We start from the raw sequence: 57,671 nt of genomic DNA on the forward strand, positions 1-57,671 counted from the left end.
GTTTCATCATGCAACTCAAGATAGACGGGTGAGTTCTTTCATGCAACCGACTATGCTCGGGGTATGCGACGCACCAGCTTCGAGGACATGAACTGCTCCCTGGCCCAATGCCTGGAGGTGGTCGGTGAATGGTGGACGCTGCTGATCGTGCGCGACGCGCTGTTCGGGGTAACCCGCTTCGACGAGTTCCGCGAACGCCTCGGCATCGCCCGCAATGTCCTCACCCAGCGCCTGGACGGGCTGGTCGAACACGGCATCATGACCAAGGAGCCCTACCAGGACAACCCGGTCCGCTACGACTACCGGCTCACGACCAAGGGCCGTTCGCTGTGGCAGGTGGTGACAGCGATGCGGCAGTGGGGCGACGAATGGGCCGCACCCAACGGAGCCCCGGTGGTGGCCGTGCACCGCGGCTGCGGGCACGTCGCCACCGTCGAACCGGTGTGCTCGCACTGCGGGCAACCCGTCCTCGGCCGGGATCTGACCCCGGTCGACGGTCCCGGTGCCGGCGAGATCTCGCTGCTCCCGTCCCGCTGACGAACTGCTCGTCCGATTCGGCCGGGCCGCGCATCGGGCGAGGACCGCGCGAGACGCGGCTGTGAAGTGTGCCAAGGTGTGCGCGGTGCGGCCGTGATTCCGCTAGCCTGCCGGGTGTCCGTTCCCCGAACGAAGGTGATCCAAAAGTGACTTCCGTGGTCGATGCCCCTGATCTCGCGTCGAAGGTAGGGCACTACTACCGGGTCGATGACGTCTACGAGGTCGGCCGCGAGAAAATCCGCGAATACGCCCGCGCGGTGCAGGACTTCCACCCCGCGCACTGGGAGGACGACGCGGCGGCCGCTCTCGGCTACCCGGGCCTGGTCGCCCCGCTGACGTTCGTCTCCATCCCGGCGATGGCCGCCAATCGCCCGCTGTTCGAGCAGGTGGTGGTCGGCTACGACATGTTCGTGCAGACCGAGCAGGTCTTCGAGCAGCACAAGCCGATCGTCGCGGGCGACCGGCTCGTCGTCGATGTCGAGCTGTCCTCGGTGCGCCGGATCGCGGGCAAGGATCTGATCACCGTCACCAACACCTTCGCCGACGAAGCCGGCGAGACCGTGCACATCATGCACACCACGGTCGTCGGGATCACCGGCGAGGGCGTCGACCCCGAGATCACGACCGCCGTCGAGAACGTGATGGTGCACGGCGTCAAGGTGTTCGGCAACGGCGACGCGCAGCACACCGGCGAGACACCGCTGCGCCCGGAAGGCGAGATCCGGCTCTCGGCCGGCGGCGTGGCGCGCGTTCCGGGCACGACCCTGTCCTTCGACGAGTTGACCGTCGGTGCCGAACTCCCGATCCGCGACGCGCGCCTGTCGCGCGGCGACCTCGTCAACTACGCGGGCGTCTCCGGAGACGGCAACCCGATCCACTGGGACGAAAGCATCGCCCGCCTGGCCGGCCTGCCCGACGTGATCGCCCACGGCATGCTCACCATGGGACTCGGCGCGGGTTTCGTCTCCACCTGGTCCGGCGACCCGGGCGCGGTCACCCGCTACGGCGTGCGCCTGTCGAACTACACGATCGTCGACAGCCAGGGTGGCGAGATCGAGTACACCGGCCGGGTGAAGTCGCTCGACCCCGAGACCAGGACCGCGGTGATCGCGATCGTCGCCAAGTCCGGCGGTCGCAAGATCTTCGGCCTGGCGACCACCACCCTGCGTTTCCGCTGAGTTCGCGACGGTGGGCCCGGTTCACCCCGCGACCGGGCTCACCCGCACCCAGGTGTTGTTGACCGCCGCCGCGCCGGAGAACGGGTCGGTGCGGCCGGGATCGTGCAGCAGGTTGACATTGGCGCCCGGCTGGGCGGCGGCCACGGTCCAGCCGACACCGGGTTCGTGATGACCCCAGCCGTGTGGGATCGCGACCACGCCGGCGCGGATGTCGTCGCTGATCTCCACCGGCACGACGATCGAACCGACCGTGGACTCGACGGTCACCTGGTCACCGTCGGTGAGGCCGCGTTCGGTGGCGTCGCCGGGGTGCATGAGCACGGTGCAGCGGTCGCGTCCCTTCATCATCGACGGGATGTTGTGCAGCCACGAGTTGTTGCTGCGCAGGTGGCGGCGGCCGATGAGTTGCAGGTCGTAGCCGGGCGCGGTCGCCGTGTCGGCGCCGTCGATGACCTCGCGCACGGCGGCCAGGAACTCCGGTGGCGCGAGCTGCACCAAGCGGTCCTTGGTCCCGATCAGCTCACGCAACCGTGGCACCAGCGGACCCAGGTCGACACCGCCGACGCTGGCCCGAATCTTGTTGGCCGTCAGACCTTTCCGGCCGCGTCGCAGCACACCGTAGGGTCCTGCCGCGATGGCCGCGGCGGTCAAGCGCATCGGGCTGAACAGGTCGAAGAAGCCGGTCAGCGCGCGACCGGTGAGCCGCCGCGCGGGCAGCGGCACCAGTTCGGTGACCAGGCGCGCCAGGATCTGCCAGTCCTCGAGTCCGTCGGCGGGTGGTTCGAAGACGGCGGCGTCGAATCGGGCGTTGTTGCGCACGCTGAACACCGGGAACAGCAGGTTGATCTCTTCGCGCTCCAGCGGTGAGATCGGCGGCAGGATGATGTCGGCGTGCCGGGTGGTCTCGGTGATGTACATGTCGACGGCGACGTAGAAGTCCAGTGATGCCAGTGCGGCGTCGAGCCGCCCGCCCTGCGGTGTGGACAGCACCGGGTTGCCCGCGTAGGTGATCATCGCCCTGATCCGGTCCGATCCTTCGGCGAGGATGTCCTCGGCCAGCACCGTCACCGGCAACTCGCTGCGGAAGGACTTGTGGGTGCCGGACCGGTCGGTCCACGCCCCGTAGCCCATCGGCAGGTATTTGCCGTAGCGGGGGGCGTCGACCGGCGGGGTCGCGAACATCTGGCCGCCCGCGCGGTCGAGGTTGCCGGTGACGGCGTTGATCGTGTTCACCAGCCAGTGTGTGAGCGTGCCCGTGACCTGCAGGCACACCCCGATCCGCGCGTAGAGCACCGCCGAGGGCGCCGCCGCGTGGTCGCGGGCCAGACGCCGGATGGTGTCGGCGTCGATGCCTGCGTCGGCCGCCATCCGCTCCGGTGATGTCGTCGCGACCAGCTCGGCCAGCTGGTCCCAGCCGGCGCATTGCGCGCGCACCGCCCGCTCGTCGCACAGTCCCTCGGTGACCAGCACGTGCAGCATCGCCAGCAGCAGGTAGACGTCGCCGCCGGGCCGCACCGCCACGTGCTCGTCGGCCAATCGCGCGGTTTCGGTGCGCCGCGGGTCGATCACGACGACGGTGCCGCCGCGTTTCCTGACCTCCTTGATGCGCAGCTTCGCCCCCGGCATGGTGGTGATCGACCCGTTGGACACGGCCGGGTTGGCGCCGAGCACCACCAGCCGATCGGTGCGGTCGATATCGGTCACCGGCATGAGCACGTTGGCGCCGAACATCCGCCACGCGACGAATTCCTGCGGGAACTGGTCGATCGAGGAGGCGGAGAAGAAGTTGCGCGTCAGCAGCGCCGCGCGCAGCAGGGCGCCGTAGATCACCGAGGAACTGTGCGCGGCGGGGTTGCCCATGTACATCCCGATCGCGCTGGGGCCGTGCGCCGACCGCACCGCCCGCAACCGGTGCCCGATCTCGCTGAACGCCTCGTCCCAGCCGATCGGTTCGAAAGTGTCACCGACCCGGCGGACCGGAGTGCGCAACCGGTCGGGATCGTGGTGCAGTCCGCCCATCGCGGTGGCTTTCGGGCAGATGTAGCCCTTGGACAGCACGTCGTCGGGATTGCCTTCGATGCGTGCGACCTGGTCGCCCTCGACCGTCACCAGAATCCCGCAGTGTGCCTCGCACAGTGTGCACTGCCGCGCAATCGTCCTGCTGTCCACCGTTTCCCCGCCTTTCGCCGAACCGCTCGCCCCACGCTATCCCGGCCCGCCCGCCCGCAGATCCGCCCACGGTCGGAGATTTCGTCTTCGGCCGTCCATGTTCTGCGACACACCTGTCACAGGATCCGGTGCGGCGGCGTCTTATGTCCGACGAGTCGGTCGAGGAGGAGGTCGGACAATGAAGGTAGTGGTAGTCGGCGCCGGGTACGCGGGCACGATGGCAGCGAACCGGCTCGCCAAGAGGGCGAAGTCCACCGAGATCACGGTGCTCAACCAGCGACCGGAGTTCGTCGAACGGGTGCGGTTGCATCAGCAGGTCGCCGGAACCCGCGGTGTCGCGGCACCGTTGGGGTCGGTGCTGCGGGACGGGATCGACTGGCGGGTCGGGACCGTCGACAAGGTGGGCGACGGGAGCGTGGCGCTCACCGACGGGCAGGTCATCGGCTTCGACTACGCGGTGCTGGCCGTCGGCAGCACGGTGTCCCCGCTGCCGGGCACCGTCCCGGTCGGCATCTGGGAAGGCGCGGAGCAGGCCCGTCTGGAACTGAGCGCACTGCAGGAGGGCGGCATCGTCACCGTTGTCGGCGGCGGCGCGACCGGTATCGAGACGGCGGCCGAGGTGGCCGAGACCAGGCCCGATCTGCGGGTGCGGTTGATCGGCGCCACCGTGGCGGGATCGTTCACCCACACCGCGCACGAGCGCATCCGTGAGCTGTTGCGGCAGCTGGGTGTCGAGATCATCGACGACACCGTGGCCGAGGTCGACGCGTCCGCGACGGGCACCGTCGTCCATCTCGCATCGGGCCGGGTACTCACCTCCGACCTGACTCTCTGGGCGATCATCGGCGGCACCCCCGACCTGGCCGCCCGCAGCGGTCTGCGCGTCGATCCCAGCGGCCGCGCCGTCGTCGACGACTACCTGCGCAGCGTCGACGACGAGCGGGTCTTCGCGATCGGCGACTGCGCCGCCGTCCCCGGGGCCCGCCAGTCCTGCTACACCGCCAGCCCCCAGGGCATGTACGCGGCCAACGCCCTGGCTCGCCTGAGCAGGGGCCGCGACCCGAAACCGTTCACCCTGGGCCCCTACACCGGCCGCGCCGTCACCCTCGGCCGGCACGCGGCGATCTTGCAGTTCACCCGCACCGACGACACGCTGCGCAAGGCCCACCTCGGCGGCCGTACCGCGGCCGTGCTGAAGGAACTGGCCTCCCGCACTGCGAAATTCGGCGCGTCGACCGGACTCTGAACACCGGGTCATAACGAGAAGTTATGGGGTGGTGGGTGATTGCCCACTACCCGCCGGCGCGAACACCCACCAGGCTCGGTGACATCCCGTTGCAGCGGGCAGGCGATGGTGGAGGAGAACAGCGTGACGTTCGTGATCGGTGCCGACTGCGTCGATGTCCTGGATCGGGCCTGCATCGAGGAATGCCCGATCGACTGCATCTTCGTCGGCAATCGGATGGCCTACATCCAGCCCGACGAGTGCATCGATTGCGGTGCGTGCGAACCGGTGTGCCCGGTCGAGGCGATCCACTACGAGGACGACATTCCCGAAGGCCAGGAGCAGTTCGCCATCGAGAACGCCCGCTTCTTCGCCGACCCGCTGCCCGGCAGGGCGACAGCGCTCGGCCAGCCGGGCGGCGCGACGGGCATCGGACAGCTCGGCGTCGACACGCCGTACGTGCGGGCGTTCCAGCCGTGAACGCCCGCTACGGCGTGTCTATCGCTCAGCGAACCTCTCCCGCAGGGCGTCGGCGATGGTGCGCAGGGCCTGATCGTCGGTCATCCGCCAGTGGGTCGCGTCGACGCGGTGATTGTCGACCGATCCCGTGACGGCCGCGGACCAGGACGAGGCGCCCGATGTTCCCGTCGGATCATCTTGGGCCGCAGTGAAATAGGTGATGTCGCCGTCGAACGGGCGGGGCCGGTAGGCGGCGTCGAGGGCGACCGAGGCGATCGCCGCGTCCACGATCCGTTCGAGACGTGCCGCGTCCAGGGACACCTGCGGTGCGGACTGCTCATACAGCTCCCTGGCGAACTGGCGCAGATCGAGCGAGGCGTCGATGTCCCGGTCGGCGGCGCGGTCGCCGGCGAACCCGCCGAGCAGATCGGCCGCGGTGACCGTGGTCGCGACACCGGTCGACGCGACGGTCAGCCTGCTGTCCAGCATGGCCAGCACGGCAACCTGTTCGCCCTCGTCCTGCAGTTGCACCGCCATGGCGTGGGCGATCACCCCGCCGAGGGACCAGCCGAGCAGGTGGTACGGCCCCTCGGCCTGGACTTCACGGATCTGCTTGACGTAGAGCTTGGCCCATTCCTCGATCGAATCCGGCAGTGGCTCTGCCGAACTCAATGCCGGTGACTGCAGACCGTAGAGCGGGCGATCCGGGTCGAGATGGGCCGCGAGCCCGCTGAACGACCACGCGACACCGCCGATGGGGTGGATGCAGAACAGCGGTTCGCGCGTTCCGGCGGTGCGCAACGGCAGCAGGACGTCGAATGCCGCGTCGGTGCCCGCGCCTTCGGCACCGCCCGCGCGCAGCGCCGCGACGATGCCCGCCGGTGTCGGTGTGGTGAAGACCCAGGTGACCGGGATCGTCGCGGCGACCGCCTCGCTCAGCTGCGCGGCCAGGCGGGTGGCGCTGAGTGAGGTGCCGCCGAGTTCGAAGAAGTGGTCGTCCAAGCCGACACGATCCAGGTGCAGGACGTCGGCGAACATGTCGCAGACGGTCCGCTCGATCGCGGTCTCGGGCTCGCGGAAGGTACGGGTGGCGAGGTCGGGCGCGGGCAGGGCGGCGCGGTCGAGCTTGCCGACATGGGTGAGCGGGACCTGGTCGAGGACCATGATCGTGGCAGGCACCATGTGCGAGGGCAAGGCCTGAGCCACCCAGTCGACGAGGTCGTCGACGACGAGCTCCCGGCCCTGTGCGGCGACCACATAGGACACCAGCACCGTGGCGCCCGCCTGGTTCTCCCTGCCCACGGTGACGGCGAAACCGACATCGTGGTGTCCGGCGAGAACCGCGTCGATCTCCCCGAGTTCGATCCGGAACCCACGGATCTTCAGCTGGAAGTCGGTGCGCCCGCGGTACTCGAGTTCCCCGTCGGCATTCCACGCCGCCAGGTCACCCGTGCGATACAGGCGTGCGCCCGCACGGAAGGGGTTGGCCACGAAGCGTTCTGCCGTGAGGTCGGGTCGGCCCAGGTACCCGGAGGCCAGCTGGGTGCCGGCGAGGTACAGCTCACCCGGCACGCCCGCGGGCACCGGTCGCAGCCGCGAATCGAGTACGTAGACCTGACTGTTCCAGACCGGCTTGCCGATCGGGATCTCGCCGGTGTCCGCGGTGCGGACCCGATGGCTGGTGATCGAGACGGCCGCCTCGGTCGGCCCGTACACGTTGAACAGTGCGGTGCCCGGCGTCGCGGCCTCGAACCGGCGGGCCAGCGCCACCGGCAGTGTTTCGCCGATGGCCAGCACGCGGCGCAGCGAGGTCGGCAGCGCCACGGTCAGCAGGGCGTCGAGCATCGAGGGCACGGCGTGCAGGGTGGTCACGTTCTCTCGCCGCATCAGCTCGGCGAGGTAGGCCGGATCCCGATGGCCCTCGGGCGCGGCGATCACCAGGCGTCCACCGCACACCGCCGCCGACCAGAATTCCCACACCGACAGGTCGAAGGTCGCGGCCGTCTTCAGCAGCACGGCATCGGTCGCGGTGAGCCCGAATTCCTTGGTCTTCCAGCGCAACTGGTTCACGATCGCGCTGTGGGACACCGCCACGCCCTTCGGGCGGCCGGTCGATCCCGAGGTGAAGATGACATAGGCCGTGTTCGCCGGGCGTAGCGGCGCGAGGCGGTCGAGGTCGGTGAGCGGGGCGTCGCTGTGGTGCGACAGTTCGATCTGCTCGACGGACAGGACCGGTGTACCGGCTGCCATGAACCCGGTGTCGGCGTTGGTGAGGACGAGCACCGGTGCCGCGGTGTCGAGGGTGTACTGCGAGCGTGCCGCCGGTTGCGCGGGGTCGATCGGCACGTAGGCGCCGCCCGCGGTGCTGACCGCGTACATCGCGACGACCAGATCGACCGATCGCCGCATGGCCAGCGCCACCCGGGACTCCGGTCCCACACCCGCCGTGACGAGGTACCGCGCCAGGCGGTTCACGCGGGCGTCGAGTTCGGCGTAGGTCCAGCGTGCACCGTCTGCCACGAGCGCGACCGCATCCGGCGTGGAAGCCACGGTGGCGGACAGTAGCGACGCGAGGGTCTCGTCCGGATTCGTCTGTCGCGCAGTGCGATTCCAGGTGTCGAGGATCCGGGCGCGTTCGGCAGGGGCGAGCAGACCGATCGTGTGGACGGGGGCGCCGGGGGCGGCCAGGACGGCATCGACGAACCGGGTGAGCCGGTCGAGGAAGCCACGGACGGTGGCGGCGTCGAACAGGTCGGTGGCGAAGGTGCAGTAGCCGCTGATCCCGGCCGGGGAGCCGTCGGTGTCGTAGCGGTCGGCCAGGATCAGGTGCAGATCGAACTGCGAGAGCTCGCGGTCCAGTTCCACCGACGAGACGCTGATGCCGGGCAGGTCCATCCGCACCTCGGCCAGATTCTGGAACGACAGGCCGACCTGGAACAGGGGGTGCCTGGCGGTGGAGCGGGCCGGATTGAGCACCTCCACCAGGCGCTCGAACGGGACGTCGGCATGGGCGAACGCCTGCAGGTCGATCTCGCGCTGGCGGGTCAGCAGCTCGGCGAAGCTCGCGTCGCCGTCGACCTGGGTGCGGAAGACCAGCGTGTTGACGAACATGCCGATCAGATCGTCGAGTTCGGCCTCACCACGTCCGGCGACGGGCGTGCCGATGGCGATATCGGTGGTGCCCGACAGTCCGGCGAGGACGACCGCCAGCGCGGTGTGCACGGCCATGAACAGGGTCGCCCCGTGCACCCGGGCCAGCTCGACGAGGGCGGCGTGGGTGGCGGCGTCGATGGTCAGTGGCACCCGGCCGCCCGCGTAGGACTGGATCGGCGGTCGCGGCCGGTCCAGGGGGAGCTCGAGCTGATCGGGCAGACCCGCGAGTGCCTGCTGCCAGTAGGCGATCTGGCTCGCGGACATCGAGGCGGGATCGGCTTCGTCGCCGAGTAGCGCCTGCTGCCACACCGCGTAGTCGGCGTACTGCAGGGCCAGCGGTTCCCAGGCGGGTGCCGTGCCCTGTACGCGGGCGCTGTAGGCCGTCACCAGATCACGGGTGAGCGGTCCGCCGGAGAAGCCGTCACCGGCGATGTGGTGGACCGTCATGGCCAGGACGAAGTCCTGCGGTGCGAGCTCGAACAGGGTGGCTCGCAACGGCACCTCGCCGGTGACATCGAAGACCGTCGAAACCAAGTGCGCGACTGCTGTGTCCACGTCCTCGGCCGTGCCTGCTTGCAAGCGGGGCACGTCGGGGTGATCCGGTGGCAGGACGACCTGCACCGGTGTGTGATCGACGACCGGATACACCGTGCGCAGGATCTCGTGTCGCGCGACGACATCGGTGAATGCTTGCTGTAGCGCGGCGGTGTCGAGCGCGCCGGTCAGTCGCAGCACGACGGGAATGTTGTAGGCGGCGGTGCGGGTGTCGAACCGGTTCAGGAACCACATGCGCTGCTGGGCGGGCGAGAGCGGGAGCCGCTCCGGTCGCGACTGCGCCCGCAGGGCGGGGCGACGGGCCGTGCGGGTCAGGCGGGCGATTTCCCTGGCGCACTCGGCGACCGTGGGAGCCGCGAACAACACACGCACCGGCACCCTGAGGTCGACGGCGGCGCCGAGCCGCGCGGTCAACCGGGTGGCCAGCAGTGAATTGCCGCCCCGGTCGAAGAAGTTGTCGTCGGCGCCGACACGTTCGGCGCCGAGCACCTCGGCGAAGACCTCGGCGACCGTCCGTTCCAGCTCGGTCGACGGCGCCCGGTAGGGGCGGGCCGCGAAGACCGGTGCGGGGAGGGCTTTGCGGTCGAGTTTGCCTGCCGAGGACAGCGGGATCCGGTCCAGCACGACCACTGCCGCCGGGACCATGTGCGCGGGCAGCATCGACGACGACCACCGCGTCACCGCACCGGGATCGATGTCGCGGCCGGTCACATACGACACCAGCACGGTGTCACCGGCCGGGTTCTGCGCACCGACGGTGACCGCGAAACCGACCTGCGGGTGCCGCGAGAGAACAGCGTCGATTTCACCCGGCTCGATCCGGAAACCCCGGATCTTGACCTGGAAATCGGTCCGCCCGAGGTACTCCAGTTCATAGGAGCCCGTCCCGGCGCCACGCACCCACCGGACCTGATCGCCGGTACGGTACATGCGCTCGCCCGGTGCACCCCACGGATCGGCGACGAACCGGTCCGCGGTCGCGGCACTGCGCCCGCGATACCCGCGCGCGAGGGCGGGACCCGCCAGATACAGCTCACCGGTGGCGCCGACGGGTACCGGATGCAAGCGGCTGTCCAGGACGACGGCCCGCATCCCCGGCACGGGGCGGCCGATCGAAATACGTTGTCCGGCACGCAGCGTCGCGTAGGTCGCGCCGATGGTCGCCTCGGTCGGGCCGTAGCCGTTGAGGAAGTAGCGGCCGGGCTGCCAGGTCGCGAGCAGTTCGGCGGTGGTGGCCTCGCCGCCCGCGGAGACACACACCAGGTCCGGCAGGCCTGCCGGGTCGAGGGTGCCAAGCAGCGCGGGGGTGATGATCGTGTGGGTCACCCGTTCGGTGCGCAGCAGGTCGTCCAGTTCGGCGCCGCCGACGGTGTCGGGCGGGGCGATGACCAGGGTGGCACCGCGGTGGAAGGCGGTGCCGATCTCCTCGATCGACTGGTCGAAGCTGGGCGAGCACACATGCAGCATGCGGTGGTCGTGCCGCAGCCCCATCAGGTTCGCCGAGTGCGCGATCAGCGCGCCGAGTCCGGCGTGGGTGACCGAGACACCCTTGGGCACACCGGTGGAACCGGAGGTGTAGATCACGTACGCCGCGTGGTCGCGGCGCAGTGACGCTCGGCGGTCCCGGTTGCGCACCGGGGTCGACGCTTTGGCGTCGACGCGCGAACGCACGGCCGGGTCGTCGAGGACCAGCCAGCGCACCGATCCGGCGAGGCCGTGCTCGCGGGCGGCCACGGTGATGCCCACCGTCGCACCGGAGTCGTCGAGCATGTGCCGGACCCGGTCGGCGGGATAGTTCGGGTCGACCGGCAGGTACACCCCGCCCGCTTTCGCGACGGCCCAGAACGCCAGGATCGACTCGTAGCTGCGGGGAATCGCCGACGCGACCACGGTTTCCGGGCCGACACCGTCGGCGACCAGGACACGCGCCAAGCGGGAAGACGCCTCGTCGAGCTCGCCGTAGGTGACGGTTCGCCCGTTGTCGCGCACCGCGATGCGGTGCTGTCCGTAACCGGTGCCGCGGACCAGGAGTTCGGGCAGGGTGCCGGTCGCGGGCGGTGTCGCGCCGTCACCGATCCGGGTCAGGAACGCCGATTCTGTCTGGTTCGACAGCGGCAGATCACCGACCGGTGTCTCGGGCCGCCGTGCGGCCGCGTTCAGCAGGCGGACGAGTCGCTGACCGAAGGTGCCGGCCGCGTGATCGTCGAAGAGTGTTCGCGCGAAGGAAATCTCGACGGACATGCCTGCGTCGCCGTCGAGCACTGCCACGACGAGGTCGGCGTCATCGGTCGGCAGGTCGCCGACGACGAAAGACACCTGTCCCAGCGACCCCTGCTCGGCACCGAGCAGGATAACCAGGTCGGCGAGGGAGATTCCGGCATAGGCCAGGCCCTCTGACTCGGCGCGGTGAGCCGGGGCAAGCAGGTCGACGAATCGGGTGGCCGGGTCCACCTGGGTACGCAGCACCAAGTCGGAGCCGCTGGGCGTCGTCCCGCCGATCACGATGTCACCGGTTCCGGTCAGCCGCGCGAGCAGCACGGCCAGCGTCGTACGCACCAGTGCCGACCAGGTCACACCGGAGGACGCGGTGAGCAAGCGCAGGTCACGGTGCACCGAGGACGGGATCGGCAGCTGTACCCGGCCGCGCCCGTCGGGCTGCTTGTCCTCGCGGTGCCGATCCATGGGCAGCGCGAGCCTGCCGGGCAGGTTGGCCAGTGTCCGCCGCCAGTACCTCGATCGGGTGATCGGGTCGGTCGCGGCGGAGCGCAGCCGGTGCGCGATGGCCGTCACGGTGGTGTCCGGTGTGGCGATCAGGTCGTCGATGACCGTGCGGAGCCGGTCGGTGACGGCCTGCGCGGTGGCATCGGCGACGAGATCGCGGCGGTACTTGATCTGCACCTGGGTGCGGGCGCCCAGGAACACCAGGATCGTGATCGGGTAGTGGGTGTGGTCGGCGCCGCGCAGGTCGTCGACGCTCAGGTCGTCGAGTGCGGCGCCCGCCTGCCGGAGACCGTCGACGTCGACGGGGAAGGACTCGAAAGCGAGCATGGTGTCGAACAATTCACCGAGCCCCGCGACCCGCTGGATCGCGCCGAGCCCGAGATGGTGATGATCCAGCAGCGACGCCTGCTCGGCCTGCACCGCGCGGATCAGCTCACCGACCGTGCCGGTGGCATCGATGCGGACCCGCACCGGGACCGCGTCGACGAACAGGCCGATCATGTCGCCGACACCGTCGAGATGCGGTGGCCGGCCGGACACGGTGGCGCCGAACACGACATCGTCGCTGCCGGTGCTCGCGGCGACGACCAGACCCCACGCCGTCTGGAAGACGGTATTCGGCGTCACCTCGGCGGCGGCGGCGAACGCGGTGAGCTCGCCGGTCCGGTCGGTGTCGAGCTCGAACTCGCACAGACCGAAACCGTCACCGGAGGCGGGCGGCCACGTCAGTTCCGGCGCGAGCACGGTCGGGCGCACCCCGGCCAGCACCTCGGACCACGCGCGTTCCGCGGCCGCACGGTCCTGGCGGGTCAGCCATTCGAGGTAGTCGCGGTAGGGCCGCACCGGCGGCAGCACCGCCGCGTCGCCGTTCGTCGCGTACAGGACGAGCAGTTCCTTCATCAGCAACGGCATGGACCAGCCGTCGAGCAGGATGTGATGCCCGGTCAGGACGAGATGGTTACGCCCGGAACCGGTGGCGTACACCGTGAATCGCAGCAGGGGCGCGATCGCCGGATCGAAACCCGCGTGCTGGTCGGCGGCCAGCAGGGCGGGCAGATCGGTGTCGGCGACATCGCCGACGATCCGCAACGGCGCCTCGATCGAGTCGGCCACCAGCTGCACCGGTGTCCCGTCGGGCGCGGTGACGAACGCGGAGCGCAGGTTGGCGTGCCGGGCCAGGACGGTCCTGGCCGCGCGGCGCAGCCGGTCGATGTCCAGCTCGCCGGTCAGGTCGGCGACGAGCTGGATGACGTAGGCGTGCACCGACTCGTCGAGCAGTTCGCCCAGGGCCAGCAGGGAGTGCTGCAGCGGGGACAGCGGTAGCACGTCCACCAGTCCCGGGTGGCTGCGGCGCCAGATGTCGAGGTCGGACTGCGATACCCGCACCAGCGGAACGTCGGAGGGGGTGAGCCCGCCTGCGTCCGGGTGCCGGGTGTGCTCGGCGAGTGCCGCGAGGCGGTGCGTCCACTCGTCGGCCAGTTCCCGTACCGCGGGCTCGTCGAGAATGCCGGTGGCGTAGCGGAAGCTCGCCTGTAGTCGCAGACCGGACTCGGTGTTGACGGCGATGGCGTTGATGTCGAGGACCGCGCTCGCGGGCAGGGTGGGGTCGTAATCGACCTCGATATCGCCGAGCTCGGCCGTGGGCAGCCAGGCGGCGTCGCCCGAGGGCTGGGTGGCCGTGGTCGCGCGGCCCAGGTAGTTGAAGCCGATCTGGCCGATATCGCCGACTAGTCGGCTCCGGGTATCGGGATTGTGGCGCAGGAGGCCGAAACCGATGCCGTTGTCGGGCACCGCCAGCAGCTGTTCCTTGACCGTCCGCACTGTCGCAGCGAGCCCGTCGTCGGTGGCGGCGACGCCGGACAGGTCGACGACGACGGGGTAGACGCTGGTGAACCAGCCGACGGTGCGCGTCAGATCGGCGCCGGGGACCGTGTCTTCCGCGCGCCCGTGCCCTTCGAGCCGGATACGGAGGGTGTCGGCGTCGACGCCGCGCCGAGAACGCCAGTCGCGCACGGCGAGGGCCAGGGCGGCGAGCAGGGCGTGGTCGGCGCCCGCCCGGTACTGGGCGGGCAGTGTCGTGAGCAGCGATTCGGTGACCTCGACCGGTACCTGCACCGTGATCGACCGCATGGTCGACTCGGTGTCGAGCAAGCGGTCCAGCGCGCGTTCGCCGAGCAGTGGGTCCGGGGTGGAGATGACCTGTCGCCAGTAGCCGAGTTCGGCGGTGCGGTCCGCCGCCGCCAGACCGTGCGACCAGCGGCGGAACGAGGTGCCGACGGGCGGCAGCGAGATCTCCTGTCCCGCAGCGTAGTGCGCCCAGGCGACGACCAGGTCGGGGAGCAGGATCCGCCAGGACACGCCGTCGATGACGTAGTGGTGGGCGGCCACCGCGAGCACATCGCGTGCGCCGTGCCTGCGCACCCAGGTGAAGGCGATCATCCGCGCGTCCGCGGGATCGAGCGACGACAGCGCGGAATCCATTGCGGCGCTGCCGATCCGGGTCAGCTCAGTGCCGTTCGCGTCGGCCGCGTCGAGTTCGGAAACCAGCGAGTTCGCGTCGACGGCGTCGGCAGGCAACACCTCGAGCTGCCACCGGTCGCCATCGTGTCGCAGGCGAGAACGCAGCATGTCGTGGTGACGCAGCACCGCGGCAATGGTGGCGACCAGACCTGCTCGATCGATGTCATCGGGCAGCGCCAGGACCATGGTCTGAGCGAACCGGTCACTGGATCCGCCGGTCAGGAACTCGGCCAGCACCGGCGTCACCGCGACCTCGCCGACGCCACCGCCCGCCAGCTCCGCCAGAATCGGCGCGGAAGGACTGTCGAGCGCGGCGATCTCGGCCAGTTTCGCCACGGTGCGGTGCTCGAACACCTCCCGCGTCGTGAAGACGATGCCCGCCGCCCTGGCGAGCGAGACCAGCTGGATCGACAGAATGCTGTCGCCACCGATCGCGAAGAACGAATCGTGGACGCCGACCGACGGCACGCCGAGTACACGGGCGAACAGGTCCGCCAGGCGCGTCTCCAGTTCCCCCAGCGGTTCCCGGGCCGCCGCGGTCACGGCGACGGGTTCCGGTAGTGCCTTGCGGTCGAGCTTGCCGTTGGAGGTCAGCGGCATCGCGTCGAGGACCACGATCGCCGAGGGCACCAGGTGGGCAGGCAGGCAGTGCGTGGCGTACTCGGTGAGCGTGGCCGGATCGGCCGTACGGTCCTGCGCGGCAAGGACATAGGACACCAGGGTCGTCGACCCGGATGCCGTCGTCCGGCCCACCGTCACCGCGGATTCGACGTCCGCGTGGCCGGCGAGCACGGCATCGACCTCGCCCGGCTCGATGCGGAACCCGCGCACTTTGAGCTGGGTGTCGGCGCGACCCAGGTAGTCGAGCTCACCATTGCGCAGGCGCACCAGATCACCCGTGCGATACATCCGCGCCCCTGGGACGCCCCAGGGGTCGGCGACGAATCGGGACGCGGTCATCCCAGGCTGGTTTCGGTAGCCGCGGGCCAGCGCGTTCCGGGCCAGATACAGCTCGCCGATGACGCCCGGCGCGACCGGGTTCAACCGGGCGTCCAGCACCATCGCCGAGGTCGACTGCACCGGAGCGCCGATCGTGATGCGATGTCCGGCAACGAGTTCGGCGTAGGAGGAGATGATCGTGGTCTCGGTGGGGCCGTAGCCGTTGAGGTAGCGGCGACCCGGCTGCCATTTCGCCAGCAGCTCGGGCGTGGTCACGTCACCGCCGACCGACACGAGCTCGAGCTGGTCCAGTCCGGCCGGGTCCAGCGTGCCGAGCACGGCGGGGGTGATGATCGCGTGTGTGACGGACTCGCCGGCCAGGATCTCGGCGAGTTCGACGCCACCGACGATCTCGGCGGGCACGACAACCAGCGTCGCCCCGGTGGCGAACGCGCACAGCCACTCGAGCACCGACGGGTCGAAGCAAGGCGAGCAGATGTGCAGGAAACGGTGATCCGGCGTGAGCTCGTAGCGGCGGACCGCCTCGTCCACGAGATCGCCCAACCCTGAGTGGGTCACCGTGACACCCTTGGGCAGACCCGTGGAGCCCGAGGTGTAGATGACATAGGCGGGGTGCTGCACCCGCAGCGGCGCGAGACGGTCCGCATCGGTGACAGGTGTGGCGGCGTGCGCGGCACAGGCCAGTTCGACTGCGGGGTCGTCGAGCCTCAGCCACTCCACGCCATCAGGCAGACGGTCCACATGTTCGGTCGCGGTGATGCCGAACGCGGCTCCCGAATCGGCGACCAGATGCCCGAGACGCTGCGCGGGATAGCCGGGGTCCATCGGCACGTGGATGCCACCGGCCTTCGCGATCGCCAGCGCGGTGACAACCATGTCCGAAGATCTCGGTAGGGCAACGGCGACAGCGACTTCCGGTCCGACACCACGGGCGATCAGCTCGCGCGCCAGCCGCGATGTCTGTGCGTCCAGTTCGCCATAGGTGATCGAGCGGCCGCGGTGCCGGATCGCGATCCGATCCCGGCCCAGCCCGACACCACGCGACATCAGGTCAGGGAACAATTCAGCAGGTTCAGGGCAGGCGGGTCGCGCGGTCAGGGCCGCGAACTCGCCAGCGCTGAGCATCGTGAGCTCACCGACCACCGTGTGTGGCTGCGCCGTCACGGCCATCAGCACACGCAGTAGCCGGTCGGCGAAAATCGATACGGTGTTCCGGTCGAACAGTGCACCGGCGAAGGCGAACTCGGCGTCGAGACCGCCCTCCGGGTTCGTGTGCCAGCTCAGCACGAGATCGGATTGCGCCGGCACCGGCCGCGCCTCGGGCACCATCATGACCCGCACGTCCGGTGCGCTCATGGCCGTCAGTTCCGCCGACGACAGCCCCGGTCGAGCGAAGGCTTGCCAGGCGACCTCGGTGGCGTCGGAGAGCAATTCGTCGAAGCGCGCGCCGCCCGGCACCGGTAGTCGGAGCACCACCGTCCGCGCATCCGGCACCTGCGGGCACGGGGTGCCGATCGCGATGTCCTGGCTGCCGGACAGCCGCGCGAGCAGGACCGCGAAGGCCGCATGGACGACGGAGAACACCGTGGTGTCATGCGCATCGGCGACCTCACCCAGCCGCCGGTGCAGAACGGCCGACATCGCGAAACCGACACGCTCGTCGGCCTTCACCGGCAAGGCGGGACGCGGACGGTCTGCCGGAAGGTTCAATTCCGCGGGCAGGTCCGCGAGCACGGCACGCCAGTACGCGGTCCGCGCGAGCGGGTCATCGCGCTGGGCCAGGGTGTCGAGGAGCTCTGCGACGGTTCGGTCCGGTGTCTCGACGATCGCATCGAGGATCACGCGTAATCGCTGAGCCAACGCTCGCGCGATATCGTCGCCGATCGTGTCGAGCCGATACTGCAGGCCGACCCGGATTCCGTCGCCCACCTCGACCCCGACCGCCACCGGATAGTGCGTGGCATTGGCGGCCTGGACGTCGACGATCTCCAACCCGTCGATCGCCCCGTGCGCACGCCGCATCCCCTCGGTATCAACCGGGTACGACTCGTACGCCATCAGCGTGTCGAACAGCTCACCCGCACCCGCGGCCCGCTGGATATCGGTCAGCCCCAGATGGTGACCGTCGAGCAGCGCGACCTGCTCGGACTGCAACCGCGACAGCAGTACGCGCAGCGATGCGTCACCGTCGAACCGGACACGCACCGGGACGGTGTTCGCGAAAAGGCCGACCATGCCGTCGATTCCGTCGAGCTGCGGCGGCCGTCCCGACACCACAGCGCCGAACAGCACGTCATCGCGACCGACCGCCCCGGCCAGCACGAGCCCCCACGCCGCCTGGAACAGCGTGTTGACCGTGACATCGCCGGCCGCCGCGCACGCCGTCAGAACCTCGGCCTCGGCCGATGACAGCTCCAGAGTGGACATCCCGTAACCGGTTGCGTGCTCGGCGGGCGGCGCGACCGCGGCCGTCAGCACAGTGGGCTCGTGCCCGGACAAGGCCTCGCACCAACCCGCCAACGCGGCGGAACGATCCTGACCGTCCAGCCACGCGAGATAGTCGCGGTAGGGCCGGACCCGCGGCAGCACCGCAGGCCCGCCGTCGGTCGCGTAGCAGATCAGCAGTTCCCGCATCAGCAACGGCATCGACCATCCGTCGACCAGCAGATGGTGGGCGGTCAGCACCAGATGCATGCCGCCGTCGGCGCGGCGATACACGGTGAACCGGAGCAGAGGCGCCGACGACAGGTCGAAGCCGATCCGCGTGTCCGCCGCCAGGAATGCCTCGGCGTCGGCCTCGACGGTGTCGACGATCCGCCACGGAACCGTCACACCCTCGGCGACGAAACCGACCGGCGTACCCGTCGCCGCGGAACCGAACGACGTGCGCAGGATCGCGTGCCGGTCGAGAACGGCCTGCGCCGCCCGCCGCAAGCGATCGATATCCACCGCGCCCGCCAGCTCGACAGCCAACTGGACCAGATACGGATCCGCAGGCGAAACCTGCGCCAGGAACAACAATCCGAGCTGCAACGGCGCCAACGGCAACACATCACTCAACCCGGGACGTTCACGCTGCCAGATGTCCAGTTCCGCCTGGGTGACCCGCACCAGCGGAACATCGGCGGGGGACAGGCCACCGGCCGCCGGATCACACAGATGATCGGCCAGCACCGTCAGCGCCGCCGTCCAGCAGTCGGCCAGCTCCCGCACCGACGCCTCGTCGATGATCCCCGACGCGTAGGAGAACGACGCCCGCAACTCCACACCGGTGTCGGTGCCGGTGGCCAGTGCGTTGATGTCGACCACGGCGGCCGCGGGCAGCGCGGGATCCTGCTCCGCCGCGGGCTCGCCCCAGTCGGCGGTGGGCAGCCACCCGGCATCGGCGAACGTCTCCGCCACCTCGCCTGCCGACACACGACCCAGGTAATTGAAGCCGACCTGGCCGAGCGCGCCACCCAGCGCGGCCGCGGACTCGCTGTCCAGATGCCGCAGCATGCCGAAGCCGATGCCCTTGTGCGGCACCGCCAGCAGCTGCTCCTTGACCGCCTTGACCACCGCGGCGGTAGCCTCGCCACCGCGCCACGCGGCCTCGGCATCGATCCCGCTCAGATCGAGAGCGACCGGATACATGCTGGTGAACCAGCCGACCGTCCGCGTCAGATCCGCGCCGTCGACCACCGAGGTCTCACGGCCATGACCTTCCAGACGGACCCGCGTCGCCGGCGCATCGACCCCACGGCGGGCCCGCCACAGACGCACCGCCAGCGCCAGCGCGGCCAGCAACCCGTCCTCGGCGCCCGCGCGATACAGCGTCGGCAACTCCGTCAGCACCGCCTGCGTGACATCGGCAGGCACCGTGACGCTGAAAGTCCGCACGGTGGGCGCGGTATCGACGGCAGCATCCAGCGGCCGGTCACCGAGCAGCGGATCGGGAACCGCCAGAGTGCGCTGCCAATGGTCGAGCTCGTCGCGGCGACCCGCCGCCGCGTCGGACAGCGCGTGCGCCCATCGGCGCAACGAGGTCCCCACCGCAGGCAACACGATCGGCTGCCCGGCCGAATACTGCGCCCACGCGGCGACCAAGTCCGACAACAGGATTCGCCAGGAAACACCGTCGATCACCGCGTGATTCGCCGCGACGATCAACCCGTCCTGACCGTCCTCCCGCGACAGCCACCCGAAGGCGATCATCCGGGAGTCCAGCGGGTCCAGCGCGGCGAGCGCGGAATCCATCGCGGCCGCGGCGATATCGGCGAGCTCATCTTCGGTCCGGCCCGCCGGGATATCGGTGCGGGTGAGCAGCCCGTTCACGTCCACAGCGCCCGGCGGCAGCGTCTCCAGCAGCCAGCGCCTATCGAGCTCCCGCAGACGAGCACGCAACATGTCGTGATGATCGACCACCGCGGCAAGGGTGCTCAGCACGCCGTCCCGGTCGATGCCGACAGGCAAGGCCAGCACCATCTGCTGACTGAACCGGCCGAAAATCCGCCCGCCCGCCAGCGAGGCAGCCAGGACGGGGGTCAGCGGAATCTCACCCACACCACCACCCGGCAACTCCGGCAGCGCGGGCGCCTGCTCACCACCCAGCACCGCCACCCGCGCCAGCCCGGCGACGGTCCGCTGCGCGAACACATCCTGCGGAGTGAACGAGATACCCGCCGCCCGCGCCCGCGTCACCAGCTGGATGGACAGAATGCTGTCCCCGCCCGACGCGAAGAACGAATCCTCGGCACCGATCTGCTCCACACCCAGCACCTGGGCGAACAACTCCGCGATCCGGGTCTCGACCGGACCCTCCGGGGCCCGCGACCCGACCGCACCGAACACCGGTGCGGGCAGCGCGGCGCGATCGAGCTTTCCGTTGGGCGTCAGCGGGATCTCGTCCAGCACCACGATGACGGTGGGCACCATATGACCGGGCAGAGACGTCCCGACGAAACGGGCCACCTCCTCGGTATCGACCGAAACACCCTGGCGGGGCAGCACATACGACACCAGCACCGTCGCACCGGAGTCCGCTGTCACTCCCATGGTGACGGCGTATTCGAGGTCCGGATGCACGGTCAGCGCCGTATCGATCTCGCCGAGTTCGATACGGAACCCGCGGATCTTCACCTGGAAATCGGAACGGCCGAGGTACTCGAGCTCACCGCCCGGCGTGCGGCGAACGAGGTCACCGGTCCGGTACATCCGTGACCCCGCCGCACCCGCGAACGGCGCCGCGACGAACCGATCCGCGGTGAGCCCCGGCCTGCCCAGATAACTCTGGGCAAGTGCGGGACCCGACAGATACAACTCACCCGCGACGCCGGCGGGAACCGGCCGCAACCGCGAATCCAGCACCATCGCACCGACTCCGGCGAAGGCCGCACCGATCGTGATGGGCTGTCCCGGCAGCAACTCGGCGCTGCCGGTCGCCAGGATGGTGGTCTCGGTCGGTCCGTACCCGTTGAAGAAGGCCCGGCCACCGACCGCCCACCGATCCACGAGAGCAGGGCCGAACGCGTCACCAGCGACGACAACGACCCGCAACGCATCCAGCCCGTGCGCATCGACGGACTCCAGCGCCGCCGGGGTGATCAGCACATGGGTCACCCGTTCCCGGCGCAACAGCACGGCCAGATCGGAACCACCGAACACCGTCGGGGGAGAGACCACCAGCGTGGCGCCGGAATTGAATGTCAGCAGCAGCTCGAGCACCGAGACATCGAAGTTCGGCGAGCACACATGCAGCACCCTGGCGTCCGCGTCGACCGAATAGCGCTCCCGCGCCGCCGCGACCAAGGCACCCAAACCGGTGTGGGTGACGACCACGCCCTTGGGGCGACCGGTCGACCCCGACGTGTAGATGACGTAGGCCGGATGCTGATCGGTCAACGGACGCACCCGGTCGACATAGGAGATCGGGTGCGCGGGACGCGCCGCGATCCGATCACGATGCGGCGCGGCATCGATCTCGACCCACTCGATCCCGTCGCCCATCGCCTGCCGGTGCGCCGAGCAGGTGAGACCGAGCACCGCGCCGGAGTCGGCGACCAGGTAGGCGATCCGGTCCGCGGGCAGCGCCGGGTCGACCGGAACATAGGCGGCGCCGGTCTTGGCCACCGCCCATACCGCCAGCACCGACTCGATCGAACGGGTGAAACCCAGCGCGACGACATCGCCCGGACCGACCCCGCGGTCCAGCAAATCCCTGGCCAGCCGCGACGAGGACTCGTCGAGCTCGGTATAGGTGAGCTCGCGCCGCGCACCGCCGTCAGGGGAGGAGGTGATCGCGATGGCGTCGGCCGCGGTGTCCACGGCAGCGGTCAGCAGCTGCGAGAAGAGGGGAGTACTCGACTTGCGGTTGCCCCGACCTCGCGATGCACGACGCACTTCAACCATCCGGGTACAACATCCTTCACACGTCCGGCCCACATCTCTGCGATGACCCACGAACCCTGTCGGATTCTGGGCCTACCGGGTGGTGGACCAGTGTCGAACAAGCAAGAAGGAGTCGATATCGGGGCGTTCGGCGACCATGACACCACACGTCACGCTGTCACGACCACACAATCGGTGCGCGCACCGACGTCGAGCGCACTCTGCCGCTGAAATTTGTGCACATGGCACAATATCGTCGACAGTTTTTGTTCAACGGACGGAGCGCCACCCGTGGCGACATACGGATCACTGGTGTGGGTCGGTCAGGCGCTGGGTCCACAGACCGTATCGATCACCGACGACCTCATCCGGGTGACCGAGCAGATGATCCCGGTCACCGACATCGCCTTCGACCTCGCCGAGATGCGCGCCGCCAGCATCGCCGAGAACATCGCCCTCGTGCAGTACGTCCTGGCCAACAATATCGATCCGGCCACCGTCGCCCCACCCGCGGGCGCCGCGGCCTACGCCCAGCGCCTCGCCCGGCGCGGCGTACCGCTGACCGTGCTCCTGCGCGCCTACGGGCTGGGGCAATACCGGATGCTGGACGCGGCCATCGGACTGATCCTCGCCGTGCCGAGCACCGACCAGGCCGCCCGGATCGCGGAGCTGCTCCGATTCGCGGGCACCTACCTGGACCGCCTCAACTCCTCGATGGGCCGAATCTACGAGACCGAACGCGATCGCTGGCTCAGCAGCCGCCAAGCGGCCCGCCAGCAGTGGATCACCCGGCTCCTCGACGGCGACGACATCGACCTCCCCGCCGCCGAAGCAGCGCTGGGCTACCGCCTCGACCGACAGCACCTGGCGGCCGAGGTATGGACGCAGGCGGGCGCCGCCGGCGCGGACGCCGCGCGCGCGCTCGAGCTGACACGCCAGCTGATCGCCGCGACCCTCCCCGGCGGCGGCACCGACATGGTCGCGACCACCGGCGACCGCGACATGCGGGTGTGGGTTCCCGCCGAGGAGTTCTCGCTCGACCGGCTCACCGACCAGATCAAGGCCTCCGGCCTGCCCGTGCGCGTCGCCTTCGGATCCGTCGGCGGGGGAGTACCGGGATTCCGGCGCACGGCCCGCAGCGCGGCGCGGGCGAAGGCACTGGCCGTGGCCGCCGGGCAGTCCGCACCCGCCGTCATCGATTTCGACGCGGTCGCGCCCTTCGCGCTCCTGGCCGATGAGCCGGAGGAACTCGCCGATCTCGTCCACCGCGTCCTCGGACCGCTCGCGGTCGACAACGCCAAGACCGAACTACTGCGCCACACCCTGGAAGTGTTTCTCGCCGAAAGCGGCAGTTACTCACGCACCGCCCGGGTACTCCAGGTCCACCGCAACACCGTCCAATACCGCATCCAGCAACTCACCGGCCGGTACGGAATCGCTGTGGACACAGACAACTTCGAGCTCCGCTTCGCCCTCGGGGTGTGCCGCTGGTACCGCCACGTGCTCACCGCACCGATCTGAGTCCGCGCGGTTTGTGCCCGCCGCACAGACTCACAGCCGACGAAGCCCGCGCATGACCTGCAGGAAGGGAACCGACGCACCCAGGCCCGTCCGCAAGCTCGGATGCATGGGACTCAAATTCATGGCCACGGCGTACCGCACACCGTGATCGCGGCGCTCGGCCATCTGCTCCAGGATCTCGGCGGGCGTGCCGACGACGAAGACCTCGCGTACCAGCGACGGCGGCACCAGCTTCGCGTAGGCGAGCGCGGTTTCTTCGTCGATGGTCTGGGGGAGTATGTCCTGGAGACCACTGAACGTCGGGCCGAGTGGATGCTCGACGCCATGCCGCCGCCACATACCGGCCGGCGCGACCAGAGACATCGCTCGCGGCACCACGGCTCCCATCAACTCGTCGACTTCGGCCGGACTGCGGCCGACCAGCATCCAGAAGTAGGCAGCCGGAAGGATCGCCGACGGGTCACGGCCTGCATCCGACGCGGCGCTCCGCACGAGATCGAGCTTCTCCGCGTATTCCTTCGGCAGCTGCGGAAACGCGGGGCACCAGGCGTCGCCGTACTGTCCGGTGACCCGCAGCATCCGAGGCCCGTGCGCACCGATCCAGATCTCGGGCCGGGTGCCCTTGTACGGCGGAACGTCGAAGACCGCATCATGGAGAGGGAAGTACTCCGAGTCCCGGCTGACCGGTTCGCCGCCGGAATCCCACAGGCAGCGGATCGTGGCCACCGCTTCCACGAACCGGGCCACCGGCTTCGACCAGTCCACCCCGTACGGCTCGTTTCCCTCGCGCTCACCCGGACCGATCCCGAGAATCGCGCGCCCACGGCTCAACAGGTGCAGTGATGCCGCCGCCTGCGCGGTCACCGCCGGATTCCGACGGCCGGCGTCGGTGACCGCGACACCGAGCCGCTTGCGGGCGAGACGATTGCGAGCAGCGAGGTAGCCGAGCACCGTCCACGGCTCGTAAAAGGCGTTCGCCTTGTCCGCGAGCCGTGCACCGCCGACATACTTCGGCTGCCAGATCGAAGCGGGAAAGGCCGCGATCAGATGATCCGGCATCCACAGCGAGTCGCAACCCGCGGCAATCGCGAGCATCTGACTATTCCGCAGCAGAAAGTCGGGGAGGAAGCGCGGCACCATTCCAGGGTCCGCCAAACCTGTACGAAACCCATGAGTCATGCATTCATTGTGCGACGAAGTCGACCTGCTGGGGTAGAGGCATATCCGACCGTTACTTGACATAATGTGCATTATCGGCGTTTGAACGAAAGCGGTCAGGTGAGGTTTTCGGATGTTTTTGCAGTGCATGCCGTATTGCAGTGTGCGCCAATCACTGTCGCGTCGGCGCCGGAGCGTCCACGACCGTGTTGCGTGCGCGCGCGACCGTTCGTTCTCCGCTGACGCAGGCGCTTCGGCGATGTGACGACGAATTGAGCGATTTTCGACGCCGAGTCAATTGACGACCGCTCATGATGAATGTTCGAATCGGCCGATCTGGGGCCCGGAATGCACACGAATTGCGCCGAATCCGAGGAATCGGAGGCCCGGGCTCGACACTCCCCCTCCACTTCCCCAGCCCCACTAATTCGTCACAGTGACGAATTAGTGGGGCTGGGGAAGGAACTCAGGAGTAGTTGAATTCCTCGCCCTGGATCAGTGCGTCGCCGAACATGTGCGCGACCGCCAAGAGATCGTCGGCGATGCCTTGAAGGGTCTTCGCCGCCGCGCCGGTGCGGAGGATGCTCGCGCGCAGCAGTCGCCCGTCGGGCGAGGAATCGGCGAGGATGTCACGTATTGCGGCCAGTCCGGCAGAGCAGCCACTGGCGTTGGTGGCATGGCACAGCGCGGTCAAGGATCGTAGGTGTTCGGTCAACAGGATCGCGCCGACCGAGCCCGCCCATCGGTTGCGCTGACCGGCCACTGCGTTGCGTTGGACCGTGGGTGCCGGCACTCGTGCGCACTCTTCGAGCTCGGCGACTACTCGTCTGCCGACGGTTTCGACCGAGGCGATCGATGCGCCCGCGGCCACGAGGTAGTGGTCGAACTCGGCACGTGCTGTCGGATCCTCGCCGATCACGCCCTCGACCAGGGCGTCGAGACAACGCATCGACGCGGTCAATCGGTCGGCGACAGTGACGCACTGGCTGACCACTCCAAGTGCGTGCTGGTGCACGCGGTAGGGACGATTCTGCATTCGAGCATTGAATCATGTTGCGGCACAATCGATTACAAAACAGGCGAGTCGAGCTCTGTCGATCGTGTCGTGTATGGGATGCCGCGTCGTCGCCCCGCCGCCTGCGGGCAGTTTGCGGGGTCGTCGGTCGGCATCGGTCTGCGTCATCGCCTCCATGCCCGTCGCGTTACATGAGAGTTTGCTGAGACTTCGCGGAGGAGTTGGTGTGCTTCGTCACATGACTGCTACCTTGTTACTCGCGAGTACCGCGTAGCCGGATGGTTGGGCAAGCGCCCAGTATCCCTGATCAGGCGGGGTCTCGCGGAAGGACAGCGGTGTCCGTCCCAACCTAGGAGAAAGCTAATTCTTCACAGGCGTGTGGTTCACCTTCGACGTGCCTGTTTCAGGAGATCATCGTGTATGTCGATAGAAGTGTGCATCTCGCACCTCGAATATCGAGGATGGCTCGGGTAACGCCGAACCAGCTCGCCAGGTGACTCGGACGATGGTGGAGAGTCCCGGTTTGCGTGTGCCTCCGCAATACGGTCCGTTTCTGTCACCGCAGGATCTGCTGCGCGCGGTCAGTGGATCCACCGACAGTGATTGCCCGCTGGCGCAGTGGGCGGGAACGCTCGGATCGCTGTATCGGGCGTGGCTAGGTGACCCGTCGGCCGAGACGATTCGCCGGCAAGTCGCTGGGGTTGTCCACGAGATCGATGCGTGGATCGCCGCGCAGCTTCCCCGGCCGCGGGCGGGGACGCCCCGGGGAACCGATTCGGTGGGCGGGGTGATCGCGCGGGTCGCCGAAGCCTCGGCGTGCGCGCATTGGGCCCTGCATCATATGGAGGATGCCGTCCAGCGGCATCGAGCCTGGGATCACCTCGCGGAGATGCGCGAGGGATATGAGGACCTGGTGTTGCTCGCACTGGGTGGCTTGATCAGATTGCCTAAATCCTGGCCCGGAATCAGCTGGCTGGCCGGCGTTACGGGGAAGTAGCGCGCGACTGTTGACCTCGAGCAAAGTTGTGGTCGTAGCATCACCGCCATGACGGGTACGGCGACGGCAATCAGCGGCACCTGGCGGGAACTACTGGGCCCGAAATACCTCGCGGCCTCGACAGTGCTGGCCGGTGGCGTGGGACTGTACGCCACCAACGAATTTCTGACGATCAGCCTGCTGCCGAGCACCGTGGCCGAAATCGGCGGCCAGCGCCTCTACGCCTGGGTGACCACCGTGTACCTGGTCGCCTCCGTCATTGCCGCCACCACGGTGAGTGCGACGCTGGCCCGGCTGGGGGCCCGATGGTCGTATCTGGTGGGGCTGACCGTGTTCGGTCTCGGCACCTCGATGTGTGCGATGGCACCGACGATGGAGTTCCTGCTGGCGGGACGGACCGTCCAGGGCGCGGCAGGCGGCATGATCGCGGGCCTGGGCTATTCGGTGATCAACTCGGCTCTTCCGCAGACCTTGTGGACGAAAGCCTCAGCGCTCGTCTCGGCGATGTGGGGAGTCGGCACGCTGCTGGGCCCAGCGGCCGGCGGTTTGTTCGCGCAATCCAGTTCGTGGCGTTGGGCTTTCGGGGCACTGCTGATCCTGACCGGACTCATCGCGGCGCTGGTGCCGTTCGCTCTGCCTGCACGCACGGGCGAGCCACCGCGAAAACCGGACCGGATCCCGGTGTGGTCGCTGCTCCTGCTCGCCTCGGCCGCGTTGGCGATCAGCGTCGCGGCCCTCCCCCGCAATGTCGGCTGGACGGTGGCACTGCTCGTCGTCGGGGCAGGCTTTGTCGGCGCGTTCATCGCCGTCGATCGCCGGGCGACGGCAGCTGTGTTGCCACCTACCGCATTTCGGCCCGGCCCATTGAAGTGGGTCTATCTGACGCTCGGCATGCTCATGGCCGCCACCATGGTCGACATGTACGTGCCCTACTTCGGTCAGCGGCTCGCGCATCTCACGCCCGTGGCGGCGGGCTTCCTCGGAGTGGCACTGGCTGTCGGGTGGACGATGAGTGAGATCGTCAGTGCGTCGGTGACGGGCACGCGAGCGATCGTTCGGATCGTCGCCTTGGCACCACTGGTCATGGCGGTCGGTTTGATGTCGGCGGCGGTCGGCCAGGTCGACAACGCCTCGGCAGGGGTCGTTGCCGGCTGGGTGCTGGCACTGCTGCTCACCGGTGCCGGCATCGGTATGGCGTGGCCGCACCTTTCGGCGTGGGCGATGGGCGGTGTCGACGACCCCGGCGAAGGTGGCCGGGCCGCCGCGGCGATCAACACCGTTCAGCTGGTCTGCGGTGCCTTCGGCGCTGGCTTGGCCGGGGTGGTGGTGAACGCGACCGATACGGGCGGAGCAACCCCGGCACGATGGTTGTTCGCGACATTCGCGGTTCTCGCTGCGCTCGGCATGGTGGCGTCCATCAGGAGTGGCCGTCGAGCAGGTCGATCGGTCCCGTCGGCCGAGCTTGCTATCGGAGGGTGATCGACTGCAGGTCGTTGCCGATGATCACCTCGCCGGAGTATCCCTGCTGAGCCCAGCGGGTCCATTGCGCCGGATCGACCGTCGCGGTGGGGCCGAAGTCGGCGATGTGTGAAAGCACGAGTGTGGGGACGTCGGCGCCGGCGGCGATGGTGCCGACCTGCTGCACCGGGGTGTGTGACTCGCGCATGTGCGATTGTGCCGCGGGAGACAGGATTCCGCCCTCGGTGTTGATCGCCTCATGGACGAGCAGTTGTGAACCGCGGGCGAGTTGGACGAGGTTCTCGGAGTTGGTGGTATCTCCAGAGAAGGTGACCGCACCGTATTCGGTGTCGAACCGGAACGCGAACGAAGGAAATACCGGGCCGTGCGGGACCAGCGTCGCGGTGACCTGCACGTGGTCGTCGGTCATGACCGGGAACGGTGCGGTCGCCGGTGCCGTATCGGTGTAGCTGGCGCCGACCTCCGGCAGGGCGATCTCGTGGACGACCGCGATGGCCGAGGTGTCCTGCAAGCCGGTGTCACGCATGAGCACGTTGTTGCTGTAGGCGAACGCCTCGTTGCATCGGCGAGTCAGATCCGCCAGGCCAGGTGTCGGATCGCCCGGCGAGGCCACGGGTGGGTCTGCTCCGCCGAAAGCGGGTGGCAGCCCACCGGCGGATCCTGGCCCGTAGACCTGTACCGGCGCCGACACGCCGTCGGCTACCCGGACATCGGTGGAGCCGCCCAGCATGAAGAAGTTGTTGTAGTCGGCCACATGGTCGGCGTGCAGGTGGGTGATGAAGATGTTCTTCAAGGCGGCGAACTTCAATCCGGCGCGGTGGTACTGCCACACCGACGATTGGCCGCAGTCGACCAGATAGACCTGGCCGTCGACAACCAGAGCCGTGGATATTCCGGTCCGATCGCCCTGGACGTAGGGCCCGGCGCGGGTTCCGAGCAGGACGACACCCAGCTTCACCGGCGACGCCGGCGCGGGCGTCGCTGTGGCGCTGACCGGTGACGTCTTGTCCGCGTTGTTCGACGAACCACACGCTGCGACTGCGAACAGTGTGGCCGCCGAACCCATCCCAGCTATCGCCGATCGGCGAGTCAGACCTGGATGTCCTTGCCCGCTGTCTTGACCCTCGCAGGACATACACATGAACCGGTGTCCTTCCAGCGTGGAAGCACGAGGCACGAACGCTGCGGGCGAACCGCATCCCGGAAACATGCCTGATCACAGTACCGCCCGCGCCCCGGCGAACTCCAGATCCGCCAGCCCCCGAGGACTCAGGCGTAGATCTCGTCCACGTCGGCGGCATGCTTTTTCATGACAGCCGCCCGCTTGAGTGACATCTTCGGGGTCAGTTCGCCTGTCGCCTCGGACCAGTCCGCGGACAGGATGCGGATCTTCTTGATGGCCTCGGCGTGGGATACCAGTGTGTTGGTCTCCGCGACCACGGCGTCGATCTCCGCGACGAGGTCGGGGTTCTCGACGAGTTGCTCGATCGGGGTGTCGGCGGGCAGGTTGTGGCGTTGCTTCCATCCTGGAAGGGCTTCGGGGTCGAGGGTGATCAGGGCGCCGATGAAGGGGCGGCCGTCGCCGACCACCATCGCCTGGCCGATCAGTGGGTGTGCGCGCAGCGAGTCCTCGAGCGAGCCGGGTGAGACGTTCTTGCCGCCGGCGGTGACGAGGATTTCCTTCTTGCGGCCGGTGATGGTGAGGTAGCCGTCGCGGTCGATGGCGCCGAGGTCGCCGGTGCGGAACCAGCCGTCGGTGCAGGCGTCCGCGGTGGCGTCGGGGTTTCCCCAGTACTCGTGGAAAACGACGAGGCCGCGCAGCAGGAGTTCGCCGTCGTCGGCGATCTTGATGCCGTGGCCCTCGGTCGGGCGTCCCACGGTGCCGACCCTGGTGTTCTTCGGGGTGTTCACGGTGATCGCGGCGGTGGTCTCGGTGAGTCCGTAGCCCTCGTAGATGGGGATACCGACACCGCGGAAGAAGTGGCCGAGGCGCGCGCCGAGCGGTCCGCCACCGGATACCGCGCCCTCGCACTGTCCGCCGAGGGCCAGGCGCAGCTGGCGATACACGAGCTTGTCGAACAGGGCGTGTTCGAGTGTGCGCAGGAGTCCGGGGCCGCCGTTGTCGAGTGACTCGCTCCAGGCGATGGCCGTCTCGGTGGCTCGGTCGAAGATCCTGCCTTTGCCTGCGGCGTGTGCCTTCTGCTTCGCGCCGTTGAAGACCTTCTCGAAGACGCGCGGCACGGCGAGGATGAAGTTCGGGCGGAAGGCGCCGAACTGGTCGACGAGCGTGGACCAGTCGGAGCTGAACGCGACGACAACCTTGGCGTCGAGTGCGGCCAGCGTGACGGCACGGGCGAAGACATGCGCCAGCGGCAGGAACATCAGGGTCTTGTTGCCCTCGGTGACGAACTCCTCCAGGGCGATGCGGTCGGACTTCGACTCGGCATAGAGGTTCGCGTGCGAGAGCAGCACGCCCTTGGGCCGGCCGGTGGTGCCGGAGGTGTAGATCAGGGTCGCGGGTGCGGCGGCGCCGACCTGTGCGCGACGCGTGTGGACGGCGTGGTCGTCCAGATCGGCGCCGCGGGTGGTGAGTTCGGCGATGACGCCCTTGTCGATCTGCAGGATTTCGCGCAGCTCGGGTAGGGCGTCGGGGTCGATCTCGTCGATGACCCTGCGGTGCTTGTCGCTGTCGACCACCAGCAGCTGTGTCGCGGAGTCCTGCAGGATCCACTTGGCTTGCTCGGCGGCGGAGCTGTCGTAGATGGCGACGGTGCAGCCGCCTGCCGCCCAGATGGCGTGGTCGAGCACGACCCACTCATAGCGGGTGGGAGCCATGATGGCGATGCGGTCGCCGAGTTCGATGCCCGAGGCGATGAGGCCTTTCGCCACGGCGGTGACGGTCTGCGCGAACTCGGCGGCGGTGACGTCGGCGAGTTCGCCGCTGTCGGTCGCGACAGTGAACAGCACCGTGCCGGGCGCGTGCTCCGCGTGCCGGAACACGCTGTCGGAATTGTTCGCGTACTCCGGCACGGTGTAGGAAGCGGGGGCTTCGAACTCTCGCATGAGTGCCCTTCCTTGGATGATCGGTCGGTGGTGCCGCTACTGCGCGGTGGCCGGTTCCTGGCTGTGGTCGAGGCCGAGGCGATGCAGGCCGCGCAGGTCGTAGGTGTGGGTGGCGACAGCGCCGATGACCAGTCCGATCACCAGGCCGATGAGCGTCATCCAGAGTCCCTGGCTCATGCCCGCTTCGAGGTGGCCGTCGAAGAACAGGATGGCGCGCACGGCGAGATAGATCTGGTGCATGGGTTCGAAGGCGGCCAGATCGGCGATCCAGCGGGGCGTGGCCTCGAGCGGGATGGTGCCCGAGGACGACGGGATGCCGAGGACGACGAACACGATGAGGTTGATCATCAGGCCCGCGGTGCCGAAGGCGGCCATGACCGACAGTCCGGTGATGGCGATGGCGGTGATGGCCAGTGTGCCGTAGAGGAACAGCAGCAGCGGTCGCTCGATCGACATGTCGAGCAGGGCGCCGACGCCGAGGAACACCCCGGATGCCAATGGCGCGCTGATCGCGGCGATCCCCCACTTGATGAGCAGGGTGCGCCAGCGGCTGATCCGGGCCGGGGTGGTCGCCTTGTGCCATGGCCCGTATTCGGCGGGGATGAAGCCGAGGGAGCCGTCGACGAGGGAGTTGATCATCATCGCGCCGCTGAAGCCGACGATCAGCAGGACGAGGGTGTAGAAGAAGGCGGCCAGGCCCTGGCCGGTGCCTTCGGGCAGCGGATGGTACGGGGCGACGACGACGTCGATGGGCTTGGTGAGCTGCAGTTGCGCCGCTCCGCTGAGTGGGGTGGCGCCGATCGCGCCGTGTACCTGCTGGGAGAGCTGGGTGCCGACGGTGGTGTTGACCTGGGTCATGGCCTGGTCGGCGATGGTGTGCATGATCTGGGCGGCGAGGGTGCCTGCGCGGGGGTTGGTCAGCACGGAGATGATCGGCTGTTCGACGTCGCCGGGGACGATCGACGAGGCGCCGAGGATGGCGACGCGTTTGGTGAAGTCGCCGGGGATGACGATGGCGCCGTAGACCTCGCCGTTCTGCAGTTGGCGCTGGGCTTCGTTGATGCCGACTGTGCGCAGGTCGATCTTTTCAGCGGGGATGTTCTCGCTCAGTGCGGTGGTGATCTGTGCGCCGAGGTTGGCGGGTTTGCCTGCGAGGGTGTCGCCGACGTCCTGGTTGACGACGGCGATCGGGAAGTCGTGCAGGTGCTTCTCGGGGTCGGCGGTGTAGCCGAGGTACATGGTTCCCAGGAGCGCGGCCAGCACGGTGACCAGCGTGATCGGCGCCAACCACTCGCGGATCGGCATGCTGCTCTGCGGGCGCGTCGGCGCGGTGTTGTCAGTCATGGCACCGTTAATGTAGTCAGCGACTACAAAGTAGTCAATGCAAACATTCGCTGGCGTGTCGGATATCCTGCTAGCACCATGTCCCTGCACTCGCGCTATCACCACGGAGACCTCCGCGCCGCGTTGCTGCAGCACGCCGAGTCGGCGCTGCGCACAGTCGGCGCGGATGGCCTGTCGCTGCGTCAGCTGGCACGCGATACCGGTGTCAGTCACGCGGCTCCGAGCAGGCACTTCCGCGACAAGCAGGCACTGCTGGACGCGCTGGCCGTGACCGGACTGGAACGGCTCGGCGCGTGCTTCGAGCAGGCCGTGACAGACGAACCGATCACGGCGCGCCTGCAGACGTTCGCCCGTGCCTACCTGCGCTTCGCGGTCGACAATCCCGAGCTGCTCCCCCTGATGTTCGCGCGCAGGCACAGCTCGAGCGCCGCGGAGATCCAGGACGCCGCCGACCGTGCCTTCGCCGTGCCGATCGCGCTGATCGCCGAAGGTCAGGCCGCCGGTGAGATCGTTCCCGGCGACCCGAAACGTCTCGGCGTGACCGCTTTGGCGGCACTGCAGGGCTTGGCGACGTTCGTCGGTTCGGGCTACACCGCCGACTACGACTCCGAGGACCTGCTCGACGATCTGGTCAGGCACCTGACCCTGGGGCTACTCCCCCGACCCTGAGCGCCGCTGTCAGTTGGTCACCACATCCCTGCGCCGGAATCCGTACGCGCCCGCGACGCACAGGGCGAGCGCTACCAGGGTGGTGGCCAGCACCGGCGTCGGCGCGAATGCCACCGCGGGGACCAGGGGGATGTTGTCGAACGGTGAGATGCTCATCAGCCAGCTCGGGAATCTCAGCGTCGCGCCGAACATCAACACGACGAAACAGAAACCAAGGGCGATCCACGCACCCGAGGTGGCCGAGGGCAGGAATCCGAAGAGCGCCACCGTGATTCCGCCGAGCACCCACACCGCGGGCAGATAGGTCACCGATGCCCCGAGCAAGGGCAGCAGCTCGGACATGTCACCGGTGATCACGCCGTACATCAGCCCCATGCCGAGTCCGCCGAGCGCGAGTACCACCGCCGAACCCGCGAGCATGATGACGGTGTGCCCGGCCAGCCAGCGCAGCCGGGGCAGGCTCGTCGACAGCAGTGGTTCGGTGCGCCCGGCAGCCTCTTCCGCGCGCGGACGCAGACCTGCGGAGATCGTGTACCCGGAACCGATCAATGCCAGCAAGCCTGCCGACATGGCGTAGAAGGCATCGACCAGGCTGCCCATCTCCTGGCCGAGCAGTTCGCCCAGATCGACGTCACCGAGCAGAGAGCCCACGTCGTTGCCGATCGAGCCGAATGCCAGACCCGCGAGCAGCATGCCGATCGACCAGCCGATCAGGGAACCGCGTTGCAAGCGCCAGGCCAGCCCGAACGCACTGTGCATGGCGCTGCCCGCGCGGGCAGGCCCGGGTCGTGGCGGTAAGACACCGGCACCGAAGTCGCGGTGATCGAGCACTTGCCGCGCTGCCGCGCTCACCGCGACAGCGACGGCCAGCGACAGCAGTACCGGCCACCAGCTCTCCCCGTCGTAGGGTCGCATCGCCTGGCCCCAGCCCAGCGGCGACAGCCACGACAGCACCCCGTTGCCCACATCGCCGACCGCGCGCAGGACATAGGAGATCGCGATCGCCGCACCGGTGATGCCGTAGACAGCGCGGGTGCTTTCGGTGAGCTGGGCGGCCAGCAGCGCGATCGCCATGAACACCAGGCCCGCGCAGGTGGCGCCGACGCCGAGGGCGATGGATCCGGCGGCGGGCAACCCGTAGGAGATCAGGCTCAGTGCGATCGCGGCCCCGTAGATCAGGTCTGCCAGGACGGTGAGAACCGCCGCGGCGGTGAAGGCGGCGTGCCTGCCGACGACGCCGGAGCGAATGAGTTCGTCGCGGCCGGTCTCCTCGTTGGAGCGGGTGTGGCGGCCGATGAGGAACATGCTCATCAGTCCGGCCACGATCATGCCGAAGGCCGCGGACTGGAAGGCGACTTGGCCGCCGATGGTGTCGAGTACCCGCGGCGGGCCCGCCATGGCCACGATGGCGGCATTGCCCGCCATGCTGGCGGCGACCCGATCGAGGTCGGCCTGGGTCGGGTAGGCGAGGTCGACGCCGACGGCTTGGGAGTAGTAGAGGAAGGTACCGCCGAGGATCCAGCAGATCAGAGCGATCCGTTCGCGGCGCAGGAAGAAGCGGATCAGGGTGGTGGTGCCGGTCAGCGTTGTCATGATTCCGGTACCCCGGAGGCGGCGAGTTCGTCGCCGTAGTGCCGCAGGAACAGTTCCTCCAGGGTCGGTGGTCTGCTGGTCAGGGTTCGGATGCCGAAGCCGGTGAGATGGCTGATGGCCTGGTCGAGGTCGACGGTGTCGATCTGGAATCTGGCCCGGTTGCCTTCGACGACGAGATCGTGCACGCCCGGCAGTGCGTCGAGGCCGGTCGGTGGGCGGGTCGTCTCGCAGGTGATCGAGGTCCGGGTGAGGTGGCGCAGGTCGGCGAGGGTGCCGGATTCGATGGCTTTTCCGTGGCGGATGATGGTCACCCGGTCGCACAGTGCCTCGACCTGGGCGAGGATGTGGCTCGACAGCAGGACGGTGCGGCCTTGCTCTTTGACCTCGTCGATGCATTCCTGGAAGACCGCTTCCATCAGCGGGTCGAGCCCGGAGGTCGGTTCGTCGAGCATGAGCAGTTCGACATCGGAGGACAGTGCCGCTACCAGCGCCACCTTCTGCCGGTTGCCCTTGGAGTAGGTGCGGCCCTTCTTCGTCGGGTCCAGGTCGAATCGTTCGAGCAGTTCGGCGCGGCGTTTCTCGTCGAGGCCGCCGCGCAGGGTCCCCAGCAGGTCGATGACCTCGCCGCCGCTCAGGTTCGGCCACAGGTTCACATCACCGGGGACGTAGGCCAGGCGCCGGTGCAGCTCGGCGGTCTGCGCCCACGGGTCGCCCCCGAGCAGGGTGGCGGTGCCGCTGTCGGCGCGCAGCAGGCCGAGCAGTACCCGGATGGTGGTTGATTTGCCTGCTCCGTTGGGGCCGAGGAAGCCGTGCACCTCGCCGGTGGTGACCTGGAGGTCGAGCCCGTCCAGTGCGCGCGTTCGTCCGAACGTTTTGACCAGGTTCGAGATTTCGATTGCCGCAGCCATCCTGCCAGGGTAGTTCTCGCGAAGTCGGGGCAGCGGCGGATCGCGGTGCGTGCCTTGGCCTGCAGACGAAGCGCACCCCCGGATCCCGGGGGTGCGCCGTTGCGTCGGGGTGGTTCAGGCTGTCGGCCCGTGTTTGCCGGCGCCGACCGACTCCGCGGCGAACAGCAGCACGACCGCGGCGACGACCGCGATCAGGAAGCCCCAGAAGTTGAGTTCGGTGATCGATCCGACGCCGATGAGGCTGGCGATCACCCCGGCGATGAGCGCGGCCGCCATGCCGATCACCAACGTCATACCCATGCTGATGCTCTCTTTGCCTGGCTTGAGCAGACGTGCCAACACGCCGACCACCGCACCGATGATCAAGAACCCACAGATTTGAACAATCGCGTTGAACATCGCTGGAACCTCCTGTGCTGGCGAACCCGATTGCGATCGATCATTTCCCTCCGTCGGGTGTCGGTGCCAGCCCGGGCGGCCTCGTGTGGCCCAACCGTGTCCACACCGACGCCACATCACAACATCGCGCGCGGGGCCGTGTCCGCTAGTTGGTTCCGGCGAGGACGACCGGGCGGCCGTAGCGGGGTTGCGTTGGTCTGTTGCTGTGCGGGAACAGCGCGCGATACCGGTCGACATCGGCGATCGCGACGGGACTCGGGGTGCGCAGCACGATCCATTCCACGCCTTCGGTACACGGCGGTGTGGTCAGTGAACCCTGGTACCGGAACTGCGCGAGGTTGTCGGGCAGGAATGTGCGCGGGTCGGTATTGCTCAGTGTGCGGGTGGCGCCGACGCGGTCCGGTGATGCGGTGAGGACCTGGCTCAGCGGCGCTGTCGCGTCCTGGGCGCGAAGCTGGACCGCGAGGACGGCCAGTCGACCGGTCTGGTCGGTGTGCACGAGATGGAGTTCCATGGCGGTCTCTGCGCCGTCGACGGTGTGTTCGCTGGGCAGGTGGAAGTGGTACTGGGCCAAGGAGAACGGGGTGCCGTCGACGACGATCCGGTTGCCGGAGTCGGCGGGCACGGTGGCCTGGATGGTGTGGCCGTTGTTGGTCAGGGTGGCCGCGGGGATCGGCCGGTAGGCGATCTCGATGTTTCCGGCGGGGTGTGACTCGGTGGCGTCGGACAGGTCGATCGGCGACTGGGCGTGGCCATTTCGGCAGGTCGCGTAGTGCTTGTCGAGATCGGCCCAGTGATCGGGGCCGTCGGCGTCGTAGTCCCAGTGCGGAGTGATCGTGTCGGAGCCGCCGCAGCCGGCGACTGCGAGTAGTGCGAGGGCAGCGAGTGCGCCGCGGCGGGTCATGACGGATCGAACGGGACTGGGGGCATTGTGACGAACCGACACCGGTGCAGCTCCTTGCCAGGATTCTGCCGTCGGCCCGGATGGCTGACGTCGCCCGGGACGGCAGTGCGCGCACGTCGAAACCAGCCCATCGCCAACGGTGACTGGACATGTCCGATTTGCACCGAATATCCTTCTAGTGCAGTCTATTTCGGGTGCGCGTGGGGTATCAGGCTATGCCTGTGATCGCAGCGGATACCAGAGCCGATCGCCGCGAGATAGGTCACATCCGCGCCGGCGATTTCTCTTCATCCTCGGCCTTCCAGATGTTCGTCGAGCACGCGCGCGATGTACGGCAGCACGTGTGGCGCGGTCAGTTCGTAGTGGGTGCCCTCGATGTCGTGGTTGATGATTTCGCCGGTCACATACGGCCGCCAGCCGTCCGGGCCGAAGATGTCGGAGGTGTCGGAGATCGCACGGAAATACACGATGTCGCCATCGAACACCGGGCGCCGGTATCCGGTTCTGGTTCGCGCCGATGCGTTGTGCGACTCGGCAATCCGTTCGATGGCGTCCGCGTCGATCAGCGATACGCCGCCGAGCCGCTCACGGATCAGGTCGGCGGCCTCGTGCGCGGTCGCGTCGGCGGGCACATCCTGGATGCCGACGACCGGGCCGAACGTGTTGACGAAGGCGCCCGCGGTGAGCCGCTCGATGCTGTCACCGTCGATGTCGGCGGTATCGGCGTCCAGGAGCGCGACGATACCCACCGCCGCGCCTGCCTTCTGCAACTTGGTCGCGATGGCGTGCGCGATGAGCCCGCCGAATGACCAGCCGAGCAGGTGGTACGGCCCCTCCGGCTGGATGGCGCGGATCTCGCGAATGTATCGGTCGGCGAACTCCTCGACCGAGCGCACGGGTGGTTCGTTGCCGCCCAGATCCGGAGCCTGCAGGCCGTAGATCGGTCGGCCCGGCCGCAATGCCGCCGCGAATCCGAGGTAGGTCCAGGATATTCCGGACGCCGGATGGATGCAGAACAACGCGGGCTCGGTGCCGCCGACCCGGATCGGCAGCAGCACATCGAGACCAAGGCCGCCCGGGATGGGTGCGGTCACCGCCGCCGCGTGTGCCGCGGCTTCCTCGGCAGCGGCCGTCTGCGCCGCGGGAGTCTCGGCGAAATGCGCGGCCGCGCCGAGCGCGTCCATCCACAGGTCGGCCAGCTCGGCCACCGTGTCCGTGTCGAGCAGCGTTGCGGGGAACCCGAAGCTCGCCTGTAGCACGTCGCCGATGACCACAACGTTCACATCGAGAGCGGATTGCAGTGGCACGTCCGGGTGTTCGGCGACGTGCAGGTCGCCGAGTTCCTCGGTCGGCAGCCAGCCGAGGCGTTCCAGCCCGGCGGGGACGTCGCCCGTCGAGTAGCGGCCCAGGTAGTTGAAGCTGATCCGGCCGGGCAGACGTGCCGGAAGGCGTTCCGCCGTCGCGGGATTCAGGTAGCGCAGCAGGCCGAACCCGATGCCGTTGTCCGGCACCGCGGACAGCTGATCGCGCATTGCGCGGATCGCCGCGCCCATGGCAGGGCCGCCGGTCAGCGCGTCGTCGACATCGATGCCGGTGAGGTCGAGCCGCACCGGGTAGATGCTGGTGAACCACCCGATCGTGCGGGACAAATCGGCGCCGGGGACGACCTGCTCCTGTCTGCCGTGGCCTTCGAGCCGCACCAGCACGGTGTCGTCGGCACCGCCACGCCAGCGCACCAGAGCCAGCGCCAGGGTGGCGAGCAGGGCGTCGTTGGCGCCGCAGTGGAAGAGGGCGGGCAGCGTGGTGAGCAGCGCGCTGGTGACTTCGGCGGCTGACGCGCGTTCGACCATGCGCAGAGTGTGCGTCCGATCGACGGCGGCGTCGAGCTCGCGGGAACCGATCAGCGGGTCAGGGCCGCCCTCGATGACGCGCTGCCAGTAGCCGAGCTCGGAAACTCTCCTGTCCGAGTGTGATTCGTCGGCCAGTGCGTGCGACCAGCGCCGCATCGAGGTGCCGGTCTCGGCCAGAACCGGGGTGTCGCCGACCGACACCTGCGCCCACGCGGCGACCAGATCCGGGATCAGAATGCGCCAGGAGACGCTGTCGATGACGAGGTGATGCGCCACCACGACGAGCCGACCCGCCCTGGTCCGTGCGCCCGCGCCGCCCACCGGGTCGAGCCAGACGAACTGCAGCACAATACCGTGTGCCGGATCGAGCCGGTTCATCGCGGAATCGAGCTCGGTCACCGTGTCTTCGCGTAGCCGGCCGGAATCGGCGGCGTCGATCTCGACGCGATGGACGAGTGCGCCCACATCGATCGAGCCGGGTTCGCCCACCAACAATCGCGGCGCGCCGTCCTCGGCTGCGCTCAACCGTGCGCGGAGCATGTCGTGCCGGTCGACGGCGGCTGTGACAGTCGCGACGATCTGGGCGCGTTCGATGCCGACCGGCAGCTCCAGTACCGCGGACTGCGCGAAGCGGTTGTAGTTACCGCCGCGCTCGAGCATGTAGTGCACGATCGGCGGAATGGGCATATCGCCGACACCTCCGCCGGGCAGCTCGTCGAGCGTCACCACCGCACCCGCGACATCGGCGGCGGTGGCGAGCGCGGCCACCGTTGGGTGCTCGAAGACCTGTAGCGGCGTGCAATTGATGCCCTGTTGCCTGGCCAGCGACACCAGCTGGATGGCGAGGATGCTGTCGCCGCCCAGCGCGAAGAACGAGTCGTCGGCGCCCACCTCGTCGAGACCGAGCAACGCGCCGAAAATCCCGGCGACGGCCTTTTCGGTGGGTGTCGACGGTGCGCGGTATTCGGTACGGTCGGCTGTGAATTCCGGTGCGGGCAGCGCCTTCCGGTCGAGTTTGCCGACGACATTGAGCGGGATCCTGTCCAGCACGGCGAAGGCGGACGGCACCATATACGCGGGCAAGGTGTTCGCCGCGGCGGCGCGCACCCTCGCGACGTCGAGCTCGACCCCCGGCGTTGGCACCAGGTAGGCCGCCAGCGCCGTCGCGCCGGTGGGACCTGGGACACCGAGCGTCATCGCGAAGTCGACGCCCGCGGTGCGCCCGAGGACGGCATCGATCTCGCCGAGCTCGATGCGCTGACCGCGCACCTTTACCTGGAAGTCGGTACGGCCGATGTACTCCAGGTCGACATGCGACGCGGAGCGCGTCCACCGCACCAGATCACCGGTGCGGTACATCCGCGACCCCGCCGCACCGAAGGGATCGGCCATGAAGCGAGCGGCGGTCAGGCTGGGCCTGGCGTGATATCCGCGGGCCAGACCAGGTCCCGCGAGGTACAGCTCGCCCGGGACGCCGACCGGAACCGGGCGCAGCCGATCGTCGAGAACCAGGGCGGCTGCGCCTCGGACCGGCGTACCGATGGAGACCGGCTCGCCGGCGACGAGAGGGCCGGAAGCCGTTGCCAGGATGGTGGTTTCGGTCAGGCCGTACAGATCGACCATCGTGCGGCCCGCCGCCCAGCGTTCGACGAGTTCGGCGCCGACGGCCTCACCGGCTACCGCGAGTACCCGCACGCTGGGCACCTCGGCGGGATCGATGGTGGCCAGTGCCGACGGCGTGATCACCATGTGGGTCACCCGTTCGGCCTCGATCAGCTCGCTGAGCGCGCTGCCGCCGAACACCTCCGGCGGCGCCACCACCGAGGCGCCGCCGGCGCCGAACGCCATGATGGCCTCGAACACCGACGCGTCGAAACTCGGCGAGGCCACCTGCAGGACTCGGGAGTGCTCGTCCAAGCCCAGCAGATCACGCTGCGCCGCGACCATATCGGCGAGCCCTCGATGGGATACCGAGACGCCCTTGGGTGTTCCGGTCGAGCCCGAGGTGTAGATCAGCCACGCCGGGTTGTCCGGCCGGATCGGGGTGGGCAGCTCGCTCTCGCGGACAGCGGTGCCGCGTGCACGGAACCAGCGTTCGACGAACTCGGGGTCGTCGAGCACGAGCCAGTTCGTGTCGTTCGGCAGCATCGACCGGTAGGCGGCGACGGTGAGACCGACCCGGGTGCCGGAATCGGCCAGCATGTGCTTGATCCGCTCCCCCGGGTGCTTCGGGTCGATCGGCAAGAACGCCGCCCCGATCTTCGCGGCCGCCCACAAGCCGGTGAGCAGTTCGGCGGAACGGGGCAGGCCCAGCGCCACCACGGTTTCCGGCCCGGCCCCTGCTTCCAGCAACAGCCTCGCCAGCCGGTCGGCGTGCGCGTCGATCTCCCGATAGGTCGTTGTGTGTCCGGCGACGGCCAGGGCGGCGCGCTCCGGGTAGTGCGCTACGGAGGCCGCCAGCAGCTGAGAAAGCGTTGTCGTCCTATCACTTTCGGGGCCCCGCACCGGCACCAGGGCGCTGCGCTCCGCGTCGTCCAGGATGTCGATATCGGCGAGACGCACCTCGGGCTGGGTGAGGACGGTGGTGAGCACACGCTGCCACCGGGTGGCCAGCGAGACGACCGTCGCCTCGTCGAAGAGGTCGGTCGCGTAGGTCAGCACGCCATCCAGGCCGGCCAGTTCCGTCCCGGCGAAGCGCTCGCGCAGGTCGAGTATCAGGTCGAACTGCGAGGAACGCCGGTCGAAATCCTCCGCTTCGAACCGCAGGCCGGGCAGTTCGAGGACCGGCTCGACGAAGTTCTGCAGGGTCAGCAACACCTGGAACAACGGGTGGTGCGCGGTCGACCGGCTCGGGTTCAGCACCTGGACCAGCTGCTCGAACGGCACATCGGCGTTGCCGAACGCGTCCAGATCGGCCGACCGGACCTTGGTGAGGAACTCGGCGAATCCCGCGCTCTGGTCGACGCGGGAACGCAGCGCCAGCGTGTTGACGAACATGCCGACGAGCTCGTCCAGCGCCTGCTCGCTGCGACCGGCGATCGGGGTGCCGATCACCACGTCATCGGTGGCGCCGAGCCGGGCCATCAGGACCGCCAGCGTGGCGTGCACGACCATGAACGGGCTGACGTTGTGCGCGGTCGCGAATCGCACCAGGGCACAGTGCAGTTCGAGGTCCAGGGTGAATGTGTAGTCGGCGCTGCGCATCGAGTTCACCGCGTGGCGCGGGCGGTCGGTGGGAAGCTCGAGCAGCTCCGGCACGCCGGCGAGCGTGCGGGTCCAGTATCGAATCTGCTCGGCGGCAGTCGATTCCGGATCGGACTCGCTACCGAGCAGCTCGCGATGCCAGAGTGCGAAGTCGGCGTACTGCACGGCAAGCGGTGCCCGAGCGGTGTCGGCCCCGGCCGACCGCGCCGAGTAGGCGGCGACCAGATCGGTGGCGAGGGGCGCCATCGACGCGCCGTCAGCGCTGATGTGATGCACCACCAGGACGACCACGTGGACCGGTGCTGTGTCCGGCGGGTGAGCCGTAGGTGAGGTGACGCGGAAGACACCCACGCGCAGCGGTGGTTCCTCGGCGACATCGAATCCGGTGCCTGCCACTGTGTTGATCCGATCGCGCAGCGGTGCGCCGTCTTCGGTGTCGAGCAGGGTGATGGCCGGTGCGGCCACCTCGGCATCGATGACTACCTGCCGCGGTCCCGCCTCGTCGGCGGGGTAGATGGTGCGCAGACTCTCGTGCCTTCCGACGACATCGGCGAGCGCTTGCCGCATGGCATCGACATCCAGTTCGCCGGTGACCCGGAGCGCGACCGCGATGTTGTAGGCGGGCGAGGTCGGATCCATGCGGTTGAGCACCCACATGCGCTGTTGCGCCGGAGACAGCGGGATCCGGTCCGGCCGGATCTGCGGGGCGAGGGCGCAGCGGCCGGGCTTGCCGTCGGTGGCGGGGACGACCCGCGCCGACAGCTGGCTGACGGTGGGCGCGTCGAACAGATCACGCAGCGTGATGGTCGACCCGAGCGCCGAATTCACCCGGGCGACCACCTTGATCGCACTCAGCGAGTTGCCCCCGGATTCGAAGAACGTCTGGTCGACGCTCACCCGGTCGGCGCCGAGCACCTCGGCGAATACTCCGGCGACGGCTTCTTCCACCGGGGTGCGCGGCGCCAGATACGGGCGGTGGGTACCCGAGAAGTCGGGCACCGGAAGGGCTGCGCGGTCCAGCTTGCCGACCGGGGTGAGCGGAATCGAATCCAGCACGACGACGTATCCGGGCACCATGTACCAGGGCAGTTCCGCGGCCAGCCGCACCCGCAGCCGCTCGGTATCCAACTCCGCCCCCTCGGCGGGCAGCACATAGGACACCAGTGCGGTCTCCCCCGCCGGGTCCGTGCGCCCGATCGTCACCGCGTACCCGACCTGCTCGTCGCGGGACAACGCCGCGTCGATCTCGCCCAGTTCGATCCGCAGGCCGCGGATCTTGACCTGGAAGTCGCTGCGGCCCAGATATTCCAGTTCGAGGGCGCCGTTGTCCCCGGTGCTCCAGCGCACGATGTCGCCGGTCCGATACATCCGCTCGCCCGGCGCACCGCACGGGTCGGCGACGAAGCGCCCCGCCGTCATCGCGAACCGGTTGAAGTACCCGCGGGCGAGTGCCGGACCGGCCAGGTACAGCTCCCCCGCGACGCCCATCGGGACCGGGCGCAGCCAGGTGTCGAGCACCATCGTGGCCGCACCCAGGATCGGCCCGCCGATCGTGATCGGCTCGCCCGCGACGAGTTCCGCCGACCCGGTCGCCGTGATGCTGAATTCGCTGGGGCCGTACAGGTTCACCATTCGCCGGCCCACCGACCACCGCTCGATCAGCTCCGGTGTCACGGCCTCACCGGCGACCGCCAGCCCGCGCAGGTGGTCCAAATCGCTGGGGTCCATCGTGGCCAGCACCGACGGCGTGACGACCGCATGGGTCACCCGCTCGGTGCGCAGCAGTCGTTCGAGCTCGGCGCCGCCGTAGACATCCGGCGGCGACACCACGAGCCGCCCGCCCGCGCCGTGCGTCGTCACCAGCTCGGCCACCGCGGCGTCGAAGCTGGGCGAGGCCACATGCAGTGCGCTCGCGGTCGCGTCCAGTTCGAGCGACGTCTGGTAGGCGGTCACGAAATTCGCGATTCCGCGGTGGCTGAGTAGCACAGCCTTCGGCGTGCCGGTGGAGCCCGAGGTGTAGATCAGGTAGGCCGACTGATCGATCTCGATGGAGCCGCCGCGTTCCTCGTCGGTGACCGCAGCGTCGGAGACCGTCATCGCTGTCCGGATCGTGCCGGGGTCGTCGAGGAGGACCCAGTCGACGGTGCCCGGCAGCCTCTCGCGGATCGCGGTCACCGTCACACCGATCGGGGCCTTCGAGTCGGTGAGCATCTGCTCGATCCGTTCCACCGGATAGTGCGGATCCAGTGGAACGAAGGCCGCGCCCGTCTTGGCCAGCGCCCACACCGCGACCACCGATTCCAGCGATCGAGTGAGGGCGAGCGCGACGAACACCTCTCGGCCGGCACCCCTGCGCAGCAGCACCCGGGCGAGGCGGTTGGATTGGGCGTCGAGTTCACCGTAGGACATGGTGAGCTTGTCCACGCTGACCGCGATGGCTCCGCTGTCGATGCGCGCGCCGTCGGCGAGGATCTCGGGCAGGGTCCGCAACGGTACCGACTCCGGACCGCGGACCGGCAGCAGTGCGGCGCGTTCCGCGTCGTCACAGTGCTGCAGCTGCGAGACCAGGGCGCGTGGGTGCTCGGCGAGCTGGGTCAGCAGCCGGACGAAACGATCCAGCAGTGTCCGCGCCGCCGGGTGATCGAGCTTGTCGGCCATGAACTTCAGGGTGATGTGCAGCGTGTCGGGCCCCTCGGCGCCGCGTAGCGGAGTGACCAGGAGGTTCAACGGGTACGCCGCCGCGTCGGTGACTTCGACATCGAGCACCTGTATCCCCGCGCCGCCGAGCATCTGCGAGAGCATGTCCCGGTCGATCGGATAGGACTCGAAAACGACCATCGTGTCGAACAGTTCGGCAAGACCGACCGCCTGGTGGATGGCCACGAGCCCGACCTGCTGGTAGTCCATCAACCGGGCCTGCTCGGCCTGCAGCCGGGCCAGCAGCTCGACCACCCGTTCCGCGGGGTCGAGTCGCACGCGCACCGGCAGCGTGTTGATGAACAGGCCGACCATCTCTTCGACGCCCGCCAGTTCCGGTGGCCTGCCGGAGACCGTCCCGCCGAACACGACGTCGGTCCGGCCGGTCAGCATGGCCAGCACCATCGCCCAGCCGGCCTGCACCAGGGTGTTCACCGTGGCGCCGGATTCGCGGGCGACCGTCTCCAACCGGGCGACCGTGCCGTGGGGCAGGTCGGTGGAGATCGTCCCGGTCTCGGTGGACTCGATGCCGGCCACGGTCGGGACCGCGCGGGTCGGGGTATCCACGCCTGCCAGCGATCGCGCCCAGGCGGCGACGGAGGCCGCGTCGTCCTGGGTGCGCAGCCAGGTCAGGAATGTGCGGTAGGGGTGGGCGGGCGGCAGCGCGGAGGCATCACCCGAGGTGACATACAGCGTCAGCAACTCGCGCACCACCAGTGGCCCCGACCAACCGTCCAGCACGAGGTGATGGTTGGTCAGCACGAAAAGGTATCTGTCGGCGGCGGTCCGGATGAGTATGAAGCGCAACGGTGGTGGTCGGGTGAGATCGAATCGGGCACGCGCGTCCATCGCGATCACCCGATCCAGTTCCCGTTGCCGCAGGTCGGCGTCCGGAATGCTGGTGAGATCCACCTCCTGCCAGTGGACTTCCGCATCACCGAGAACGAGCTGGCGTGGTCCGTCGTCGGTTTCCACGAAGGCGACCCGCAGGTTGTCGTGCCGCGCCACCAATGCCTGCGCGGCGGCGCGCAAGCGGGGCGCGTCCACCGTGCCCGCCAGGGTGAGAATCGACTGCACCGTGTAGCTGTCGGCGGTGTCGGAATCGTAGAGAGCATGGAACAGCAGACCGAACTGCAGCGGCGAGAGCGGCCACACGTCCGCGACATTCGGATAGGTGTGGTCCCACCTGTCGACCTGCGGCTGAGTCACCGAGACGAGGTCGAAGTCGGACGGCGTGTGACCACCCGCATCCGCGGTCTCGGCGTGGTCGGCGAGCGCCCGCAAGGCATCGGTCCAGAGTTCGGCGAGTTCGTCGACGGCGGCGGCGTCGAGCAACCGAGAGGCGTAGGACCAGGTCACGTCCAGACCGCTGTCGGTCCGGACGGCGCTGATGTCGACAACAGCGGCCAACGGCGCCCGGTCGTCCTGCGTGGCCACGAAGCGTTGCGGGAGAAAGGCTTCGGGTGTGCCGTCGATCGTTGTCCGGTCGAGGTAGTCGAAGCGGATCTGCGGAGTGGGTGCGCCCGCGAGCGCGTCGGCGGTGTCGGTGTTCAGGTAGCGCAGGACGCCGAAGCCGATGCCGTGGTCGGGCAGGGCTCGCAACTGCTCCTTGACGGCCTTGATCGCGGCGCCTGCCGCCGCGCCGCCCGCGAACGCGTCGGCCAGGTCGATACCGGTCAAGTCGAGGGCCACCGGGTACATGCTGGTGAAACAGCCCACTGTGCGCGCGAGATCCGCGCCGGGCAGGATGGCCGCCACGCGGTCGTGGCCCACCAGCGTGCACAGCGCGGCGGCCCGGTCGCGCCGGCGACCCAGTGCCATCGTGAGTGCGGTGAGCAGTACATCGTCCGGGCCGCAATGGAATCGGTCGGGCGCGTCGGTGAGCACGATGTTCGCGACATCCGGTGCGATGGTCGTGTGCCGATGCGCGATCGTGGCGACCAGATCGACAGTGGGATCGAGGGTGTCGGAGCCGAGCGCCGGATCGGGTGTCGCCAGAACGCGCTGCCAGATCGCAAGTTCGCCGACGCGCTCGCCCGCGTGCGCGAGCTGACCGTGCGCCCAGCGCCGGAATGAGGTGCCGACCGGGGCCAGGACGCCGCCCCGGGCCGCTGTGGCCAGATCCGCCGCCAGGATTCGCCAGGAGAGCTCGTCGGTGACGAGCTGGTGCATGACCAGCCAGCACAGGGGTTCGGCGTCGGCCCGCTCGGCCAGGACAAACCGCGCGACGACACCGGACTCGGGGTCGAGCAGGTCGGCAGCGCGCTGCACTGCGCGTTCGCAGGTCTGCTCGAGGTCCGGACCCGCCGCAACGACCTCCATCAGCGTCTCGGCATCGACCGAACCGCGGTCGGCGACAACCCATTGCCAGCCTTCGTCGCCGTGCCGCAACGAGGAACGCAGCAGGTCGTGGTGGTCGACCAGTGCCTGCGCGGCCGCGCCGAGTCGCGCTCGCTCGATACCCGCGGGCAAGCCGATCACTACCGCCTGGCTGAACCGGCGCCACGTATCCCGCTGGTCGTCGAGCATCGCGTGCACGATCGGTGTGAGCTCGACAGTGCCGACGCCGCCACCGGGCAATTCGTGCACCACCTGTGCCGGTACCTCGGTGGCCACAACAGCCAGCGCGGCGACAGTCTTGCGCTCGAAGACATCCCGGGCACTGAACGCGAGCCCGGCTGCCTTCGCCCGGGACACCAGCTGGATCGAGACAATGCTGTCCCCGCCGAGCGCGAAGAAGCTCTCGTCGACACCCACCGCCTCCCGCCCCAGCACCTCGGCGAACAGCGCGGCCAGTGTTTGCTCGCGCGGAGTCGACGGCGCGCGGCTGACCGTCGCGCGGCGGCCTGTATCGGGTGCGGGCAATGCGGTGCGGTCTACCGTGCCGAGCGGAGTGAGCGGAATGCGGTCGAGCACCACGACGACCGCGGGCACCATGTAGGCCGGAAGCGATTCACCGGCAGCCGCTTTCAGTGCCTCCGGATGTATCTCGGCTCCCGGCCTCGGTAGCACGTAAGACACCAGCTCAGTGGCGCCGGAATCGGCCTGGACGCCGAGGGTGATCGCGAAATCCAGGTCCGGGTCCCGGCGTAGTGCCGCGTCGATTTCGCCCAGTTCGATGCGGAACCCACGCACCTTCACCTGGAAGTCGCTGCGGCCCTGGTATTCCAGTTCCAGCCTGCCCTCCCGGGTGCTCCAGCGCACCAGGTCGCCGGTCCGGTACATCCGCGTGCCGGGCTCGTACGGGTTGGCGACGAATCGTCCAGCCGTGAGTCCGCTGCGCTCGTGGTAGCCGCGCGCCACTCCGGGGCCTGCGAGGTACAGCTCACCCGTCGTATTCGGGGGAACAGGCCGCAGCCATGGGTCGAGCACAACGCCGGAGACCCCGCGCACGAGGCTGCCGATGGTGATCGGCGTGGCGGGTGTGAGGGCTTCGCTCACGGTCACCGTCACGGTGGTTTCTGTCGGACCGTACGCGTTCAGCAGGGACCGCCCGGACCACTTCGCCACCAACTCGGGCGGGCAGGCCTCACCACCGACAACCACCGTGCACAGTTCGGGCAGCGTCATCGGATCCAGCGACCCCACCACCGCGGGCGTGACATCGAGATGGGTGACATGGTGCGCGCGCAGCACCTCCGCGAGCTCCTCGCCCGCCGCGGCCGACGGGGGCACGACGACCAGCGTGGCGCCCGCGGCAAGGGTCACCAGGATCTCCTCGATCGAGATATCGAAACTAGGCGAGACAGCGTGCGCCACAACGGAATCGGCATCCACACTGAACTCCGTGCCGGAGCTCGCGACCAGATCGGCCAAGCCGCGGTGCGCGACCGTCACCCCCTTGGGCAATCCGGTCGATCCGGAGGTGTAGATGATGTACGCGGCCTGGTCCAGGTGCACGGGGGCGTGGCGCTCGCCGTCGGTGATCGCCGCCGCGTCCTGCTCGGCCACGTCGAGCTGGGTTGCCTCGTCGTCGAGGACCAGCCAGTCGACCCGGTCCGGCAGCGACGGTCGGACGGCCGCGACGGTCACGCCCGCCATGACACCACTGTCGGCGACCATGTATTCGATCCGGTCGGTGGGATAGGTCGGATCGATCGGCACGAACGCCGCGCCCGTCTTCGCCACCGCGATCATCGCCGACACCGACTCCGCCGAACGCGGAATCGAGATCGCCACGGTGTGTTCCGGTCCCGCACCGGCCACGATCAGCAGCCGGGCCAGCCGATTCGTGTACTCGTCGACCCGGCGGTAGGACAGCGTGGTCTCGCCGCTGCGGATCGCCACCGCGTCAGGATCGAGCGCCGCGCCGGCGGCGAGGATGTCGGGCAGTGAACGGGGTGCGACACCTTCGGGCCCGCGTACGGGGGCAAGCTCGGTCCGTTCGTCGTCGGACACGACCGGCACGGTCCAGAGCGCCGCGTCCGGCCCCGCGGCGAGGAACCGGTGCAGGAACAGCAGGAACCTGCGGTGGTGCGCCGCCAATTCGACCTCGGTGTACAGGTTTCTGTTGCCCTGGAAGTCGATGTGGGTGCTCTCACCACCCACTCCGGGATACAGGTTGACGAAGAGATCTTCGATCAGCCCGGAGGTCAGCACATGCACCCGTCCGGTGACCGCGCCGAGCTGAATCCGGGTGTCCACCATCATCAGGTTCACCGACGGCCCGAACGATGCGGGTTCGTCCATCGGCCAGCCGAGATCACGAAAGATGTCCTCCTGGCGGTAACGCTGTCGTCGTAACGCGCCGGTGAGCTCACCCTGCGCGGCGCGGATCACGTCGCCGACAGTGGTGGTCGGCGACAGCGTGAGCCGCAGCGGGACGACATTGGCGACCATGCCACCGGAACGTCGTAGGCTCGCCGTGGTGCGTGCCGAGACAGGAAGGCTCAGCACGACTTCTCCGGCTCCGGTCATGGCGGCGAGGTAGGCGCCGAACGCGGCGACGACGGTCGGCGCGACGCCCGCGGAGGCGGCCTTCGCGGCAGAGTCGAGCAGCGCGGCCATGTCGCTGGTCAGCGTGCCCGCGACGCGCCTCGGCTGCGCGTCGACATCGGCGATGCGCCCGGCGAGGCTCACCGGGTCGGCCATCTCGCTGAGGTGCTCGCGCCAATACTCCCGGTCGGCCGCGAACCGGTCCGAGCTGCGATAGGCCACATCGGCGTCGACGATCTTGCGGAGGTGTTCGGCCGTGGCCGCAGGTGGTTCCTTGCCCTCGATCGCCGCGTTGTAGAGCTCACTGGTGCGCTGCACCAGAGCCACCGCGCCCATACCGTCCAGCACGATGTGGTGGATCCGCGTGTAGCAGAACCAGCGGTTGTCGGCGACCCGCAGCATGGCGCCACAGACCAGACGATCGACGGTCAGGTTCAGCGGTGCCGCGTACTCCGCGCACATCCACGTGTGCGCAGCCGCCACCGGATCGGGTTCGTCACGGAAATCCAGGACGACCGAGCTTTCGTCCAGCGTGGTGTCGACCAACTGGTAGGGGTACCCGCCGACCTCGATCAGCCGCAGATACCCGGTACCGAACTCGCGACCGGCCTGGCGCGCAGCCTGCGCCAGCACCTCGAGGTCGATCGACCCTTCCATGTCGATGTACTGCGCGATGGAGAAGGGCGTGTCGCCCGCAAGTTGCTGGGCGAACCAGATGCCGTGCTGAGCCGCCGACAGCTCGAATGCGCCCTCGGGTAAACCGGGGCCGGTCTCGATGGACGATAGGGAAGGCAGTTGCATGATGACGAGTCCTAGCGCCGCGTAGCAGGCGACAAGTCAATTCTGGACCTGTCCGGCGCATGCCGGAAGTGCCTTGCCGACGCTGCGCGAGATCGTCCAGTTGGCTCGCTCAGCCGGTCCGGGCCTGGTCAGGCGGCCTTGTGCTGCCGGACTGGCAATCGCCGGTCCGGCAGATGCACCGCGCGCAGCGGGGCGCGCTCTCGCCGACGTGCCGGCGAGGGTGCGGGCCGAAGACCCGGTGTGGTCGGGCGGACATCGATTCCATCGGCAGTCGACCGATCCAGGCATCGACACTGTCGACCTCCTCGACACTACGCTGCCTGTTTGCTGCGAGGTCAAGACCGCGCTCTGGGGTCGTCGATATCGAGCCTCCTCCCCCGGGTTTCTGTGGCCCGAGGGGGAGGCGAGCGGGTCAGGCGCCTACATAGTCGGCGAGGTGTTCGCCGGTGAGGGTGGAGCGGGCGGCGACGAGGTCGGCGGGGGTGCCTTCGAAGACGATCTGGCCGCCGTCGTGGCCTGCGCCGGGGCCGAGGTCGATGATCCAGTCGGCGTGGGCCATCACTGCCTGGTGGTGTTCGACGACGATGACCGACTTGCCCGCGTCGACGAGGCGGTCCAGCAGGCCGAGGAGCTGTTCGACGTCGGCCAGGTGCAGGCCGGTGGTGGGTTCGTCGAGAATGTAGACGCCGCCCTTGTCGGACATGTGGGTGGCCAGCTTCAGGCGCTGACGTTCACCGCCGGACAGGGTGGTCAGCGGCTGGCCGATGGTGAGGTAGCCGAGGCCGACCTCGGTGAGGTGGGTGAGGATCTTGTGGGCGGCGGGGGTGCGGGCCTCTCCTTCGCCGAAGAACTCGCGCGCCTCGTCGACGGGCATCGACAGCACTTCGTTGATGTTCTTGCCCGCGAAGGTGTATTCGAGCACCTCGGCCATGAAACGCTTGCCCTCGCACACCTCACACACGGTGGACACGCCCGCCATCATCGCCAGGTCGGTGTAGACGACACCGGCGCCGTTGCAGTTCGGGCACGCGCCTTCGGAATTGGCGCTGAACAGGGCCGGTTTCGCGCCGGTGGCCTTGGCGAAGGCCTTGCGGATGTGGTCGAGCAGACCGGTGTAGGTGGCGGGGTTGCTGCGGCGCGAGCCCTTGATGGGGGCCTGATCGATGGAGATGACACCCTCGTCGATCGGGATCGAGCCGTGTACGAGCGAGCTCTTGCCCGAACCCGCGACACCGGTGATCGCGACCAGCACACCGAGCGGGATGTCGACGTCGACATCGCGCAGGTTGTTGGCCTTGGCGCCGCGAATCTTCAAGGCGCTGCCGGACTTACGCACCGTGTCCTTGACGGCGGCGCGGTCGTCGAAGTGACGGCCGGTGACGGTGTCGCTGGCGCGCAGACCGTCGACGGAACCTTCGAAGCAGATGGTGCCGCCCTTGGAACCGGCGGCGGGGCCGAGGTCGACGATGTGGTCGGCGATCGTGATGGTCTCGGGCTTGTGCTCGACGACCAGGACCGTGTTGCCCTTGTCGCGCAGACGCAGCAGCAGGTCGTTCATGCGCTGGATGTCGTGCGGGTGCAGGCCCGCGGTGGGCTCGTCGAAGACGTAGGTGACGTCGGTGAGCGAGGAGCCGAGGTGGCGGATCATCTTGACGCGCTGGGCTTCACCGCCGGACAGGGTGCCCGATGGCCGCGACAGCGACAGATAGCCGAGGCCGATCTCGACGAACGAGTCCAGGGTCTGGCGCAGCGATTCCAGCAGCGGCGCGACCGAGGGGTCGTCGACGCCCTTGACCCATTCGGCGAGGTCGGTGATCTGCATGGCGCAGGCGTCGGCGATGCTGATGCCGTCGATCTTGGACGAGCGGGCTTCGGCGCTGAGCCGGGTGCCGTCGCAGTCGGGGCAGGTGCCGAAGGTGACGGCGCGTTCGACGAAGGCGCGCACGTGCGGCTGCAGCGCCTCGACGTCCTTGGACAGCATCGACTTGCGGATCTTGGGGATCAGGCCCTCGTAGGTGAGGTTGATGCCGTCGACCTTGATCTTGGTCGGCTCCTTGTAGAGCAGGTCGGCGAGCTGCTTCTTGGTGTACTTCTTGATCGGCTTGGCGGGGTCGAAGAAGCCGCTGCCCTTGTAGATGCGGCCCATCCAGCCGTCCATGCTGTAGCCGGGGATGGTGAACGGGCCCTCGTCGAGGGACTTGTTCTCGTCGTAGAGCTGGGTGAGGTCGATGTCGTTGATGTTGCCCTTGCCCTCGCAGGTGGGACACATGCCGCCGGTGATGGTGAAGCTGCGGCGTTCCTTGACGGTGACGCCGTGCTTCTCGACGGCGACCGCGCCGGAGCCGCTGATCGAGGCGACGTTGAAGGAGAAGGCCTGCGAGGAGCCGATGTGCGGGTCGCCGAGGCGGCTGAACAGGATCCGCAGCATCGCGTTGGCGTCGGTGACGGTGCCGACGGTGGAGCGAGGGTCGGCGCCGAGGCGGGACTGGTCGACCAGGATGGCGGTGGTGAGGCCTTCGAGGACGTCGACGTCGGGACGTGACTGGCTGGGCATGAAGCCCTGCACGAACGCGCTGTAGGTCTCGTTGATGAGGCGCTGAGATTCGGCGGCGATGGTGCCGAAGACCAGCGAGCTCTTGCCGGACCCGGAGACGCCGGTGAAGACGGTGAGCCTGCGCTTGGGGAGCTCGACGCTGACGTCGCGCAGGTTGTTGACGCGCGCGCCGTGCACGCGGATCAGGTCGTGGCTGTCGGCCGGCTCCACAGTCGCGGTGCCGGATTTCTTGGCCGTGCTCATGAGTCTCCCTCGGTCAGTCGGCGTCGCCGGATATCGAATCTACCGGCGGTCGGGCTTACTTGGCCTGCTGGATTCGGACCATGTTGCCCGCGGGGTCGCGGAAGGCGCAGTCACGGACGCCGTAGGGCTGATCGGTGGGTTCCTGGACCACCTCGATATCGCCTGCCTGGAGCTTCTCGAACAGGCCGTCGAGGTCGTCGGTGGCGAGGTTGATCCCGGCATAGGTGCCTTTGGCCATCATCTCCGTGATGACGCGGCGTTCCTCGTCGGTGATGCCGGGGTCGGCGGCGGGCGGGGTCAGCACGAGGGAGGTGTCGGGTTGGCCCGCGGGGCCGACGACGATCCAGCGCAGACCGCCGTAGCCGACGTCGCTGCGGACCTCGAAGCCGAGGGCGTCGCGGTAGAAGGCGAGCGCGGCGTCGGGGTCGTCCTGCGGGAGGTAGCTCTGGTGAATGGTGATGTTCATGGCGACCACGCTAATTACCTGCCGAAGCCGGCGCTTCTTGATTCCTGATCGGTCTGGTCACCTTCTTGACCACGCACGATGGCATGCCTTGGGTCGCTCCGGCCTGCTGCTGGCGGTAGACGCTTGGCGGTACGCCGACGAGTTCGGTGAAGCGGGTGCTGAAGGTGCCCAGCGAGGAGGAACCGACAGCGAAGCAGACTTCGGTGACACTCAGGTCGCCGCGCCGCAGCAGCGCCATCGCGCGTTCGATGCGGCGGGTCATCAGGTAGGAGTACGGCGATTCGCCGTAGGCGATGCGGAACTGGCGGCTGAGGTGCCCGGCGGACATGTGCACGCCACGCGCGAGCGCTTCGACGTCGAGCGGCTGGGCGTATTCGCGATCGATGCGGTCGCGGACGCGGCGCAGCAGTGCGAGATCCCTGAGATGCTGAGGCCGCTCCGGGGTGCTGGTCACATGCGCGATCGTCTCACGTCCGAGCGGGGTTTCCCAGCACCGCTGTGGCCGTCTGGCACAACGAGACCGAGTACGCCCGCCACCGCGGCCACGCCGATCTCATCCGGGAACGCATCGACGGAGACACGGGCGTCTGACCTCAGTGTCGTACGGCGGCGATCTGGTCGAGGAAGTGCGGGCAGGTGCGGAAGTCCTCGGCGTCGCAGTCGAGGACGTGGGTGACGGCGTCGAGGGCGGCTCTGGTGCGGGCGAGTTGGTCGGTCAGGCGGGTGCGGTGGGCTTGGAGGACCTGTTGGCGGGTGGCGCGGTCGGGTGCGCGGGTGAACAGGATGGCGAGGTCGTCGAGGGACAGGCCCGCCATCTTGCCGAGGACGATCATCGCGATGGTGTCCAGATCGGTGTCGCGGTAGCGGCGGCGGCCCGCGGAGTCGCGCTCGGGGGTGAGCAGTCCGCAGTCTTCCCAGTGCCGCAGGACGTGCGTGGGCAGGCCGAAGTGTGCCGCCGCCGCACCGACCGTGGAGTGTTCACCCGCCATCCGCCGACCCTATGCCGTGGCGCGGTAGCGGGTGATGACCGCGACGGGATGCCATGGGAGCCGGACGGTTTCGGTGTCGACCGTGCCGAACCGCGCTCGTAGCGCCTGCTGGATCGCTGTGGTGCGAGCGAACCGGAAGTCGTAGATCGCGAGGGTGCCGCCGGGTCGCAGGATCCGGTGCAGTTCGCGGGTGGCGGCGGCGAGGTCGGGCCATTCGTGCATGCTCAGGCTCGAGACGGCGAGGTCGATGCTCGCGTCGGGGTGTGGGAGGTCGCCGACGTCGGCGACGGTGAGTTCGGCGCGGTGGCCGTCGAGGTTGCGGTGAGCGATCTCGATCATGTGCGGGGACAGGTCGATGCCGTGCAGGCGGAGGTCGGGGCGTCGGGTTGCCAAGCAGGACAGGAGCTTTCCCGGTCCGGTGCCGATGTCGACGATGGTGGCGCCGTGGGTGGTCGCGGTGTCGATGTCGGCGGTGACGCGCCGGTACAGGCTGCCGAGCAGGCGGGTGGCGCGGCGGTCGTAGCCGGCGCTCTGGGCAGAGCCGAAGGTGGTCATGGGACCACCGTGCCTGTTCAGGTCGACATGAAGTCAAGCTCGGCGGTCGGGCGGACGGCGGCGGTGCGGCCCGGTGCCTGCTGGTACCGCCAGTAGAGGTTGGTGTGGGCGATGACGTCGTCAGGTTTCGGTGCGCCCCAGGGGGTTTTGTCGAAGGTGGTGTGGGCGTCGGCGACGAGGGTGACGTCGTAACCGCGGACGAAACCGCCGTGGAGGGTGGAGCGGATGCACGCGTCGGTTTCGGCGCCGGCGACGACGAGGTGGCCCGCGCCCGCCGCGGCCAGCAGTTCCTCGAGCGGTGTGTCTTCGAAGGAGTCGCCGTAGCGCTTGTGCACCAGGGGTTCGCCGTCGGTGCGGGTGAGTTCGGGCACGTACTGCCAGGCCTCGGTGCCGGTGACGAGGTCGTCGGCGGAGTGCTGGATCCAGATCACCGGTACGCGGGCGGCGCGGGCACGGTCGACGAGTGCGGCGATGTTGGCGACCACCTCGTCACGGTGGATCGCTTCGGCGACCACACCGTTCTGGACGTCGACGACGAGCAGCGCGGTATGGGGACGGTCGGGCAATGTGGTCACGGGCGAAACCTCACGGGATTCAGAGCGGACGGAGGACGACGATGCCGGGTGTGGTGCGGACGTAGTCGGCCAGTGGGGTATCGACGACCCGGTATTCGGCCAGCGAGGAGGCGTTGCGGAACACCGGGCCGGTGGGGGTCTGGACGACGATGCCGACGTGGGTGACGTCGAGGCCCGCTGCGGGGGTGTAGGCGCCGAGGAAGTCGCCGGTGCGCAGTCCTGCCACGACTCCCCCGTCGACCGCGGCCGCGGGGATGTGGGTGATCGCGCGGTCGACGACGGGCAGGCCGGGCAGGTAGTTGCCGCCGTCGGCTTTGGCGTTGAGGTGCTTGGTGGTGGTGACCGCGGCGGAGCTCAGGCTCGCGGTGATGTCGGTGGCGGCGATGCGGCCGGTGGCGGCCCAGTCGGTGAAGAAGTGCTTGCGCTGGGTGAATTCGACGCGGCTGTCGACATAGCGGGTGGCGATCAGGTTCGTGACGAACTGGTCGCGGTCGGTCGAGCGGGAGGCGGCGTCGAGGTAGTCGAGGAAGGTGAAGCAGTCGACGCGGCGCAGGTCGACGACGAGTTGTTCGGGCTCGGTGGCGGATCCGACGAGCATGTTCGCGCCGTAGGGAGTGCCGAGCAGGCGGGCGGAAAGCCGGGCCAGCAGTTCGCCACGCTCCACAGCTCCCGCTTCGGCGCGCACGGCGAGCAGTTCGTCGATCTTGCGGCCGGTGGCGTCGTCGACGGCCGGTGCGCCGAGGGCGGGTGCGGCGGCGCAGACGAGCGCGGCGAGCACGAGCAGGATCCGGACGATGATGCGCAAGACGCCTCCAGCAGGCAACGGTCGATCGGTGCGAGCGGTTCCACCGTAGCCGACGGGCCGGGCGCCGCCACAGCTGTCGGGGACAATGACCGCGCGGCCGACGAAGTCCAGGATCACCTGCGCGATCACGTACCGTTGTCGCAGGTAGTCCGTGTTCGCGGCGGTTCGCGAACAAGTTGCTCGTGCAGGTTCCGACAGCATCGCCGTTGCGGCGGAAGGGAAACCGACATGCGTGCTTTGACCGTTGTGCCGAACCAGCCCGGATCGTTGCGCATCGAGGACGTGCCGGATCCGGTGCCGGGGCCGAACGAGCTGCTCGTCGACGGGATCTCGCTCGGCATCTGCGGTACCGACCGTGAGATCGCCTCGGGTGAGTACGGCTGGGCGCCGCCGGGACGGGACCGGCTGATCCTCGGGCACGAGTCGCTGGGCCGGGTGCGGAGCGCACCGGACGGAAGTGGTTTCGCCGCGGGCGATCTCGTCGTCGGGATCGTGCGCCGCCCCGATCCGGTGCCGTGTGGCGCGTGTGCGCGCGGCGAGTTCGACATGTGCCGCAACGGGGACTATGTGGAGCGCGGGATCAAGCAGATTGACGGGTTCGGGTCGAGCGAGTGGGTGGTGCCGGTCGATTACGCGGTGCGGCTCGATCCGTCGCTGGCTCAGGTCGGGGTGCTGATGGAGCCGACGACGGTGGTGGCCAAGGCGTGGGATCAGATCGAGAAGATCAACGGGCGGGCGTGGTTCGATCCGAAGACGGTGCTGGTCACCGGTGCGGGACCGATCGGTCTGCTGGCGGCGATGCTGGGTGCCCAGCGGGGGCTGGACGTGCATGTCCTGGACCGGTCGACGGAGGGTCCGAAGCCGGGGCTGGTGGCCGATCTCGGCGGGACCTTCCACACCGGTTCGGCCGCGGAGGTGGCCGAGAAGGTCGACCCGGATGTCGTGATCGAGGCGACCGGCGCACCGGCGGTGGCGTTGCAGGCCGCGAAGATCCACAATCCGGGCATGATCGTCTGCCTGACGGGGGTGTCCACCCCCGGTAACGACGCCTCGGTCGACGTCGGTGCGCTCAATCGCAACATCGTCCTCGACAACGCGGTGGTG

At 68.7% G+C, this 57,671-nt stretch carries 28 protein-coding genes and 1 pseudogene (1 of these 29 running past the window's edge); 10 read left to right on the forward strand and 19 right to left on the reverse strand.

The genetic code is table 11. The features are described 5' to 3' along the window. The first annotated feature begins 63 nt into the window (after positions 1 to 63). Both ACFWF2_RS13160 and ACFWF2_RS13165 read left to right on the forward strand, forming a co-directional pair. Entirely contained in the window at positions 64 to 537 is a 474-nt protein-coding gene (locus tag ACFWF2_RS13160; RefSeq protein ID WP_379307659.1) for a winged helix-turn-helix transcriptional regulator, read from the forward strand. A gap of 146 nt (positions 538 to 683) precedes the next feature. Next, complete coding sequence (locus tag ACFWF2_RS13165) at positions 684 to 1,715, forward strand: fused (3R)-hydroxyacyl-ACP dehydratase subunits HadA/HadB (RefSeq protein ID WP_379307661.1); 1,032 nt, start codon at positions 684 to 686, stop codon at positions 1,713 to 1,715. A 21-nt stretch (positions 1,716 to 1,736) separates the two neighbouring features. Here the strand turns inward: ACFWF2_RS13165 and ACFWF2_RS13170 are convergent, their stop codons facing one another. Beyond that, positions 1,737 to 3,884, reverse strand: coding sequence for a molybdopterin oxidoreductase family protein (locus tag ACFWF2_RS13170; protein WP_379307663.1), 2,148 nt, complete (start codon positions 3,882 to 3,884; stop codon positions 1,737 to 1,739). A 178-nt stretch (positions 3,885 to 4,062) separates the two neighbouring features. Here ACFWF2_RS13170 and ACFWF2_RS13175 point away from each other — a divergent pair, with 178 nt between their 5' ends. Both ACFWF2_RS13175 and fdxA read left to right on the forward strand, forming a co-directional pair. Beyond that, positions 4,063 to 5,130, forward strand: a complete 1,068-nt coding sequence (locus tag ACFWF2_RS13175; RefSeq protein ID WP_379307665.1) for an NAD(P)/FAD-dependent oxidoreductase — start codon at positions 4,063 to 4,065, stop codon at positions 5,128 to 5,130. A gap of 123 nt (positions 5,131 to 5,253) precedes the next feature. After that, complete coding sequence (gene fdxA / locus ACFWF2_RS13180; RefSeq protein WP_379307667.1) at positions 5,254 to 5,589, forward strand: ferredoxin; 336 nt, start codon at positions 5,254 to 5,256, stop codon at positions 5,587 to 5,589. A gap of 18 nt (positions 5,590 to 5,607) precedes the next feature. Here the strand turns inward: fdxA and ACFWF2_RS13185 are convergent, their stop codons facing one another. Then, positions 5,608 to 21,864: an amino acid adenylation domain-containing protein gene (locus tag ACFWF2_RS13185; RefSeq protein WP_379307669.1), complete on the reverse strand. Its 16,257-nt coding sequence runs from the start codon at positions 21,862 to 21,864 to the stop codon at positions 5,608 to 5,610. Positions 21,865 to 22,134: 270 nt separating this feature from the next. Between ACFWF2_RS13185 and ACFWF2_RS13190 the strand changes: the two genes are divergently transcribed. Continuing rightward, positions 22,135 to 23,364 carry a PucR family transcriptional regulator gene (locus ACFWF2_RS13190; protein WP_379307671.1) on the forward strand — a complete coding sequence of 410 codons (1,230 nt, stop codon included), beginning with the start codon at positions 22,135 to 22,137 and terminating at the stop codon, positions 23,362 to 23,364. 30 nt (positions 23,365 to 23,394) lie between these two features. Here the strand turns inward: ACFWF2_RS13190 and ACFWF2_RS13195 are convergent, their stop codons facing one another. Both ACFWF2_RS13195 and ACFWF2_RS13200 read right to left on the reverse strand, forming a co-directional pair. Next, the gene (locus ACFWF2_RS13195; protein ID WP_379307724.1) at positions 23,395 to 24,543 is read right to left on the reverse strand and encodes an LLM class flavin-dependent oxidoreductase; all 1,149 of its coding nucleotides are present in this window, start codon (positions 24,541 to 24,543) and stop codon (positions 23,395 to 23,397) included. 445 nt (positions 24,544 to 24,988) lie between these two features. Then, positions 24,989 to 25,558: a hypothetical protein gene (locus tag ACFWF2_RS13200; protein ID WP_379307673.1), complete on the reverse strand. Its 570-nt coding sequence runs from the start codon at positions 25,556 to 25,558 to the stop codon at positions 24,989 to 24,991. Positions 25,559 to 26,042: 484 nt separating this feature from the next. Between ACFWF2_RS13200 and ACFWF2_RS13205 the strand changes: the two genes are divergently transcribed. Both ACFWF2_RS13205 and ACFWF2_RS13210 read left to right on the forward strand, forming a co-directional pair. Continuing rightward, positions 26,043 to 26,534, forward strand: a complete 492-nt coding sequence (locus tag ACFWF2_RS13205) for a hypothetical protein (RefSeq protein ID WP_379307675.1) — start codon at positions 26,043 to 26,045, stop codon at positions 26,532 to 26,534. A gap of 48 nt (positions 26,535 to 26,582) precedes the next feature. Continuing rightward, positions 26,583 to 27,782: pseudogene (locus ACFWF2_RS13210) on the forward strand (MFS transporter); the annotation flags it as partial. A gap of 217 nt (positions 27,783 to 27,999) precedes the next feature. On the opposite strand, the gene ACFWF2_RS13215 reads toward ACFWF2_RS13210, so the two are convergent. The 3 genes from ACFWF2_RS13215 to ACFWF2_RS13225 form a co-directional block, all read right to left on the reverse strand. Further along, the gene (locus tag ACFWF2_RS13215) at positions 28,000 to 29,079 is read right to left on the reverse strand and encodes an MBL fold metallo-hydrolase (RefSeq protein WP_379307677.1); all 1,080 of its coding nucleotides are present in this window, start codon (positions 29,077 to 29,079) and stop codon (positions 28,000 to 28,002) included. A gap of 203 nt (positions 29,080 to 29,282) precedes the next feature. Then, a complete protein-coding gene (locus ACFWF2_RS13220) occupies positions 29,283 to 31,076 on the reverse strand; it encodes an AMP-dependent synthetase/ligase (RefSeq protein ID WP_379307679.1) in 1,794 nt (597 codons plus the stop codon). A gap of 36 nt (positions 31,077 to 31,112) precedes the next feature. Continuing rightward, a complete protein-coding gene (locus ACFWF2_RS13225; protein WP_379307681.1) occupies positions 31,113 to 32,420 on the reverse strand; it encodes a DUF3533 domain-containing protein in 1,308 nt (435 codons plus the stop codon). A gap of 78 nt (positions 32,421 to 32,498) precedes the next feature. Between ACFWF2_RS13225 and ACFWF2_RS13230 the strand changes: the two genes are divergently transcribed. Continuing rightward, the gene (locus tag ACFWF2_RS13230) at positions 32,499 to 33,089 is read left to right on the forward strand and encodes a TetR/AcrR family transcriptional regulator (protein WP_379307683.1); all 591 of its coding nucleotides are present in this window, start codon (positions 32,499 to 32,501) and stop codon (positions 33,087 to 33,089) included. Positions 33,090 to 33,098: 9 nt separating this feature from the next. Here ACFWF2_RS13230 and ACFWF2_RS13235 read toward each other — a convergent pair whose 3' ends face one another. The 8 genes from ACFWF2_RS13235 to ACFWF2_RS13270 form a co-directional block, all read right to left on the reverse strand. Beyond that, the gene (locus tag ACFWF2_RS13235; RefSeq protein ID WP_379307685.1) at positions 33,099 to 34,682 is read right to left on the reverse strand and encodes an ABC transporter permease; all 1,584 of its coding nucleotides are present in this window, start codon (positions 34,680 to 34,682) and stop codon (positions 33,099 to 33,101) included. Further along, on the reverse strand, positions 34,679 to 35,590 hold the full coding sequence (locus ACFWF2_RS13240) for an ATP-binding cassette domain-containing protein (RefSeq protein WP_379307686.1): 912 nt from the start codon (positions 35,588 to 35,590) through the stop codon (positions 34,679 to 34,681). Before ACFWF2_RS13240 ends, ACFWF2_RS13235 begins: the two co-directional genes overlap by 4 nt. Before the next feature lie 114 nt (positions 35,591 to 35,704). Beyond that, complete coding sequence (locus ACFWF2_RS13245) at positions 35,705 to 35,989, reverse strand: GlsB/YeaQ/YmgE family stress response membrane protein (RefSeq protein WP_379307688.1); 285 nt, start codon at positions 35,987 to 35,989, stop codon at positions 35,705 to 35,707. A gap of 145 nt (positions 35,990 to 36,134) precedes the next feature. Further along, the gene (locus ACFWF2_RS13250; protein WP_379307690.1) at positions 36,135 to 36,935 is read right to left on the reverse strand and encodes a carbonic anhydrase; all 801 of its coding nucleotides are present in this window, start codon (positions 36,933 to 36,935) and stop codon (positions 36,135 to 36,137) included. A gap of 245 nt (positions 36,936 to 37,180) precedes the next feature. Further along, positions 37,181 to 50,380, reverse strand: coding sequence for an amino acid adenylation domain-containing protein (locus ACFWF2_RS13255; RefSeq protein WP_379307692.1), 13,200 nt, complete (start codon positions 50,378 to 50,380; stop codon positions 37,181 to 37,183). A 412-nt stretch (positions 50,381 to 50,792) separates the two neighbouring features. Further along, positions 50,793 to 53,177, reverse strand: coding sequence for an ATP-binding cassette domain-containing protein (locus tag ACFWF2_RS13260; RefSeq protein ID WP_379307694.1), 2,385 nt, complete (start codon positions 53,175 to 53,177; stop codon positions 50,793 to 50,795). Between the two features lie 55 nt (positions 53,178 to 53,232). After that, positions 53,233 to 53,643: a VOC family protein gene (locus tag ACFWF2_RS13265; protein ID WP_189028802.1), complete on the reverse strand. Its 411-nt coding sequence runs from the start codon at positions 53,641 to 53,643 to the stop codon at positions 53,233 to 53,235. A 10-nt stretch (positions 53,644 to 53,653) separates the two neighbouring features. Then, positions 53,654 to 54,097 carry a helix-turn-helix transcriptional regulator gene (locus ACFWF2_RS13270; RefSeq protein WP_379307696.1) on the reverse strand — a complete coding sequence of 148 codons (444 nt, stop codon included), beginning with the start codon at positions 54,095 to 54,097 and terminating at the stop codon, positions 53,654 to 53,656. Between the two features lie 44 nt (positions 54,098 to 54,141). Between ACFWF2_RS13270 and ACFWF2_RS13275 the strand changes: the two genes are divergently transcribed. Then, complete coding sequence (locus tag ACFWF2_RS13275; RefSeq protein ID WP_379307698.1) at positions 54,142 to 54,234, forward strand: DUF664 domain-containing protein; 93 nt, start codon at positions 54,142 to 54,144, stop codon at positions 54,232 to 54,234. 2 nt (positions 54,235 to 54,236) lie between these two features. On the opposite strand, the gene ACFWF2_RS13280 is transcribed toward ACFWF2_RS13275, so the two are convergent. Genes ACFWF2_RS13280 through ACFWF2_RS13295 form a run of 4 tightly spaced genes read right to left on the reverse strand, consistent with a single transcriptional unit; the run spans position 54,237 to position 56,567 of the window. Next, the gene (locus ACFWF2_RS13280; RefSeq protein WP_379307700.1) at positions 54,237 to 54,632 is read right to left on the reverse strand and encodes a MerR family transcriptional regulator; all 396 of its coding nucleotides are present in this window, start codon (positions 54,630 to 54,632) and stop codon (positions 54,237 to 54,239) included. 9 nt (positions 54,633 to 54,641) lie between these two features. Next, positions 54,642 to 55,187, reverse strand: coding sequence for a class I SAM-dependent methyltransferase (locus tag ACFWF2_RS13285; RefSeq protein ID WP_379307702.1), 546 nt, complete (start codon positions 55,185 to 55,187; stop codon positions 54,642 to 54,644). 17 nt (positions 55,188 to 55,204) lie between these two features. Then, a complete protein-coding gene (locus tag ACFWF2_RS13290) occupies positions 55,205 to 55,762 on the reverse strand; it encodes an isochorismatase family protein (protein WP_379307704.1) in 558 nt (185 codons plus the stop codon). A 19-nt stretch (positions 55,763 to 55,781) separates the two neighbouring features. Continuing rightward, a complete protein-coding gene (locus tag ACFWF2_RS13295; RefSeq protein ID WP_379307706.1) occupies positions 55,782 to 56,567 on the reverse strand; it encodes an N-acetylmuramoyl-L-alanine amidase-like domain-containing protein in 786 nt (261 codons plus the stop codon). A gap of 228 nt (positions 56,568 to 56,795) precedes the next feature. Here ACFWF2_RS13295 and ACFWF2_RS13300 point away from each other — a divergent pair, with 228 nt between their 5' ends. After that, on the forward strand, positions 56,796 to 57,671 hold the 5' portion of the coding sequence (locus ACFWF2_RS13300; RefSeq protein WP_379307708.1) for a glucose 1-dehydrogenase. The gene runs 174 nt beyond the window's last position; 876 of the gene's 1,050 nt are visible here — the first part of the coding sequence; it begins with the start codon at positions 56,796 to 56,798; the stop codon falls past the right edge of the window.

Origin of the sequence: Nocardia sp. NPDC060259 (assembly GCF_042728775.1) — a bacterium.
Lineage (GTDB): Bacteria > Actinomycetota > Actinomycetes > Mycobacteriales > Mycobacteriaceae > Nocardia.

Coding starts and splice junctions, on each gene's coding strand:
- ACFWF2_RS13160 (WP_379307659.1), top strand. CDS start 64: ATGCGACGCACCAGCTTCGAGGACATGAACTGCTCCCTGGCCCAATGC.
- ACFWF2_RS13175 (WP_379307665.1), top strand. CDS start 4,063: ATGAAGGTAGTGGTAGTCGGCGCCGGGTACGCGGGCACGATGGCAGCG.
- ACFWF2_RS13185 (WP_379307669.1), bottom strand. CDS start 21,864: ATGGTTGAAGTGCGTCGTGCATCGCGAGGTCGGGGCAACCGCAAGTCG.
- ACFWF2_RS13195 (WP_379307724.1), bottom strand. CDS start 24,543: ATGACTCATGGGTTTCGTACAGGTTTGGCGGACCCTGGAATGGTGCCG.
- ACFWF2_RS13200 (WP_379307673.1), bottom strand. CDS start 25,558: ATGCAGAATCGTCCCTACCGCGTGCACCAGCACGCACTTGGAGTGGTC.
- ACFWF2_RS13205 (WP_379307675.1), top strand. CDS start 26,043: ATGGTGGAGAGTCCCGGTTTGCGTGTGCCTCCGCAATACGGTCCGTTT.
- ACFWF2_RS13215 (WP_379307677.1), bottom strand. CDS start 29,079: ATGGGTTCGGCGGCCACACTGTTCGCAGTCGCAGCGTGTGGTTCGTCG.
- ACFWF2_RS13220 (WP_379307679.1), bottom strand. CDS start 31,076: ATGCGAGAGTTCGAAGCCCCCGCTTCCTACACCGTGCCGGAGTACGCG.
- ACFWF2_RS13225 (WP_379307681.1), bottom strand. CDS start 32,420: ATGACTGACAACACCGCGCCGACGCGCCCGCAGAGCAGCATGCCGATC.
- ACFWF2_RS13230 (WP_379307683.1), top strand. CDS start 32,499: ATGTCCCTGCACTCGCGCTATCACCACGGAGACCTCCGCGCCGCGTTG.
- ACFWF2_RS13235 (WP_379307685.1), bottom strand. CDS start 34,682: ATGACAACGCTGACCGGCACCACCACCCTGATCCGCTTCTTCCTGCGC.
- ACFWF2_RS13240 (WP_379307686.1), bottom strand. CDS start 35,590: ATGGCTGCGGCAATCGAAATCTCGAACCTGGTCAAAACGTTCGGACGA.
- ACFWF2_RS13245 (WP_379307688.1), bottom strand. CDS start 35,989: ATGTTCAACGCGATTGTTCAAATCTGTGGGTTCTTGATCATCGGTGCG.
- ACFWF2_RS13255 (WP_379307692.1), bottom strand. CDS start 50,380: ATGCAACTGCCTTCCCTATCGTCCATCGAGACCGGCCCCGGTTTACCC.
- ACFWF2_RS13260 (WP_379307694.1), bottom strand. CDS start 53,177: ATGAGCACGGCCAAGAAATCCGGCACCGCGACTGTGGAGCCGGCCGAC.
- ACFWF2_RS13265 (WP_189028802.1), bottom strand. CDS start 53,643: ATGAACATCACCATTCACCAGAGCTACCTCCCGCAGGACGACCCCGAC.
- ACFWF2_RS13280 (WP_379307700.1), bottom strand. CDS start 54,632: ATGGCGGGTGAACACTCCACGGTCGGTGCGGCGGCGGCACACTTCGGC.
- ACFWF2_RS13285 (WP_379307702.1), bottom strand. CDS start 55,187: ATGACCACCTTCGGCTCTGCCCAGAGCGCCGGCTACGACCGCCGCGCC.